The 56937-nt window shown below is 73.4% G+C and carries 53 protein-coding genes and 1 pseudogene (1 of these 54 cut by a window edge); 10 read left to right on the forward strand and 44 right to left on the reverse strand.

Features of this window, described 5'->3' with window-relative positions:
* Nucleotides 1–73: 73 nt before the first annotated feature.
* The 9 genes from AB0881_RS17500 to AB0881_RS17540 all read right to left on the reverse strand — a co-directional run bounded on the left by AB0881_RS17500 (nt 74) and on the right by AB0881_RS17540 (nt 10776).
* Complete coding sequence (locus tag AB0881_RS17500) at nt 74–2248, reverse strand: bifunctional (p)ppGpp synthetase/guanosine-3',5'-bis(diphosphate) 3'-pyrophosphohydrolase (RefSeq protein WP_366618049.1); 2175 nt, start codon at nt 2246–2248, stop codon at nt 74–76.
* Between the two features lie 544 nt (nt 2249–2792).
* Entirely contained in the window at nt 2793–3338 is a 546-nt protein-coding gene (locus AB0881_RS17505) for an adenine phosphoribosyltransferase (protein ID WP_366617945.1), read from the reverse strand.
* Between the two features lie 75 nt (nt 3339–3413).
* Nucleotides 3414–4619 (reverse strand): protein translocase subunit SecF, encoded by a 1206-nt coding sequence (gene secF / locus AB0881_RS17510; RefSeq protein WP_366617946.1) that lies wholly within the window; start codon nt 4617–4619, stop codon nt 3414–3416.
* Nucleotides 4619–6463 carry a protein translocase subunit SecD gene (gene secD / locus AB0881_RS17515; RefSeq protein ID WP_366617947.1) on the reverse strand — a complete coding sequence of 615 codons (1845 nt, stop codon included), beginning with the start codon at nt 6461–6463 and terminating at the stop codon, nt 4619–4621. The genes secF and secD overlap by 1 nt, the downstream gene beginning before the upstream one ends.
* Nucleotides 6464–6504: 41 nt before the next feature.
* Nucleotides 6505–7032 (reverse strand): preprotein translocase subunit YajC, encoded by a 528-nt coding sequence (gene yajC / locus AB0881_RS17520; RefSeq protein WP_366617948.1) that lies wholly within the window; start codon nt 7030–7032, stop codon nt 6505–6507.
* Nucleotides 7033–7224: 192 nt separating this feature from the next.
* Nucleotides 7225–8289 (reverse strand): Holliday junction branch migration DNA helicase RuvB, encoded by a 1065-nt coding sequence (ruvB, locus tag AB0881_RS17525; protein WP_366617949.1) that lies wholly within the window; start codon nt 8287–8289, stop codon nt 7225–7227.
* A 115-nt stretch (nt 8290–8404) separates the two neighbouring features.
* A complete protein-coding gene (gene ruvA, locus AB0881_RS17530) occupies nt 8405–9007 on the reverse strand; it encodes a Holliday junction branch migration protein RuvA (protein WP_366617950.1) in 603 nt (200 codons plus the stop codon).
* The gene (gene ruvC / locus AB0881_RS17535; RefSeq protein ID WP_366617951.1) at nt 9004–9528 is read right to left on the reverse strand and encodes a crossover junction endodeoxyribonuclease RuvC; all 525 of its coding nucleotides are present in this window, start codon (nt 9526–9528) and stop codon (nt 9004–9006) included. The genes ruvA and ruvC overlap by 4 nt, the downstream gene beginning before the upstream one ends.
* A 102-nt stretch (nt 9529–9630) precedes the next feature.
* On the reverse strand, nt 9631–10776 hold the full coding sequence (locus AB0881_RS17540) for a GNAT family N-acetyltransferase (RefSeq protein ID WP_366617952.1): 1146 nt from the start codon (nt 10774–10776) through the stop codon (nt 9631–9633).
* Between the two features lie 162 nt (nt 10777–10938).
* Here AB0881_RS17540 and AB0881_RS17545 point away from each other — a divergent pair, with 162 nt between their 5' ends.
* The gene (locus tag AB0881_RS17545; RefSeq protein WP_366617953.1) at nt 10939–11505 is read left to right on the forward strand and encodes a dihydrofolate reductase family protein; all 567 of its coding nucleotides are present in this window, start codon (nt 10939–10941) and stop codon (nt 11503–11505) included.
* 60 nt (nt 11506–11565) lie between these two features.
* Here the strand turns inward: AB0881_RS17545 and AB0881_RS17550 are convergent, their stop codons facing one another.
* The 9 genes and pseudogenes from AB0881_RS17550 to pgsA all read right to left on the reverse strand — a co-directional run.
* Nucleotides 11566–12318: a YebC/PmpR family DNA-binding transcriptional regulator gene (locus AB0881_RS17550; RefSeq protein WP_366617954.1), complete on the reverse strand. Its 753-nt coding sequence runs from the start codon at nt 12316–12318 to the stop codon at nt 11566–11568.
* A 3-nt stretch (nt 12319–12321) separates the two neighbouring features.
* Complete coding sequence (pdxT, locus tag AB0881_RS17555) at nt 12322–12933, reverse strand: pyridoxal 5'-phosphate synthase glutaminase subunit PdxT (protein WP_366617955.1); 612 nt, start codon at nt 12931–12933, stop codon at nt 12322–12324.
* Between the two features lie 75 nt (nt 12934–13008).
* Complete coding sequence (locus AB0881_RS17560) at nt 13009–13629, reverse strand: hypothetical protein (protein WP_366617956.1); 621 nt, start codon at nt 13627–13629, stop codon at nt 13009–13011.
* 150 nt (nt 13630–13779) lie between these two features.
* Entirely contained in the window at nt 13780–14694 is a 915-nt protein-coding gene (gene pdxS, locus AB0881_RS17565; RefSeq protein WP_366617957.1) for a pyridoxal 5'-phosphate synthase lyase subunit PdxS, read from the reverse strand.
* Nucleotides 14695–14794: 100 nt separating this feature from the next.
* Nucleotides 14795–15817, reverse strand: a complete 1023-nt coding sequence (locus tag AB0881_RS17570; RefSeq protein ID WP_366617958.1) for a DUF3048 domain-containing protein — start codon at nt 15815–15817, stop codon at nt 14795–14797.
* Between the two features lie 90 nt (nt 15818–15907).
* Complete coding sequence (locus AB0881_RS17575) at nt 15908–16453, reverse strand: hypothetical protein (protein ID WP_366618050.1); 546 nt, start codon at nt 16451–16453, stop codon at nt 15908–15910.
* Between the two features lie 20 nt (nt 16454–16473).
* On the reverse strand, nt 16474–17643 hold the full coding sequence (locus AB0881_RS17580; protein ID WP_366617959.1) for a glycosyltransferase family 4 protein: 1170 nt from the start codon (nt 17641–17643) through the stop codon (nt 16474–16476).
* Nucleotides 17640–18620 carry a phosphatidylinositol mannoside acyltransferase gene (locus AB0881_RS17585; protein WP_366617960.1) on the reverse strand — a complete coding sequence of 327 codons (981 nt, stop codon included), beginning with the start codon at nt 18618–18620 and terminating at the stop codon, nt 17640–17642. The genes AB0881_RS17580 and AB0881_RS17585 overlap by 4 nt, the downstream gene beginning before the upstream one ends.
* 248 nt (nt 18621–18868) lie before the next feature.
* A pseudogene (gene pgsA / locus AB0881_RS17590) lies at nt 18869–19444 on the reverse strand (phosphatidylinositol phosphate synthase); the annotation flags it as partial.
* Between the two features lie 358 nt (nt 19445–19802).
* Between pgsA and AB0881_RS17595 the strand changes: the two are divergent.
* Nucleotides 19803–21968: an elongation factor G-like protein EF-G2 gene (locus AB0881_RS17595; protein WP_366617961.1), complete on the forward strand. Its 2166-nt coding sequence runs from the start codon at nt 19803–19805 to the stop codon at nt 21966–21968.
* A gap of 57 nt (nt 21969–22025) precedes the next feature.
* Here the strand turns inward: AB0881_RS17595 and AB0881_RS17600 are convergent, their stop codons facing one another.
* Together AB0881_RS17600 and AB0881_RS17605 are read right to left on the reverse strand one after the other, a co-directional pair.
* A complete protein-coding gene (locus AB0881_RS17600) occupies nt 22026–22424 on the reverse strand; it encodes a DUF393 domain-containing protein (protein ID WP_366617962.1) in 399 nt (132 codons plus the stop codon).
* Between the two features lie 45 nt (nt 22425–22469).
* Nucleotides 22470–23054: an HIT domain-containing protein gene (locus AB0881_RS17605; protein WP_366618051.1), complete on the reverse strand. Its 585-nt coding sequence runs from the start codon at nt 23052–23054 to the stop codon at nt 22470–22472.
* Nucleotides 23055–23293: 239 nt separating this feature from the next.
* Between AB0881_RS17605 and AB0881_RS17610 the strand changes: the two genes are divergently transcribed.
* Together AB0881_RS17610 and AB0881_RS17615 are read left to right on the forward strand one after the other, a co-directional pair.
* Nucleotides 23294–23857, forward strand: coding sequence for an Asp23/Gls24 family envelope stress response protein (locus AB0881_RS17610; RefSeq protein ID WP_366617963.1), 564 nt, complete (start codon nt 23294–23296; stop codon nt 23855–23857).
* 188 nt (nt 23858–24045) lie between these two features.
* On the forward strand, nt 24046–25338 hold the full coding sequence (locus tag AB0881_RS17615; protein ID WP_366617964.1) for a tyrosine-type recombinase/integrase: 1293 nt from the start codon (nt 24046–24048) through the stop codon (nt 25336–25338).
* Between the two features lie 103 nt (nt 25339–25441).
* Here the strand turns inward: AB0881_RS17615 and AB0881_RS17620 are convergent, their stop codons facing one another.
* The 11 genes from AB0881_RS17620 to AB0881_RS17670 all read right to left on the reverse strand — a co-directional run bounded on the left by AB0881_RS17620 (nt 25442) and on the right by AB0881_RS17670 (nt 37702).
* Entirely contained in the window at nt 25442–27337 is a 1896-nt protein-coding gene (locus AB0881_RS17620; protein WP_366617965.1) for a CheR family methyltransferase, read from the reverse strand.
* A gap of 53 nt (nt 27338–27390) precedes the next feature.
* Nucleotides 27391–28437, reverse strand: coding sequence for a chemotaxis protein CheB (locus tag AB0881_RS17625; protein ID WP_366617966.1), 1047 nt, complete (start codon nt 28435–28437; stop codon nt 27391–27393).
* Between the two features lie 93 nt (nt 28438–28530).
* Nucleotides 28531–29154, reverse strand: a complete 624-nt coding sequence (locus AB0881_RS17630; RefSeq protein ID WP_366617967.1) for a hypothetical protein — start codon at nt 29152–29154, stop codon at nt 28531–28533.
* Nucleotides 29155–29218: 64 nt separating this feature from the next.
* Nucleotides 29219–31207 carry a threonine--tRNA ligase gene (gene thrS / locus AB0881_RS17635; protein ID WP_366617968.1) on the reverse strand — a complete coding sequence of 663 codons (1989 nt, stop codon included), beginning with the start codon at nt 31205–31207 and terminating at the stop codon, nt 29219–29221.
* A gap of 344 nt (nt 31208–31551) precedes the next feature.
* Nucleotides 31552–33048, reverse strand: coding sequence for a sugar porter family MFS transporter (locus AB0881_RS17640; RefSeq protein WP_366617969.1), 1497 nt, complete (start codon nt 33046–33048; stop codon nt 31552–31554).
* A 52-nt stretch (nt 33049–33100) separates the two neighbouring features.
* Nucleotides 33101–33736, reverse strand: coding sequence for a class I SAM-dependent methyltransferase (locus tag AB0881_RS17645; RefSeq protein ID WP_366617970.1), 636 nt, complete (start codon nt 33734–33736; stop codon nt 33101–33103).
* Nucleotides 33733–34944 carry an LLM class flavin-dependent oxidoreductase gene (locus tag AB0881_RS17650; RefSeq protein WP_366617971.1) on the reverse strand — a complete coding sequence of 404 codons (1212 nt, stop codon included), beginning with the start codon at nt 34942–34944 and terminating at the stop codon, nt 33733–33735. Before AB0881_RS17650 ends, AB0881_RS17645 begins: the two co-directional genes overlap by 4 nt.
* Complete coding sequence (locus tag AB0881_RS17655; RefSeq protein WP_366617972.1) at nt 34941–35963, reverse strand: ABC transporter substrate-binding protein; 1023 nt, start codon at nt 35961–35963, stop codon at nt 34941–34943. The genes AB0881_RS17650 and AB0881_RS17655 overlap by 4 nt, the downstream gene beginning before the upstream one ends.
* Nucleotides 35960–36739: an ABC transporter ATP-binding protein gene (locus tag AB0881_RS17660; RefSeq protein ID WP_366617973.1), complete on the reverse strand. Its 780-nt coding sequence runs from the start codon at nt 36737–36739 to the stop codon at nt 35960–35962. Before AB0881_RS17660 ends, AB0881_RS17655 begins: the two co-directional genes overlap by 4 nt.
* Entirely contained in the window at nt 36715–37542 is an 828-nt protein-coding gene (locus tag AB0881_RS17665) for an ABC transporter permease (protein ID WP_366617974.1), read from the reverse strand. The genes AB0881_RS17660 and AB0881_RS17665 overlap by 25 nt, the downstream gene beginning before the upstream one ends.
* A 67-nt stretch (nt 37543–37609) precedes the next feature.
* Nucleotides 37610–37702, reverse strand: coding sequence for a putative leader peptide (locus tag AB0881_RS17670; RefSeq protein ID WP_366617975.1), 93 nt, complete (start codon nt 37700–37702; stop codon nt 37610–37612).
* A gap of 161 nt (nt 37703–37863) precedes the next feature.
* Between AB0881_RS17670 and AB0881_RS17675 the strand changes: the two genes are divergently transcribed.
* Nucleotides 37864–39144 carry a sensor histidine kinase gene (locus AB0881_RS17675; protein ID WP_366617976.1) on the forward strand — a complete coding sequence of 427 codons (1281 nt, stop codon included), beginning with the start codon at nt 37864–37866 and terminating at the stop codon, nt 39142–39144.
* A gap of 9 nt (nt 39145–39153) precedes the next feature.
* Nucleotides 39154–39831, forward strand: a complete 678-nt coding sequence (locus AB0881_RS17680; protein ID WP_366617977.1) for a response regulator transcription factor — start codon at nt 39154–39156, stop codon at nt 39829–39831.
* Nucleotides 39832–39859: 28 nt separating this feature from the next.
* Here AB0881_RS17680 and AB0881_RS17685 read toward each other — a convergent pair whose 3' ends face one another.
* Entirely contained in the window at nt 39860–40816 is a 957-nt protein-coding gene (locus AB0881_RS17685; RefSeq protein ID WP_366617978.1) for an NADPH:quinone oxidoreductase family protein, read from the reverse strand.
* A gap of 28 nt (nt 40817–40844) precedes the next feature.
* Nucleotides 40845–41591, reverse strand: a complete 747-nt coding sequence (locus AB0881_RS17690) for an SDR family NAD(P)-dependent oxidoreductase (protein WP_366617979.1) — start codon at nt 41589–41591, stop codon at nt 40845–40847.
* Nucleotides 41592–41636: 45 nt separating this feature from the next.
* Between AB0881_RS17690 and AB0881_RS17695 the strand changes: the two genes are divergently transcribed.
* The 3 genes from AB0881_RS17695 to AB0881_RS17705 are packed head-to-tail and all read left to right on the forward strand — an operon-like array spanning nt 41637 to nt 44095.
* Nucleotides 41637–42860, forward strand: coding sequence for an acyl-CoA dehydrogenase family protein (locus tag AB0881_RS17695; protein ID WP_366617980.1), 1224 nt, complete (start codon nt 41637–41639; stop codon nt 42858–42860).
* Entirely contained in the window at nt 42857–43528 is a 672-nt protein-coding gene (locus tag AB0881_RS17700; RefSeq protein WP_366617981.1) for a TetR/AcrR family transcriptional regulator, read from the forward strand. Before AB0881_RS17695 ends, AB0881_RS17700 begins: the two co-directional genes overlap by 4 nt.
* 54 nt (nt 43529–43582) lie before the next feature.
* On the forward strand, nt 43583–44095 hold the full coding sequence (locus AB0881_RS17705) for a luciferase family protein (RefSeq protein ID WP_366617982.1): 513 nt from the start codon (nt 43583–43585) through the stop codon (nt 44093–44095).
* Between the two features lie 56 nt (nt 44096–44151).
* Here AB0881_RS17705 and kynU read toward each other — a convergent pair whose 3' ends face one another.
* From kynU to AB0881_RS17760, 11 genes are all read right to left on the reverse strand, one after another.
* On the reverse strand, nt 44152–45429 hold the full coding sequence (gene kynU, locus AB0881_RS17710) for a kynureninase (protein ID WP_366617983.1): 1278 nt from the start codon (nt 45427–45429) through the stop codon (nt 44152–44154).
* A gap of 2 nt (nt 45430–45431) precedes the next feature.
* Nucleotides 45432–46436, reverse strand: coding sequence for an amidohydrolase family protein (locus AB0881_RS17715; RefSeq protein WP_366617984.1), 1005 nt, complete (start codon nt 46434–46436; stop codon nt 45432–45434).
* Complete coding sequence (locus tag AB0881_RS17720; protein ID WP_366617985.1) at nt 46433–47008, reverse strand: 3-hydroxyanthranilate 3,4-dioxygenase; 576 nt, start codon at nt 47006–47008, stop codon at nt 46433–46435. Before AB0881_RS17720 ends, AB0881_RS17715 begins: the two co-directional genes overlap by 4 nt.
* Nucleotides 47005–47454, reverse strand: a complete 450-nt coding sequence (locus AB0881_RS17725; protein ID WP_366617986.1) for a RidA family protein — start codon at nt 47452–47454, stop codon at nt 47005–47007. Before AB0881_RS17725 ends, AB0881_RS17720 begins: the two co-directional genes overlap by 4 nt.
* A complete protein-coding gene (locus tag AB0881_RS17730; RefSeq protein ID WP_366617987.1) occupies nt 47451–48194 on the reverse strand; it encodes a fumarylacetoacetate hydrolase family protein in 744 nt (247 codons plus the stop codon). Before AB0881_RS17730 ends, AB0881_RS17725 begins: the two co-directional genes overlap by 4 nt.
* A complete protein-coding gene (locus AB0881_RS17735; protein ID WP_366617988.1) occupies nt 48191–48994 on the reverse strand; it encodes a fumarylacetoacetate hydrolase family protein in 804 nt (267 codons plus the stop codon). The genes AB0881_RS17730 and AB0881_RS17735 overlap by 4 nt, the downstream gene beginning before the upstream one ends.
* A gap of 10 nt (nt 48995–49004) precedes the next feature.
* On the reverse strand, nt 49005–50453 hold the full coding sequence (locus AB0881_RS17740; protein ID WP_366617989.1) for a 2-hydroxymuconic semialdehyde dehydrogenase: 1449 nt from the start codon (nt 50451–50453) through the stop codon (nt 49005–49007).
* 155 nt (nt 50454–50608) lie between these two features.
* On the reverse strand, nt 50609–51454 hold the full coding sequence (locus tag AB0881_RS17745) for an MBL fold metallo-hydrolase (RefSeq protein ID WP_366617990.1): 846 nt from the start codon (nt 51452–51454) through the stop codon (nt 50609–50611).
* Nucleotides 51455–51568: 114 nt separating this feature from the next.
* On the reverse strand, nt 51569–52441 hold the full coding sequence (locus tag AB0881_RS17750; RefSeq protein ID WP_366617991.1) for an alpha/beta hydrolase: 873 nt from the start codon (nt 52439–52441) through the stop codon (nt 51569–51571).
* A 106-nt stretch (nt 52442–52547) separates the two neighbouring features.
* Nucleotides 52548–54122: an ATP-binding cassette domain-containing protein gene (locus AB0881_RS17755; protein ID WP_366617992.1), complete on the reverse strand. Its 1575-nt coding sequence runs from the start codon at nt 54120–54122 to the stop codon at nt 52548–52550.
* Between the two features lie 119 nt (nt 54123–54241).
* On the reverse strand, nt 54242–56602 hold the full coding sequence (locus tag AB0881_RS17760; protein ID WP_366617993.1) for a penicillin acylase family protein: 2361 nt from the start codon (nt 56600–56602) through the stop codon (nt 54242–54244).
* A gap of 77 nt (nt 56603–56679) precedes the next feature.
* Here AB0881_RS17760 and AB0881_RS17765 point away from each other — a divergent pair, with 77 nt between their 5' ends.
* A protein-coding gene (locus tag AB0881_RS17765; protein WP_366617994.1) for a GNAT family N-acetyltransferase crosses the window boundary here: on the forward strand, nt 56680–56937 show its 5' portion. Its footprint extends 198 nt past the window's final position; only the first 258 of its 456 coding nucleotides appear in the window; it begins with the start codon at nt 56680–56682; the stop codon falls past the right edge of the window.

Raw genomic sequence — 56937 nt, forward strand, 5'->3', positions numbered from 1 at the left:
GCTGGCGTCCCCCGGGGGTGGGGGGTCGGGGCGGCCCCGGGGGGGGCCCCCCCTTCTCGCGGGTACGGGGCGTTCAGCGGCCGGTGCCGCTGGTGACGCGGTAGACGTCGTAGACGCCGTCGATGGAGCGGACGGCCTTCAGGACGTGCCCGAGATGCTTCGGGTCGCCCATCTCGAAGGTGAAGCGGCTGACGGCCACCCGGTCGCGGGTCGTGGTGACCGACGCGGACAGGATGTTGACGTGCTGGTCGGACAGCACGCGGGTCACGTCCGACAGCAGCCGGGGCCGGTCGAGCGCCTCGACCTGGATCGCCACCAGGAAGACCGAGTCCTCCCCCGGCGACCACTTGACGTCGATGAGCCGGTCGGGCTGCGTCTTCAGGCTCGCCACGTTGGCGCAGTCGGCGCGGTGCACCGAGACCCCGTGCCCGCGCGTGACGAACCCGACGATGTCGTCGCCCGGAACCGGCGTGCAACATCGCGACAGCCGCACCCACACGTCCGGGTCGCCCGCCACGACCACGCCCGGGTCCCCGGTCGTCCGGGTGCGCTTGCGCTTGGTCGGCAGCGCGATCTCGGCCAGGTCCTCCTCGGCGCTCTCCACCCCGCCGAGGGCCTCCACCAGGCGCTGCACGACGTGCTGGGCGGAGACGTGCCCCTCGCCGACCGCCGCGTACAGCGACGAGACGTCCGGGTAGCGCATGTCGCGGGCCAGCGCCAGCAGCGCCTCGCCCGACATCATCCGCTGGAGCGGCATGTTCTGCTTGCGCATCGCGCGGGCGATGGAGTCCTTGCCGGACTCGATCGCGGTGTCCCGGCGCTCCTTGGAGAACCAGTGCTTGATCTTGTTGCGGGCGCGGGCGCTCTTGACGAAGTTGAGCCAGTCGCGGCTCGGCCCGGCGTCCTGCGACTTGGAGGTGAACACCTCCACGGCGTCGCCGTTGTCGAGCGCGGACTCCAGCGGCACGAGCCGCCCGTTCACCCGGGCGCCGATGCAGCGGTGCCCGACCTCGGTGTGGATCGCGTACGCGAAGTCGACCGGCGTCGCCCCCTGCGGCAGGGCGATCACATCCCCCTTGGGGGTGAAGACGAAGACCTCGGAGACCGACAGGTCGAACCGCAGCGACTCCAGGAACTCGGCCGGGTCGGCGGTCTCCTTCTGCCAGTCCAGCAGCTGCCGCAGCCACTGCATGTCGCCGGCCTTGCGGCCGCCGACGGTCTCCTCCTTGTACTTCCAGTGGGCCGCGACGCCGTACTCGGCCCGCCGGTGCATGCCCCAGGTGCGGATCTGCAGCTCGACCGGCTTGCCCTCGGGGCCGATGACGGTCGTGTGCAGCGACTGGTACATGTTGAACTTGGGCATCGCGATGTAGTCCTTGAACCGGCCGGGGACCGGGTTCCATCGCGCGTGGATCGAGCCGAGGGCGGCGTAGCAGTCGCGGACGCTGTCGACCAGGACCCGGATGCCCACCAGGTCGTAGATGTCGTCGAAGGAGACGTCCCGGGCGATCATCTTCTGGTAGATCGAGTAGTAGTGCTTGGGCCGTCCCGTCACGCTGGCCTTGATCTTGGCCTCGCGCAGGTCGGTGGAGACGTTCTCGATCACGTCCTGGAGGAAGTCGTCCCGCCGCGGCGCGCGCTCGGCCACCAGGCGGGCGATCTCGTCGAACCGCTTGGGGTAGAGCGTGGCGAACGACAGGTCCTCCAGCTCCCACTTCAGCGTGTTCATGCCCAGCCGGTGCGCCAGCGGGGCGAAGACCTCCAGGGTCTCGCGGGCCTTCTTCTCCTGCTTGTGCCGCGGCATGTAGCGCAGCGTGCGCATGTTGTGCAGCCGGTCGGCGAGCTTGATCACCAGCACCCGGATGTCGCGGGACATCGCCACGACCATCTTGCGGACGGTCTCGGCCTCGGCCGCGTCGCCGTACTTGACCTTGTCGAGCTTGGTCACCCCGTCGACCAGGGCGGCGATCTCGTCGCCGAAGTCGGCGCGCAGCTCGTCCAGCGTGTACGGGGTGTCCTCGACGGTGTCGTGCAGCAGCGCCGCGCAGATCGTCTCGGTGTTCATGCCGAGCTCGGCGAGGATGGCCGACACCGCGAGCGGGTGGGTGATGTACGGGTCGCCGCTCTTGCGCTTCTGGTCGCGGTGGTAGTGGGCGGCGACGTCGTACGCGCGCTCGATCAGCCGCAGGTCCGCCTTGGGATGGGTGTTGCGGACCGTCTTGTTCAGTGGTTCGAGTACGGGGTTCATCGTGGGGCCGCGCTGTGCTCCGAGCCGGGCGAGCCTGCGGCGCACCCGAGCGGCGGACGGCGGGATCGTGGGCGGTGCAGCAGGTCCACCTTTGGCGCTGTGTCCACTCTTGGCGGTGTGTCCACTTTTGGAAGGGCGCTCGCCGGCGGGGCCGGTCTTCACGGGCCGGCCGGGCCCCGGCCGCGCCTCCGCGGCGGTCTCGACGCGGCCGGGCCCGGGCGCGGCCGTTCCGGGTTTCTCCGGTCCGGGTTTCTCCTGACCGGAAGTCTCGGGCTCGGGTGTCTCTGGCTCGGCGGTCTCGGGCGTGCGAGCGGGCGGGGCGGGCGGGCGTTCCGCCGCCCCGGCCCCGGCCGTACGGGACTCCCGTTCGGCCTCGGGCTTCGTCGCCTGGCCTTTCGCGGTGTCGGTCACCGCGTCGGTCGATACCACCTCACCGGGCACCCAGCCTCCTCAAACTCGGGACGCCATACCCTCCTCGACCCGCGGGATGCGCCCGTTTCCCCACCGGACCCGATGCCGCCAGTCTATCGGCACCTATTTCGTACTAGACCGTAACCAGGGAATGGACGTCCAGATTCCCCAGGCGGTCGCGCCCGTGCAGGAACGACAGCTCCATCAGCACCGAGATCCCCACGACCTCGCCGCCGGCCCGGCGGACCAGCTCGGCCGCGGCCCTGGCGGTGCCGCCCGTGGCCAGGACGTCGTCGACGATCAGCACCCGCTCGCCGGGACCGAAGGCGTCCACGTGCATCTCGATGGTCTCGGTCCCGTACTCGAGATCATAGGTCTCCTCGTACGCCCGCGACGGGAGCTTTCCCTTTTTCCGCACCGGGACGAACCCGGCGCCGAAGTGGTAGGCGACCGGGGCGGCCAGGATGAAGCCGCGCGCCTCGATCCCGACGATCTTGTCCACGGTGCCCCGGCCGTGGTGGTTGACGATCGAGTCGACCACCCCGGCGAAGGCCACATGGTCGGCCAGCAGCGGGGTGATGTCCTTGAAGACCACCCCGGGCTTGGGGTAGTCGGCCACGTCGCGGATCCGGTCCTGGATCAGCTTGTCGAGGTCCACGTGCGTTCTCTCCCTGATCATGCGTCGGCCGTGCCCACGCCCGGAAGGGGTGGGCACGGCCGGCGTCGTTCGTCTCGCCTGTCCCGGTGGTCGGGGCTACTTGCCCCGGCGCTGCTGCCGGGTGCCCCGCTTGGGCTGCTGGCGCGGCCCGCTCTGGACGACCTTGCGCACGGTCACCGTGGCGCGGACGTCGTCCCCGGCATCCTTGGCCGGGCCCTTCGGCGAAGCCCCCGGGTCATCGCCCTTGGCGACCTCGTCGTCGAACGGGACGTCGGACGGCGGGTCGCCGTCGCCGTCCCCGGCGGGCACCATCGCCTTGGCGGCCTTGGCCTGCCGCTTGGCGCTGTTCTTGCGGCGCTCGATGTTGGCCCGCAGCTCCTGGTACTTCGGCTCGCGCTCCTTGAGCTGGACCAGCAGCGGCGTGGCCACGCAGATCGAGGAGTACGTACCGACGATCATGCCGACGAACAGGGCCAGCGACAGGTCCTTGAGCGTACCCGCGCCGAAGAGCGTCGTGCCGATGAACAGGATGGCCGCCACCGGCAGGATCGCCACGAGCGAGGTGTTCAGCGAGCGGACCAGGGTGCTGCTGAGCGCCTGGTTGGCCGCCTGGCTGTAGGTGATCTTGGAGGTCGGGCCGAGCGGCTTGGTGACCTCCTTGATCATGTCGAACACCACGACGGCGTCGTACAGCGAGTACCCGAGGATGGTCAGGAAGCCGAGCAGCGTCGCGGGCGTGACCTCGAAACCCGACCAGGCGTAGATGCCGGCCGTGATGACCAGGTCGTGCACGAGGGCGACCACCGCCGCGAACGCCATCCGCCACTCGAACGCCACCGACAGGTAGGCGATGATCAAGATCATGAAGACGATCAGCGCCTGCCAGGCCTTCGCGGAGACCTCACCGCCCCACGAGGCCCCCACCACCTGGGTGCTGACCTTCTGGGCCGGGACGTCCAGCTCCTCGGCGACGTTGTTCTTGACGTCGGTCACCTTCGCCGAGCTCAGGCTCTCGGTGGTCACCCGCCAGCCGTCGCCGGCCTTCTGGACGATCGCCTGGTGCGCCCCGCCGCCCGTGACGGCGCCGCGCACCTGCTCAATCGAGGCGCTCGGGGCACTGAAGGTGAAGACCGAGCCGCCCTTGAACTCGACGCCGAGGTTCAGCCCCTGGAACACCAGCCCGGCGATCGAGAACACCAGCAGCAGGCCCGAGATGGAGTACCAGACCTTGGGCCGGCCGACGATGTCGGCACTGATCTCGCCCCGGTAGACCCGCGAGACGATCGCGCGCAACCCCAGCATCAGGCCTCCTGGCTCTTCGGGCTCTTCGGGCTCTTCGGGCGGGCGACGGCGGCGGCGGTGTCGGCCGCCGCCTTGTGCAGGCGCTTCGGGTCGAGGCCGGACAGGGGATGCCCCCGGCCGAAGAACCTCGTCCGGGACAGCAGCCCGACCAGCGGCTTGGTGAAGAAGAACACCACGACCACGTCGATCAGCGTCGTCAGGCCCATCGCGAACGCGAAGCCCCGGACCCCGCCGACGGCGAGGAAGTACAGCACCAGCGCGGCCATGAACGTCACCGCGTCGGCGACCAGGATCGTGCGCCGCGCCCGCTTCCACGCCACCTCGATCGAGGGCCGCAGCGTCCGGCCCGCGCGCAGCTCGTCACGCAGCCGCTCGAAGTAGACGATGAACGAGTCGGCCGTGATGCCGATCGAGACGATCAGGCCGATGATGTGCGGCAGCGAGAGCCTGAACCCCATGTTCTCGCCCAGGATCACCACCGACACGTACGTGATCCCGGACGCCACCAGCAGGCTGGACACCGCCACCAGCCCCAGGCCCCGGTAGTACAGCAGGCAGTAGAGCACCACCAGCACCAGCCCGATCGCACCGGCGATCATGCCGCCGCGCAGCTGGTCGGAGCCCAGCGTGGAGGACACCTCGTCGATCGAGCTCTGCGTGAACTCCAGCGGCAGCGCGCCGTACTTCAGCACGTTGGCCAGGTCGGTGGCGTAGGTCTGGGTGAAGCTCTCCGGCGGCCCGTCGATCTGGGCGGTGCCGCCGGTGATCGCGCCGCGGCTGATGCTCGGCGCCGACACGACCTGGCCGTCCAGGACGATCGCGACCTGCGAGCGCGGGGAGCCCGGGTTCTGCTGGTACGCGCGGTACGCGTCGGTGGTGACCTCGCCGAACTGCCTGCCGCCCTGGGACTTGAACTTCATGCTGACCCACCAGCTGCTCTGCCCCTGGGTCGCGTCCGGCGGCATCGCGCTGGCGTCGGAGACCTGCTCGCCCAGGACCCGGACCGGGCCCAGGATGTACTTGGCGACCTGGCCGTTCTCCTCCTTCTGGTCGCACGCCGCCACCCACTTGCGGTTGGCGTCGTTCGACCCGGGGACGCGCTTGTCGGGCACGTAGCAGTTGAGCGCCTCGAACTGCTTGATGACCTCCTTGTCATCGATGCCCGAGTAGTCGGCCCCCGCGGCGTCGGGGGAGGTCAGGTCCGTGGGCAGGCCGGACGGCAGGCCCGACGGCGTGGCGGACGGCTTGGGCGACGGCGGGTCGCCGGAGCCGGAGGCGGACGGCGTCGGCGTGGGCGCGGCGGCGAGCGCCTCCGACAGGGCCCGGCCGCGCGGCGTCGTCGACGCGGTGGGCGACGGCGAGGGCGTCTTGCCCTCTTCCTTGTCCTTGCCGTTCTTGTCCTTGTCGCCCTTGGCGGTGGGCGTCGCGGACGGGCTGGGCGAGGCGGCGCCGGCCGGCTTGCCGTCGGCCACCGTGTACACCTGCCGGAACTGCAGCTTCGCGGTGGTGCCGATGAGCTGGACCACCCGGTCCTGCCCCTCGCCCGGCACGTTGACCACGATGTTGCTGCTGCCCTGCTTGGCCACCTCGGCGTCCGAGACGCCCAGGCCGTTGACCCGCTGGGTCATGATCTTGACGGCCTGATCCATCTGGGCCGCGGGCGGCGTCCGCCCGCCGGCCGTCTTGGCGGTGAGCGTGACCGTGGTCCCGCCGGCCAGATCCAGCCCCAGCTTGGGGGTGGGCTGGCCCTGCAGGAACATCACCCCCGTGAGTGCCGCCATGACCACGAACAGCGCGAGGAGGGTGCGCCCTGGTTTGGGAACGTTGCTGCGAGGCGGAGCCACTGGTCGATTAACTTCCCGTCGTCAATGGTTGAGGGGCCGGATCAGTCCGAGGACTTCTTCGCCCCCTTGCCGACCGCGGTGGCGCCCGCCGACTCCGCGTCGTCGGCGTCGTCGGTGGCGTCGGCGTCCTTCTCGGCCTTCTCGGCCTTCGTGTCGGCCTTGCCGTCGGCCTTCGTGCCGGACTTGGTGAGGTCGGCCTTGGCCGGGGCCTCGTCCTCGGTGAGGTCCTCGTCGTCCTCGTCCTCGGTGAGGTCGACCTCCTCGGCCGCCTTCTCACCGTCGACGACCTGCATCACGGCCGCCTTGACGAACCGCGCCTCCACGCCCGGGGCGATCTCCAGCACGAGGCCGTCGTCGTCCACCGCGACCACGTTGGCGTACATCCCGCTGGTCGTCATGATCCGCGCGCCGGGGACCAGATTGCTCTGCATCTGCATCTGTTCCTTGCGCCGCTTGCTCTGCGGGCGGATCAGCAGGAAGTAGAAGACCAGGGGAACGGCCAGCAGAAGCAGGAGGTTGAACGCTCCGCTGCCGCCCTGCTGTGCCGCAATAATCATGTCGCTGCCCATCACTGGGGCGTCCTTCCGATGTGGTTTGCCCAGCCTGTCGCCTGAAAGGCGGTGTCCGGTGGTGCGGCCGGCCGGGCGCGGGTGACCAGGTCCCGGAGTCTAGAGAGTACGCCAGACACCGGCAACGACGTGACGATCGGGAGCCGGATGAAGTTCCCAAGCCGTTACGGGTCGCACGTCAGTTCGTGATCACTATTCGGGCTGATCGGCGTCGTCGTCCAGTTCGAACAGCGTACCGGCCATCGGGGCCGATGCGGGCGGGGTGAGCCCGAGGTGCGCCCACGCCGCCGGCGTGGCGATCCGGCCGCGCGGCGTGCGGGCCAGCAGACCCTGCCTGACCAGGAAGGGCTCGGCCACGACCTCCACCGTCTCGGGCTCCTCCCCCACCGACACCGCCAGCGTGGACAGCCCGACCGGCCCCCCGCCGAACTTGCGCATCAGCGAGCTCAGGACGGCCCTGTCCAGCCGGTCGAGGCCGCGCTCGTCCACCTCGTACAGGCTCAGCGCCGCACGGGCCAGCTCCTGGTCGACCGACCCGTCGGACCGCACCTCGGCGTAGTCGCGCACCCGGCGCAGCAGCCGGTTCGCGATCCGCGGCGTGCCCCGGGACCGCCCGGCCACCTCGGCCGCGCCGTCGTCGGTGATCTCCACGTCCAGCAGCCGCGCGGACCGCCGGACGATGACCTCCAGCTCGGCGGGCTCGTAGAAGTCCATGTGCGCCACGAACCCGAACCGGTCGCGCAGCGGCCCCGGCAGCATCCCCGCCCGCGTGGTCGCGCCCACCAGCGTGAACGGCGCGATGTCCAGCGGGATCGCGGTCGCCCCGGGCCCCTTCCCGACGACCACGTCGACGCGGAAGTCCTCCATGGCCATGTACAGCATCTCTTCGGCCGGCCGCGCCATCCGGTGGATCTCGTCCAGGAAGAGGACCTCGCCCTCGGCCAGCGTGGACAGCACGGCCGCCAGGTCCCCGGCCCGCTCGATCGCCGGCCCGGACGAGATCCGCAGCGGCTGCCCCAGCTCGGCGGCGATGATCATGGCGAGCGTCGTCTTCCCCAGCCCGGGCCCGCCCGACAGCAGCACGTGGTCGGGCGTGCGGCCGCGCCGCAGCGCGCTGTGCAGGACCAGCGAGAGCTGCTCGCGCACCCGCTCCTGGCCGATGAAGTCGTCCAGCTTCTTGGGCCGCAGCGCGGCCTCGATCACCGACTCCTCGGGCCCGTCGGCGTCCGCGGAGACGAGTCGTTCGTCAGCGTTCATTGCCTCGCCTCCGCTCGGCGGCGCGCGGCCGCTCGACGCGGCGGCTTCCCTCGTCGCTCCGGTCGCAGGCTCCCTGCGCTCCTCGGTCCGGCCGCCGCGCGGCCGCGCGCGTCCATCACTTGCTCAGCTTCTTGAGGGCGGACTTGAGCAGGGCGGCCACCGGCGGCGGGTCGCCGCCGCCGAGGTCGGCGGCGACGGCGTCGACGGCCGCGTCGGCGTCCCTGGCCGACCAGCCGAGATTGATCAGGCCCATCTGGACCTGGTCGCGCCACGCCTCGGCCTTGACCGGGGCCCGGACGTCGGCGCCGCCGCCGACCGGGCCGCCGAGGCGGTCCTTCAGCTCCAGGACGATCCGCTGCGCGCCCTTCTTCCCGATCCCCGGCACCTTGGTCAGCGCGTTGAGGTCCTCGGAGGCCACCGCCGCGCGCAGCGCGTCGGGCGTGTGGACGGCCAGCATCGCCAGCGCCAGCCGGGGCCCGACGCCGCTGGCGGTCTGGAGCAGCTCGAACACCTGCCGCTCGTCGTCGTCGGCGAACCCGAACAGCGTGAGGGAGTCCTCCCGGACGACCAGGGACGTCGGGACCCGCGCCTCCTCGCCCACTCTCAGCCCGGCGAGCGTGGCCGGGGTGCACTGCACCGCCATCCCGACCCCGTGCACGTCGATCACGGCGCCGTCCGGCCCCGCGGCGGCCACCCGCCCGCTGACGAAGGCGATCACAGTCCCACTCCCCTGGTCCTCGTCCGTGCCGCCGCGATCCGGGCCTGCGCGCCGCCCCGCCACACGTGGCAGATCGCCAGCGCGAGCGCGTCGGCCGCGTCCGCCGGCTTCGGCGCGGCGTCCAGCCGCAGCAGCCGGGTCACCATCTTCGTCACCTGCGCCTTGTCGGCGCGCCCGTTCCCGGTCACCGCCGCCTTGGCCTCGCTGGGCGTGTGCATCGCCACCGGCAGCCCGCGCCGCGCCGCGATCAGCATGGCGACCCCGGCGGCCTGCGCGGTGCCCATCACGGTACGCACGTTGTGCTGCGAGAACACGCGTTCCACGGCCACCGCGTCGGGGCGGAACTCCTCCATGAGCGCCTCGATGCCGGTCTCGATCCCCAGCAGGCGGGCCGCGATCTCGTCGTCGGGGCTGGTCCGTACGACGGTCACGTGGACGAGCCGCAGCGGCTTGCCCGGAGAGCCGTCGACCACGCCGACCCCGCACCTGGTGAGCCCGGGGTCCACCCCCATCACCCGCACGCGCGCTCCTTCGATCATCTGTTCGGCACGCGCCACGCTATCGAACCGGCCCGACATCCGCCGCTCCCGCGCGCACGTGTCGGATTGATCAGAAGAAGTCGATCAGAAGAAGTCGAGCGCGAACGGGTCGGCCGCGAACACCGCGTCCAGTTCGGGGGCGTCGCCGTCCAGCAGCCCGGCGGCCCGCAGGGTGGACGCGGGAACGCCCGCGTACAGGGCGGCCAGTCCCCCGGCCCGCAGCCGGACGGCTCCCGGCTCCGCGGCGGCCCGCTCCAGCCGGCCCTCGCCGCCCTTGACGATCAGCCGCCACGCGCCCGCGTTGGCGCTCAGCTGGGCGTCCTCGACGATCAGGGGCACCTCGGCGCTCACTCCCGCCGGAAAGCCCCTGTCCTGGATCGCCTTGGGCGCGTCCACCGTCCGGAGCATCCAGCGGTCCCGGTGGACCTCCTCGCTCTGGCGCTCCCGCAGCATCCAGAACACCGGGTCGTGCGGGGCCACGTCCGCGTGCACGGTCCGCGCGACCGACGACCCGGAGCCGACCAGCGCCCAGAGGCCCCGCGACGTCCGCTCGGAGGCCGCGACGAGCTTCTTGACCTCCAGGGAGCCGTTGCCCTCGCCCCAGCGGTAGTGAAGGAAGCCGTCCCCGGCCAGGTAGAAGTAGTCGGATCCGGCCAGCGTGCCCCGCCACCGCTCCTCGTCCCAGCCCACCGGCCCGCAGTGCCCCGCGTCCCGGTGCACCCGCCCGATCGTCCGGACGACCTCGGCCGCGTCGGCCGGCCCGGCGCGCCGCACCTCGACGGGCTCCGCCCGCACCGTCCGCAGGGCCTCGGCCGGCAGTGCGGCCTTGTGCAGCGCGCCCGCGTGCTCCCAGCCCAGCGAACGGTAGAGCGGGGTCGTGGCCGGATAGAGCATCGACAGCGCGTATCCGAGCGCGGCGCAGCGTTCCAGCACCCCGGTCATCAGCGCGCGGCCGATCCCCCGTCCCCGCGCGTCCGGCGCCACGGCGACCCCGCCGATGCCGCCCATGGAGACGGGCCGGCCGTACCACCACTGCGTCATGTCGTGGATCAGCGCCGTGCCGACCAGCCGGTCGCCCTCGAAGACGCCGAACTGCCGCCCGGCCGCCGTCGCCGGGCGCACCCGCTCGGCGGTGCTCTCCCAGTGCGCCTCCGTGCGCCGCCCGAAAGCCTGCTCCAGCAGGTCGCGCACGGCGGGCCACTGCCCCTCGTCCAACACCCGGATCTCCATGATCCCGACCGTACGGCCGCCGGATGGCCACCGCAACGCCGTCGAGCCCCTGGCCAGGGCATCGTGCGGGGCGCTCGTGCGGGACATCGGGGCGGGAGCTTCCGCCGGGCCCTCCGCTGTGGTGGTCTTGCGGCATCGGCGGCGACCCGGAGGAGGTCCGTGGTGGGCAAGGTGGTTCTCGACGTGTCGGTGTCGCTGGACGGGTTCAGCGCGGGGCCGAACGTCCGGGCGGACGAGCCCATGGGCGACGGCGGCGAGGCGCTGCACGCGTGGATGGGCTGGGACGGCCCGGGCGGCGAGGTCGACGCGGCCGTGCGGCGGGAGGTGGACGCGGGGGTCGGGGCCGCCGTCATCGGGCGGCGCACGTTCGACCTGGGGCTGGAGCCGTGGGGCGGTACGCCGTGGGCCGGTGTGCCGGCGTTCGTCGTCACGCACCGGCGCCGCGACGATCTCGCGGGCGGGAACGGCGGCGTCTTCGCCTTCGACGGGCTGGAGGGCGCGGTCCGGCGGGCCAGGGAGGCCGCGGGCGCCAAGGACACCGTGGTGATGGGCGCCGACGTGGCCGGGCAGGCGCTCCGGGCGGGGCTGCTGGACGAGCTGTACGTCCACCTCGTGCCGCTGCTGCTGGGCGCGGGCACGCCCTTCCTCGGCGGGGAGCGCGCCGGCCTCGTCCCGGTGGGCGGGCCGCTCGCCGGGAGCGTCACGCACCTGCGCTACCGGGTGGCCTAGCGGCGGCCCGCCGTCCGGTGCGGGCGGCGGGCCGGGCGGCGGGCCGGGCGGCGGTGCGGGTCAGGCGTCGATCTTCTCCATGACCTCGTCGGAGACGTCGAAGTTCGCGTAGACGTCCTGGACGTCGTCGGAGTCCTCCAGGGCCTCGATGAGGCGGAAGACCTTCTTGGCGTTGTCCTCATCCAGGGGCACCGAGACGCTGGGGAGCCAGCTGGAGTCGGCGGACTCGTAGTCGATGCCGGCCTCCTGGAGGGCCGAGCGGACGGGGATGAGGTCGCCGGCCTCGCAGACGATCTCGAAGTTCTCGCCCAGGTCGTTGACCTCTTCGGCGCCGGCGTCCAGGACGGCCATCATGACGTCGTCCTCGCTGGTGCCGGCCTTGGGGACGATGATGACGCCCTTGCGGTTGAACAGGTACGCCACCGAGCCCGGGTCGGCCAGAGAGCCGCCGTTGCGGGTGAGGGCGACGCGGACCTCGGACGCGGCGCGGTTGCGGTTGTCGGTCAGGCACTCGACCAGGACCGCGACGCCGCCGGGGGCGTAGCCCTCGTAGGTGATGTTCTGCCAGTCGGCGCCGCCGGCCTCTTCGCCCGCGCCGCGCTTGCGGGCGCGCTCGATGTTGTCGTTGGGAACCGAGTTCTTCTTCGCCTTGTAGATGGCGTCGTAGAGCGTCGGGTTGGCGTCGGGGTCACCGCCGCCGGTACGCGCCGCGACCTCGATGTTCTTGATCAGCTTGGCGAAGAGCTTGCCCCGCTTGGCGTCGAGGGCCGCCTTCTTGTGCTTGGTGGTCGCCCATTTGGAATGGCCGGACATTCTTTACTCCTCCTCCATCGCCCGGCGCACCAGATCGGCGAAGTAGTGGTGCACGCGGTGGTCGCCCGTCAACTCCGGGTGGAACGCGGTCGCCAACAGGCGTCCCTGCCGGACGGCGACGATCCTACCGATGTTCGGGCCGCTCTCGGCGCGGCCGAGCACCTCGACGCCGTCGCCGACCGACTCGACCCACGGCGCGCGGATGAAGACCGCGTCGAACTCGCCGATGCCGTCGAGCGGCACCCGGGCCTCGAACGAGTCGACCTGGCGGCCGAAGGCGTTGCGGCGGACGGTCATGTCGACGCCGCCGATGGTCTCCTGGCCGGCCGCGCCGTCCCGGATCCGGTCCGCGAGCATGATCATACCGGCGCAGGAGCCGTACGCGGGCATGCCCGCCTCGATCCGCTTGCGCAGGGGCTCCAGCAGCTCGAACGAGCGGGCCAGCCGCCACATGGCGGTGGACTCGCCGCCCGGGATGACGAGCGCGGAGACGCTCTCGAGCTCTTCGGCGCGGCGTACGGGAAGGGTCCGCGCGCCGGCTCCCTCCAGGGCCCGGGCGTGCTCGCGCACGTCGCCCTGCAGGGCGAGAACACCGATCGTGGGCACAGCGGTCACGGAAAAGCCTTTCGGGGAGTGGTCGTACCGACCGTACAACGTGCGGGCGACCGGCGGTTCTTCCCCTCGGCTCCGTCAGCAGAGCTTGAAGCGGCGCAGCGGCAGTTCGAGGGGGAGGAAGCCGTCGGCGCCGCGGTCGGCGATGCCGCGGCCGAACATGTGGGCGCCCGCGAGCGCGAGGCCGAACTCCTCGGGGTCGAACGGCAGCGGGACGTCCGGGACGCCCTCGTCGATGGCCTTCCAGTACGGGCCCTCGGCCGGCAGCCGCTCGCCCTGGTCGACGACCACGCCGTCCTCGCCGGTCACGAAGACGTCCCGGCGGAGCTCGCCGGCGTCGTACCAGCGGAACCAGCAGCCGGAGATCACGCTGTGCAGGACGAGGACGCCGCAGCGGGAGCCGGGCAGCGCGGCGGCGGCGGTGTCGGCGATCCGGCGGGCGTCGTCGTCGAGGCAGAACAGGCGCCGGTCGCACAGCAGCAGGGCGCGGTCGAAGACGCCGACGAACAGCTCGTCCTCGTACGGCCAGAGCGCGAAGTCCAGGACGGTGTCGCCGGTCTCGGTGAGGGTCGCGGCCGGGTAGAGGCCGCGGGCGATGCTGGCCGCGGCGGCCGGATCGGGGTCGGGGTCGAGGCCGGGCCGGAACACCTCGGCGGGCTCACCGGCGCTCGCACAGGCCAGCGCGACCGACCACCCCATGAACGTTCCTCCCGCCCCTGAAGACCGCCCGGCCAGCGTAAACCCTGGGGCGCGGGATGGGGAGGGGCCGCCGTAAGTAACCGGCCGGTCACCCCGCACGCCCGTCCGGAAAGGCCGGGCGTGCGGGTCCGTTACCCGCCTGCGGCTAGATCACCAGCCGCGGCCGGCGAACTTCTGGTCCTCGCCCAGGGAGGCGACGTTGATGCCGACCATGGCGTCGCCGAGGCCGCGGGAGACCTTGGCGATCACGTCGGGGTCGTCGTGGAAGGTGGTGGCCTTCACGATCGCCTCGGCGCGCTGCGCCGGGTTGCCGGACTTGAAGATGCCGGAGCCGACGAACACGCCCTCGGCGCCCAGCTGCATCATCATCGCGGCGTCGGCCGGGGTGGCGATGCCGCCGGCGGTGAACAGCACCACGGGCAGCTTCCCGGCCTGCGCGACCTCCTTGACCAGCTCGTACGGGGCCTGGAGCTCCTTGGCGGCCACGTACAGCTCGTCCTCGGGCAGGTTCTGGAGCCGCTTGATCTCCCCACGGATCTTGCGCATGTGGGTGGTGGCGTTGGAGACGTCACCGGTGCCGGCCTCGCCCTTGGAGCGGATCATCGCCGCGCCCTCGGTGATCCGGCGCAGCGCCTCGCCGAGGTTGGTGGCCCCGCACACGAACGGGACGGTGAACGCCCACTTGTCGATGTGGTTCTCGTAGTCGGCCGGGGTGAGCACCTCGGACTCGTCGATGTAGTCGACGCCGAGCGCCTGGAGCACGCGGGCCTCGACGAAGTGGCCGATGCGGGCCTTGGCCATGACCGGGATGGAGACGGCCTCGATGATCCCGTCGATCATGTCGGGGTCGCTCATCCGGGAGATGCCGCCCTCGGCGCGGATGTCGGCGGGCACCCGCTCCAGCGCCATCACCGCGACGGCGCCGGCGTCTTCGGCGATCTTCGCCTGGTCGGGGGTGACGACGTCCATGATCACGCCGCCCTTGAGCATCTCCGCCATGCCGCGCTTGACCCGGGCGGTCCCGGTGGCGGGAGTGTCGGTGGCGGAGCTGGCTGTGTTGGACACGGGTCTTCCTCACGTGAACGGACGGCAAGTCGTTTCCATGATATTGCCTGCTCCGTCCGGTCTTGGACCCGGCAGAGTGTCAGCGGCCGGGCCGCCGGTTTTACGGGATGCGGGGCTCGCCGTCGTTCACCAGGACCATCCAGACCTGGCCCTTGGCGAACGTCATCGGCTCGCCCGCGGCGGTGGTGAACGTGGTCCCCTCGTCCTCGGCCGGGCGGGACCAGCGGGCGTCGTAGGCCTTGCCGTCGCGCAGGACGAGGGCGCGCCCCGTCCCGGTCGTCTTGATCTCCGGCGTGTAGTTGCCGAGGAAGTCGTGGAACTTCGAGCGAGTGGTCTTGGCGTACTGGATCACGACGGTCTGCCCGCCGAGCACCCCGCCCTCGGCGGCCGTGTTGGTGCGCCCGTTGTGGGCCGACAGCCAGCGCTTCTGCTTGGCCGACCAGGTGAACGACATCCGCGTGGAGGGCCAGCGGGCGGTGAAGGTCTTGGTGGGCCTGCCGCCCTGGGGCGCGGGCCCGAACCGGAACCCGACGTCGCGCGGCCCTTCGGCCTTGGGAGCCTGCTTGAGCAGGGACTTCGGGCTGGCGTAGAGGTTGTACGGGATGGGTTTGGGGCCCGCCCTGAAGTAGGCCGAACCGGCGCTCTCCTGGGAGATGTCGTACAGCGGGGCCTGCTTGATGTACTTCTTCATCTTGCTCTGCACGCCGGAGAACGCGAACGCCGGCTTCCCGAACTGCGGCAGGATGTGCAGGTCGGAGATCCGCGCGGACCGGACGGGCCCGACCCGCGGGGGCAGCTTGGACGAGTACACGGCCATCAGCCGGGTCTCGCCGCCCTCGACCTGCTCCACGTACACGATGTCGGCCGACCGCACCCCGGTCTGCGGCAGCGCGGGCCGCGTGTTCTCGATCTTCACGGCCAGCACGGGGTTGTCCACCCCGCTGCGGCCGCCGGTGAACGGATGCGTGGCGGGCGCGGAGGGCTTGCCGCCCTCACCTCCCTCGGCGTTGGGGGGCGCGGCCGTCTCCGCGCCGCCACCGCCCGAGCACGCCGTCAGTGCCGCGCCGAGTGCGACGGCCCCGAAACCGGCGGCCGTACGACCCCGAACCCCAGCAACACCCACGATTCTGCCTCCCAATGGCGGATCTGCCCGAGGGTAGCGAATACGAATGAGAGCTTTGTCGGGTTCAACCCCGGGGCCCGGCCGCGCGCCTCAGCCGCGCAGCGCCTCCGGCGGGTCGTCGTCGATCTCGAAGAAGCCGGGCAGCGGCGCCCGGCCCGCCAGCGGCAGCACGCGGATCAGCAGCTTGCGGCGCGCGATGCGGGCGGCCGAGACGGCGTCGTTGTAGAACCGGCGGGCGTAGACGACCTTGGCCGCGGCCGAGGCCATCTCGTCCAGCACCGGCTGCCCGTCGCCCTTGACCTTCAGGGTCTCGGTGAAGTCGGGCTGGTCGACCACCGCGCGCAGCGCCCGGGACAGGTCGCTCTCGGCGAACTCGCGGCCGTCGGCGTCGGCGGTGCGGGCCTCGTGCGCGGCGGTGGCCAGCACCAGGCTGGTGGCCGGGTCCAGCTGCCGGGACGCGGCCATCTCCAGCGCGACCGCGGCCCGCCGGACCAGCGCGGCGTCCAGCGCGGCGCGGGCCGTCTCGACGCGGACGTGCAGCCGGTCCAGCCGCGTCGCGCGCCAGGAGACGTACACGCCGACCAGGAAGACGACCGCGATCCAGAACAGGACATCGATGATCCAGTCGGGGAACAACATGCTGTGCCGTACGCCTCTCAGGCTCCGCGGCCGGACTCGACGACACCGGCGCCGTCGAGCGCGACGGTCTCGTACACCCGCAGCACGTCGCGGGCCACCGCCGACCAGTCATAGGAACGGACGGCCGCGCGCGCCTCGGCCGACAGCTGCTTGCGCCGGGCCGGGTCGTCGAGCAGCTCGCCGGCCGCCGCGGCCAGCGCCTCATGGTCGCCGACCGGGAACAGCGCGCCGGCCCGGCCGCCGCGCAGCACCCGGTCGAACGCCTCGATGTTGCTGGCCAGGATCGGCGCGCCCGCCGACATCGCCTCGGCCAGCACGATCCCGAAGCTCTCCCCGCCCAGGTTGGGGGCCACGAACACGTCCACCGAGTGGTACGCGCGGACCTTGTCCTCCTCGCTGACCAGGCCGAGCATGACCACCCGGTCGCGCAGCTCGGGCGAGACCTTGGCCACCACGTCGTCGGCGTCGCCCGGCCCGGCGACCAGCAGCCGCAGGCCGGGACGCTCGCGGCCGAGGATCTCGAAGGCGCGCAGCAGCACCGGCAGGCCCTTGCGCTGCTCGTCCATCCGGCCGAGGAAGCCCAGCGCGCCGCCGGTGCCGTTCCCGGCGGCGGCGTCGCCGTCGCCGCGGCCGGGCCAGCCGGGCAGCGGCTCGGCCATCGCGTACCGCTCGGTGGCCACGCCGTTGGGGATCAGCACCGCGTCGCCGCCCAAGTGCTCCACCAGCGTCTTGCGGGCCGCCTCCGACACCGCGATACGGCCGGTGATCTTCTCCAGCGCGCTCTGCAGGATCGGCGCGGTGACCGAGACGAGCCGGGAGCGCTCGTACGAGGCGTGGAACGTGCCCACGATCGGCCCGTCGGCGGCCCAGCAGGCCAGGATGCCCAGTGACGGCGCGGCCGGCTCGTGGACGTGCAGGACGTCGAAGCGGCCCTCGTTGATCCACCGCCGGACCCGGTTGGCCGACAGGAACCCGAACGAGACCCGCCCGACCGACCCGTTGTAGGGCACCGGCACGCCGCGGCCCGTGGGGACCACGTACGGCGGCAGCTCGGCGTCGTCGTCGGCCGGGGCGATCACCGACACGTGGTGGCCGAGCTCGATCAGCGCCTCGGCCAGGTCGCGGATGTGCTGCTGGACGCCGCCCGGGACCTCCCAGTCGTACGGGCAGACGATGCCGATCCTCACCGCGCCGTTCCTTCCGGGCCGTTCCGGCCGTTCCGGCGCTCCTCCGGCAGGTCCTCCACCCAGACCTTCTGGAGCATGTGCCAGTCTTCCGGATGCGCCGCGATGCCCTCCTCGAAGGCACGGGCGAGCTGCTGAGTCATGGCCGCGATCTTCTCCTGTCTGGCGCCCCCGTCAGGAACCGGGATCTCGTCGTGTACCCGCGCCGCCCAGTACTCGCCTTCGTACCACAAGGTGACCGGGATGAGCGCGGCGCTGGTCTGGATCGCCAGCGCCGCCGACACCGCCGGCATCCGGGCGGTGGCGCCGAAGAACTCCACGTCGATCCCGCTGTCGGTGAGGTCCCGGTCGACGACCAGGCACACCGGGCGGCCGGCGCGCAGCCGCTGGGCGAGGCGGCCGTAAGCGGACGCGCCCTTGTGGGCCAGTACCTCCATTCCCAGGCTCTCACGAAACGCGACGAACCTGTCGAATAGGGACTCCGGCTTGAGCCTTTCGGCCACGGTCGTAAAGGGGTGCCCCTGGTAGACCAGCCAGGCCCCGGCCTGCTCGTAGTTGCCCATGTGGGGCAGGGCGAGGATCACCCCGCGCCCCGAATCGAGGTTGGCGAAGATCTTCTCGTGCCCGGTGACGCGCATCCGGCCGACGATGCGGTCGCGGTCGTACTCGGGCAGCCGGAAGACCTCCAGCCAGTACCGGAAGTACGAGCGCAGCACCTTCTTGCTCAGGACGCGGACCTCGTCGTCGACGGCGTCCTTGCCCAGCACCCGGCACAGGTTCCTCTCCAGCTGCCGCACGCCCGACGTGTGCCGCTGCCAGGTGCGGTCGGCCAGCGCGGTGAACGCGGCGCGCGCGGCGCGCTCGGGCATCTTGCGCACGACCGTCCAGCCGAGGGCGTAGGCGGCGTCCATCACCTCGTCCCGCGCCGCCGCGATCCGGGGAGGCCGGGGCGGGCGGGGCGGCCGGATGCCGGGGGTCACGCGCGGCGCTCCGCGCGGCGCCTGAGCCGGCCGGCCGGCCCGCCGCCGCCCTTGCGGCCCTTGGGCACGGTCTTGGGCTCCACCCGCGGCGCGGGCCCGGCGGCCTCGGCAGGCCCGGCCGCGCCGGGCGACTCGGGCGACTCGGGCGACTCGGCGCCGCCGTCGGGCCGGGCGTCCGCGGTGCCGCCGGCCTCCGGCCCGGCGGTGCCGGGCGCGGTGGCGGCGGGCTCGGCGAGGGCCTGCGCCCGCACGGTCGCGAACCGCTGCCCGACGGTGACCGTGCTCAGCACCGCCAGCACCCACAGCGCCGCCGCCAGGATGTACGGCACGCCCAGCCCGGCGAACCCTGCCGCCACCAGCGCCACGATCAGCCGCTCCGAACGCTCGGCGATCCCGACGTCGCAGGTGTAGCCCAGCCCCTCGGCACGGGCCTTGGCGTACGACACCACGACACCGGCGACCAGGCAGTACAGCGCGACCCCGGCCAGTCCCTCCTGGCCGTCCCGGTAGAGCCCGATCATCAGCCCGGAGAAGATCGCCGCGTCCGCGACCCGGTCCATCGTGGAGTCCAGGAACGCGCCCCAGCGGGAGATCTTGCCGGTGACCCGGGCGACGGCCCCGTCCAGCATATCGAACAGCACGAACGCAGTGATCACCATCGTGCCCCAGAAGAACTCGCCCCGGGGGAAGAAGCCCAGCGCGCCGGCCAGCACGCCGATCGTCCCGACGACGGTGATGGCGTTGGGCGAGACCCCGGTCCGCGCGACGGTCTGGCCGATGGGGGTCAGAACGCGTCCCAGCGCGGGCCGCAGTTTGTTGAGCATCGCGTCCGATCCTGTGGTGTCGAGGTCGTGGCCCCGCGCCGAGAGGCCCGGCACGGTGCCGCGCCGGGCTCGGGGGGCCGCGCAGCGCGGGCCCAATCGTAGTGCTGCCGCCCGGTACGGCGGGTCGAGGCGGCGCGCCGCGGCTGTCCGCGCGGGAAGAGATGACCAGCGTTTGCCGTCCGCCCCTTGTGATCCGGGCCGACACGGGAAAAGGTGTTGACACGGGTGTGACGTCGGTCACGCACGTCGGACGGTGGCCTGGCGCCGCACTCGGCCGACAGGACCCTGGCCCGCACCGGCGGGCCGGGCCCTCAGCCGCACGCGGCCCCGCGCGGGCCCGTCCTAGGAGGTAAGAGCCATGGCGGACAAGGGAGGCCATCCGGGAGGCCACGGCAGGGCACCGGAGGCCGGCCGGCCCGACAAGGTGCGCAACGTCGCGCTGGTCGGCCATTCGGGGGCGGGGAAGACCACGCTGGTGGAGGCGCTGCTGGCCGCGACCGGCACCGTCCAGCGGCGCGGCCGGGTCGAGGACGGCACCACGGTCAGCGACTTCGACGAGGTCGAGGTGCGCCAGCAGCGCTCGGTCAACCTGTCGCTGGCCCCGCTCGTGCACGGCGACATCAAGGTCAACCTGATCGACACCCCCGGCTACGCCGACTTCGTCGGCGATCTGCGGGCCGGGCTGCGAGCCGCCGACGCGGCGCTGTTCGTCGTCTCGGCGGTGGACGGCATCGACGGCCTCACCCGCATGCTGTGGGAGGAGTGCGCGGCGGTGAACATGCCCCGCGCGGTCGTCATCACCAAGATCGACCAGCAGCGCGGCGACTTCGACGACGTGCTGCTGACCTGCCAGGACGCCTTCGGCGAGGGCGTGCTCCCCTGCTACTTCCCGATCGGCTCGGGGGACGCCCCGGAGGGGCTGATCGGGCTGCTGACCCAGCGCTGCATGGACTACTCCACCGGCGCCCGGGTCGAGTGCGAGCCGGACGCCCGCTACGTGGACCAGATCGAGGAGCAGCGCGCCGCGCTGATCGAGGGGATCATCCAGGAGAGCGAGGACGAGGGCCTCATGGACCGGTACCTCGCCGGTGAGGACATCCCCGTCAAGTCGCTCATCGAGGACCTGGAGACGGCCGTGGCGCGCGGCAGCTTCTACCCGGTCCTCGCCACCTCCGTGCCGCACGGCGACCACCCCGGCCCGGTCATCGGGATGATGGAGCTGCTGGAGGTCATCACCGAGGCGTTCCCGTCCCCGCCCGAGCACGGCATCCCGCCGGTCACCGGCGTGAACGGCGGCCCGCCCAGGAAGATCGCGTGCGATCCCGAGGGCCCGCTGGTCGCCGAGGTCGTCAAGACCACCTCCGACCCGTACGTCGGGCGCATCTCGCTGGTCCGGGTGTTCTCGGGCACGCTGCGCCCCGACTCGACCGTGCACGTCTCCGGGCACGGCCTGGAGGACCGCGGCCACGAGGACCACGACGTCGACGAGCGGGTCGGCGCGCTCACCTCCCCCTTGGGCAAGACGCAGCGGACGCTGGCGTCGTGCCAGGCCGGCGACATCTGCGCGGTCGCCAAGCTCAGCCGGGCCGAGACGGGCGACACGCTGTCGGACCCCGGCGCCCCGCTGCTGATGGCGCCCTGGTCGATGCCCGACCCGCTGCTGCCGGTCGCCATCCGGGCCCGGTCCAAGGCCGACGAGGACAAGCTGGGACAGGCGCTGGGCCGGCTGGTCGCCGAGGACCCGACGCTGCGGCTGGAGAACAACTCCGAGACCCGCCAGCTGGTGCTGTGGTGCATGGGCGAGGCGCACGCCGACGTGCTGATCGAGCGGCTGCGCACCCGGTACGGAGTGGAGGTCGAGCGGGTCGAACTGCGCGTCCCGCTGCGCGAGACGTTCGGCGGCACCGCCAAGGGCCTGGGCCGGCACGTCAAGCAGAGCGGCGGGCACGGCCAGTACGGCATCTGCCACATCGAGGTGGAGCCGCTGGCCTCCGGCGAGGGCTTCGAGTTCGTCGACCGGATCGTCGGCGGCGTGGTGCCGCGCCAGTTCATCCCGTCGGTCGAGAAGGGCGTCCGGCAGCAGATGGCGCGGGGGGTGTCGGCCGGGTACCCGCTGGTCGACATCAGGGTCACGCTGCACGACGGCAAGGCGCACTCGGTCGACTCCTCCGACATGGCCTTCCAGGCGGCGGGCGCGCTCGGGCTCAAGGACGCGGCGGCCAAGGTGCCGATCCTGCTGCTGGAGCCGGTCGACGAGGTCGCGGTGCTGATCGCCGACGACTACGTGGGCGCGGTGATGTCCGATCTGACCTCGCGCCGCGGCCGGGTGCTCGGCTCGGAGTCGGTGCCGGGCGGCCGCACCATGATCAAGGCGGAGGTGCCGCAGCTGGAGATCATCCGGTACGCGATCGACCTGCGCTCGCTGTCGCAGGGCACCGGCTCGTTCAGCCGGGTGTTCCTGCGGTACGAGCCGCTGCCGTCCCACCTGTCGGACAAGGTGGCCGCCGCCTCCAGGGACGACTGACGCGCGGGCCCTGCGCCGGGCGGCCCGCGGGGGCGCTCCCCTCCGGGCCGCCGGCCGTCAGCGCGCCCCGGGCCTGCGGTCGGCGGGCAGCGCGCACGCGGGCGTGGCGCCGGGCAGGCGACCGCGGTTGTTCGCCACCAGGCGGTAGACGCCGTGCGCGATCCAGCGGAACGGCGGCACCCGCAGGACCAGGCCCAGCGGCCGCCACACCCCGCCGGCGTCGATCAGCAGCGCCGCCGCGGCCTGCGCCCCGCCCAGGGCGCGCCGGCCGCGGCCCACCCAGACGACCTCGCGCGCCGCCCGCTCGGGCGTCGTGCCGAGCGCCGCCAGGTCCGCGGCCTGGTACGGCACCAGCTCGGCCGAGGTGGGGATCCGGCGCTCGATGAACCGCACCGACGCGGTGCAGAAGCCGCAGTCGCCGTCGTACAGCAGGACCGGCCGTTCGCGAGAAGTCACGTCCGGTTCCTGCCCGGGGACCGCGCCCCTAGTCGCCACCGGCCGTCACCGATCGTCCCCGGCGGCCGGCCACGCGTCGGCGAGGAGCTTGCGGGTGTCGCGCAGGAGCTGCGGGAGCACCTTGGTGTGGCCGACGACCGGCATGAAGTTGGTGTCGCCGCCCCAGCGCGGCACGACGTGCTGGTGCAGGTGCGCGGCGATCCCGGCGCCCGCGACCTGGCCGAGGTTCATGCCGACGTTGAAGCCCTGGGCGCCGCTGGCCCGGCGCAGCGCCGTCAGCGCGCGGCGGGTCAGCTCCGCCAGCTCGCCGTACTCCGCCGGGTCGAGCCCCGTGTAGTCGGCCACGTGCCGGTACGGGACGACCATGAGGTGGCCGGAGTTGTACGGGTAGAGGTTGAGCACCGCGTACACCCGCTCGCCGCGGGCCACGATCAGGCCGTCCTCGTCGGTCATCGCGGGGATCTCGCAGAACGGGCAGCCGTCCTCCGCCCCGGCGCCGGTGGGCTTGCCCTCGCCCTTGATGTAGGCCATCCGGTGCGGGGTCCACAGCCGCTGGAAGTTGTCCGGCGTGCCCGCACCTCCCCGTTCCTCCTCGTACCGAGGCGCGTCCTCGCGCGCCTCCGGCGTCACAGGCTCCTCCGGCTCTAGGCTCAAGGCGGCGCTCTCCTCTTGTTCGCGGCCCGATCGGCGTTCACGGCCTGACCAGCAGCATAGAGAGGAAGCCCGGCGGGGCTGCAGCCGGGATCCCCCGGTCCCGCGGCCGTACCGGGCGGCAGTACCGGATTTCACCGGAGTTCACCGGACATGGCGGGCGGCCCGGGCGCCGCCGCGGCACCATGGACGGCACGTCCAGCGTGGGGAGCCGATCGATGACCGACCTCGACAAGGGATTTCCGGGCGGCGGCGGCGCGGAGCCGCCGCGTCTCGAGGCCGGGTCCATGCCGTTCTTCCCCGCGCCTCCGGCGCCGGCGGGCGGCGCGCCGCTCCCGCCCGTGCCCGCGGCTCCGCCCGCCGACGCCGCCACCCCGGTCGTGAAGGGACGCGTCACCATCGAGGACCAGGTGATCGAGAAGATCGCGGTGCTGGCGGCGCTGGAGGTGGACGGGGTCGCGGACGCGGCCGCCCGCGCCTCCTGGACCGGTTCGGGCGCTTTGGGCGGTTCGGGCGGTGCGGGCGAGGCGGGCGGCCCGGCCTCGCTCCCCGCCGCGTCCGGCCGGCCGCTCGGGGAACCGCACCCGCACGGCCACGAGGTCTCCCTCGAACTCGGCCTCACCGTCGCGTACGGCTGCCCGGTGATGGACGTGGCCAGGCAGGTCAGGGCCGATGTCGCCCGGATGGCCGGCAGGATGCTGGGCGTGCGCGTGGTCGCGGTCGACATCTCCGTCGAGGACGTCCGGCCGCCTGCTGCCAGAAACGCAGCGAACACCCGGTAACCCTTTTCTCCCGGAGCGTCCCGTGACAGCGGTGGCCTCGCCTGCCACGGAACGTTCCACCGGCATCGCCCGCTGCCGCGGCCTACTGAAAGAAACGGCGATTCTTTTCTTTCGGCCGGTTTTGTCACCGCCGAGCGGGATACTTCAAGGACAGCACGGCCCGGACCCCCACCGCTCAGGAGGTCGTCATGGCGCAGGACGCGCACGGTGACGGCCGCTGCGGTCAGGACGGCGCCGGATGCGGCCGGCGCGGGCGCCCGGCCGCCCTCCCGGAGCCCTGGCTGCGCGAGTGGCGGGCGTACCGGGCCGCGCTCCGCGGATCCGCCCTGTCGCCGGGCAGCCGCCAGGTCTACACCTCGCGGGTCCGCGGCTACCTGGCCTGGCTCGCCGCCGGAGCGCGGACCGGCGGCCCGGACGGCGGGGCCGGCGAGCCCCTCAGCGACCCCGCCGACCGCGACCTCGCCGTCGCCGGCTTCAGCGACCACCTGCGCGCCGCGCACGGCTGCAAGCCGGGCACGATCAACAACTACCTGGCGGCGATCGACCACTACTACACCTTCCACCGCGGCCTGGGGCACGTGCGCGCCGTCCGGGAGCGGCTGCCCAACCGCCCGCCGGCGGTCCTCGACGCCCGGCTGCGCGGCCGCTTCCACGCGGCGGCGCGGCGGCTGCGCTCGTCCCGGGACGCGGCGATCTGCCTGCTGCTGGTCCATTCGGGCATGAGCGTCGCCGAGCTGGCGGCGCTGGACGTCGAGGACGTCGTCCGCGGCTCGCGGCGCTGGCACCTGGTCATGCGGGACGGCCGCGGCAACGTCCGGCGCATGGTCACGCTGCCCTACGGCGAGGTGCACGACACCCTGCGCCGCTGGCTGCGCGTCCGCCCCTCCCTGCTCGGCCGCGATCCCGACGAGTCCGCGCTCTTCGTCGGCCGGCGCGGCGAACGGCTGGCCGAGCGCACGGTGCGCAGCATCGTCACGACCACCGCCGCCGACGCCGGCCTGCCGATCACGCCGAGGCAGCTGCGGGTCCCGGCCGGGTTCGTCGCGCCGGGCTCGGACGCGCCGACGCTCCCGGTGACCACGCCCGCGCGCCGGTCCCGCACCGCGCCGGCGGGTGCCGGCGAACCGGCCGCGACCGCGGACGGCGCCGCCCACGGCGTGATCGAGAGCGTCGAGCGGCGGCGGCGCGCGGCCGAGCAGGCGACCGTCCGGCTGGCCCGCAACCTGCTGAACAACGCGCAGCTCCAGGACCAGGCCGCCGACGCCTTCGCCCATCTCGCCGAGATCCGCCCGGAGAACCGGGCGCTCTACCGGCGGAAGTCCACGACGGCCCGGGCGGCGGCCGCCGAGTCGCGCCGCCTGGCCGCGTACTACGCCGGCCGGTCCGGCCCCGCGCGCGCGGGCGCGGACTCCCCTCCGCGCGATCCCCGCGGGTCGCCGGTCCCACGATCTCGGGCGGTGAATCCCCCCCTCACCGCCTGAGAGCGCCGGCGGGGCGCCCCCTCCGAGCGTGTGGATCCGCCCCCCGAATCCACGCTCCTCACGCGCCCCGCCGGCGCCCTAGCCCGGCGGACGCCGGCCGCGCTCATCCCCCGGCCCCGGGCGGGCCCGCGCCCGCCCCGTCCGCACCCGCCGGCGGCGCCGCGGCCCCGTGGGGAACGGTGTGGTTGGCGATCAGGATCACGCCCTGGGCGGCGCCCTTGTCGCTCAGCTGCGACGTCTCGATCCACAGGCGCACCGAGCGGCCGCGCCGGTTGATCGCGTCCACCGTGGTGCCCGCCCGGCCGGTACGGCCCGGCTCCAGCGACCGGTGCACCAGCGGCGCGATCTCCCGCACCGGCAGCCCGATGTCCAGGCCGAGCAGGTGCTGGCCGTTCGCCTCGTCCGCGCGCAGCCCCCACAGCTCCTCGGCGCCCTGGCTCCAGACGGTGACCCGCAGCTGGTCGTCCACCACGATCACCGCCGTGCCGAGGCTCTGCAGCACCGAGGCCAGGAAGGCGTTGGCGGCGTCCAGCTCGCCGGTCCGGAACCGCAGCGCGTCGTTGATCTCCTGGAGCTCCTCGTTCGTGGACTGGAGCTCCTCGTTCATCGTCTCCAGCTCCTCGTTGGTGCTCTGGAGCTCCTCGTTGGTCGACTGGAGCTCCTCGTTGGTGGTCTCCAGCTCCTCGTTCAGGGACTGCAGCTCCTGGTAGGCGCGCTCCAGCTCCTCGTTCGCGTGCTCCAGCTCGTCGTGCAGCCGGCTATAGCGGGTGACGTCGTTGAAGCTGATCCCGACGCCGATCAGCCCGTGCGCGGTGTCGTAGAGGGGCCCGACCACCACGTCGAGCACGCACACCTCCGCCGCCGAGGAGCGCTGCCACTCCACGTGCTGGAGCTCGACCGGCCGCAGCTCCTGCTTGACCCGCTCGATGATCGAGCGGAGCTCGACCGGGCGGAAGGACACCTCCAGGTCCTGGAACGGCCGCCCCACGTCCATCGCGTGCAGCTGGAACAGGGCCTCCGCCTGGGTGTTCGCCACGACCAGGTTGTCCTCGGTGTCCAGGGCCAGCTGCGCCACCGGCCCCGCGGCCAGGGCGGCGGAACGGATCTGGGCGGTGCGCGCGGCGTTCGCGCCGGTGGCGTCGTCCAGCGTCAGCCTCGGCGGCCGCGCCCTGCGCGGCAGCTTGTGGAACAGGCGCTTGCGCAGGTCGACGGGCTCGAACCAGTCGCCGTGGTTGAGCAGCATCTCGGCCTTGCCGAGGAAGATGTAGCCCGAGTCGTTCAGGGCGAAGTGGAGCCGGCGCAGGATGCCGGCCTGCGTCTCGGCGTTGAAGTACATCAGCGTGTTGCGGACGACCAGCAGGTCCACCCGCGAGATCGGGGCGTCCTTGGTCAGGTCGTTGCGGCCGAAGATGACCTGGCGGCGCAGGTCGCGGCGGAACACGTAGCTGGACTGGAGCGGCTCGAAGTACCTGGCGCGCAGCTCGGGCGGGACGTCGCGGACCTTGCGCTCGGTGTACGCGCCGGCCCGCGCGGCCTGCAGCGCGGCCTCGTCCAGGTCGGTGGCGTAGATCTTGACGCGGTCGCGGAAGCCGTCCACGCCGAGCGCCTCGGCCAGCACCATCGCCAGCGTGTAGGCCTCCTCGCCGGTCGAGCAGCCGGCGCTCCACACCCGGATCGGCCTGGCCGGCGGGCCGGTCTTGACCAGATCCGGCACCACCCGCTCCGCCAGCGCCTCCCACGCCGGGGCGTCGCGGAAGAACCCGGTGACGTTGATCAGCAGGTTGTCGAACAGCGCGGCGTACTCCTCCGGCTGGGCCTCGAGGAAGTCCCGGTACTCGCCGAACGTCCCCAGGCCGACCGCGACCATGCGGCGGCCGATGCGCCGCATCAGGGTCGAGCGCTTGTAGCCGCTGAAGTCGAAGCCGCGGTTCTCCTTCAGCATGGCGAGGAGCTCCTCCAGCTCGCGGGGGTCCTCGCCGTCGCCCGTGATTGTCACCACGGAACGAGCCTAATGGCCACGGCCCCGAACCGGCGGCCCGGGAACGGGCGAGGTCAGCCCGGTTCCGGGCCGGTCCCGGACGCCTCCGCCTCGCCCCGGTCCCCCATCTCGACGATCAGCCGCCGGATCGTCGACAGGGCGCGCTCGCTCTCCTCCCCCATCTCGGCGAACTTGCGGGCCGAGATGTGGTGCCCCCGCCCGGCCGCCTCCCGCTCCAGGCGGAGGTTGAGCCGGCGGCGCTCCTCCAGCTGCCGGGCGGCCTGCTCCAGCGCCCACTCGGCCTGGTGCGCCTGGCCGTCGAGCAGGCTGCGGCCCGTCCAGGCGTGCCCGACGACGCATTCGTACCGCCCGGGCTCGTGCGGCCGCCGCCGGCCGAGGAAGATCGGGCCGCCGCATTCGGGGCAGCTCACCCCCTCGGGTTCCGGTCTCCCGGGCTTGAAGGCGGCCGGGAACTCGGGCAGCAGCCAGGCGACGCGGCGTTCCAGCTCGGCGTCCCGCGCCGGTTCGGGGAGCTCCTCGCCGCCGTACTCGCGGGCCTCCTGCTCGATCCGCACGGCCAGTTCGGCCAGCGGGAGCGCGGGCGCGTCCGGCACGGCCTCCAGCGCGGCGTCGGGCATCCCGCTGAACGGCGCCTCGGCGGGCTCCTGGACCAGCACCAGGCCGCCGTGCCGCCGTACGGCCGCGCCGCCCGCCGCGCCGTCGTCGAGGGCGCCGCTGAGCACCACGGCGGTGACCCGCGGGCCGGCCGCCAGCGCCGCGCTGAACAGCAGCGAGTCGGCCGCGGGCCGGTGCCCGTTCTGCCGGGGCCCGGTGGACAGCCGCATGGTGTCGCCCAGCAGGAGCAGGTGGCGGTTGGGCGGGGCCACGTAGACGCGGCCTTGGGTCAGGTCGCCGCCGTCCTCGGCGTACGACACCGGCAGCGCGGACGGCCGCTGCAGCACCCGCGGGAGCGTGCCGCCCCCGTACGGCGACACGTGCAGGACCACGAGGATCGCCGCCGGAAGGTCGGCGGGCAGCCGCGCCAGCAGATCGCGGAGTGCGCCGATGCCGCCCGCGGAGGCCACGGCCACGACGACGTCGCGGCCCTTCGGGGCATTCACACCCGCGTCCTGCCCGGACACGGGGCGTTCACTCCCGTCACGCCCCCGGGATTGTCCCGCCGCTCCCCCGCGCGGGCCCCCGCGGCAGGCCCGTCAGCCCGCGACGCGCGCGTAGCAGGTCTGCATCGAGACCCCGACCGACACGGTGGTGACCTTCACCCGCTCGACCGTCTCGGCCCGGACGCCCGCGAATCGGAAGGTGTGCGTACGGCCGGCCTTGGCGGTGTCCTGCTGGGACACCGGGGACCGCCCGGTCATCGACACCTCGGCCCGGACCAGCCCGCTGGCCGAGGCCCGGACGGCGACCTCCAGGGCGTCGCCGGTGGCCGCGGGCCGGTAGACGGCCGTGCCGGCCGGGCACCAGGTGGTCGTGCCGCCGCCCTGGCCGGGCAGCGTCGGCCCGCCGCCCTGGTTACCGCCCTGGTCGCGGCCGGTGCCGCCGCCCTGCTCCGGCCGGGTCTGCGGCTCGGTGGCGCCCGGGACGCCGGGGACGCCGGTCGCGCCGCCCCCCGGCACGCCCGGCGCGGTCGTCGCGGTGCCCGCCGCGGCCTGGTCGCCCGCCGCGGTGCCGCCCTTCCGGTCCTGGCCCATCAGGGGGTAGAGCAGCACCGCGACGGCGGCCGCCACGAGCAGCATCGCGCCGCCGTACCCGGCGCCGCGGAGCCAGGCCGGGCCCTTGCGGGCCGGCCCGGCGACCGGCCTGCTCCTCGTCTTCATCTCCCCACCGTCCCAGATGCCGCGGCCGACGCGTACCGGACCCCGATTCCCGGTCCCCGGATCCTCAGACCTGGATCCGGGCCTCGACGGCCTTGACGATCTCGTCGACCGCCTCGCCGATCGGGATGCCGTTGCGCTGCTCGCCGCCGCGGTACCGGAACGACACCGCGTCCCTGGCCACGTCGTCGTCGCCGGCCAGCAGCATGTACGGGACCTTCTGCTTCTGCGCGTTGCGGATCTTCTTCTGCATCCGGTCGGCGGAGGCGTCGACCTCCACCCGGATCCCCTTGGCGCGCAGCGCGTCCGCGACCCGCTCCAGGTGCGGGACGTGCGCCTCGCCGATCGGGATGCCGACCACCTGCACCGGCGCCAGCCACGGCGGCATCGCGCCCGCGTAGTGCTCCAGCAGCACGCCGAAGAACCGCTCGATCGACCCGAACAGCGCCCGGTGGATCATCACCGGCTGCTGCCGGGTGCCGTCGGCGGCCTGGTACTCCAGCTCGAACCGCTTGGGCTGGTTGAAGTCGACCTGGATGGTCGACAGCTGCCAGGTGCGGCCGATCGCGTCCTTGGCCTGGACGGAGATCTTCGGGCCGTAGAACGCCGCGCCGCCCGGGTCGGCGACGAGGTCGAGCCCGGACTCGTCGGCGGCCTCCTGGAGCGCGGCGGTGGCCTCGTCCCAGTCCTCCTGGGTGCCGATGAACTTGTCGGAGTCGTCGCGGGTGGACAGCTCCAGGTAGAACTCGTTCAGGCCGTAGTCGCGCAGCAGGTCGAGCACGAAGGTGAGCAGGCTCTTCAGCTCGCCGACCATCTGCTCGCGGGTGCAGTAGATGTGCGCGTCGTCCTGGGTCATGCCGCGCACCCGGGTGAGGCCGTGCACCACGCCGGACTTCTCGAACCGGTAGACGCTGCCGAACTCGAACAGCCGCAGCGGCAGCTCCCGGTACGACCGCCCGCGCGCCCCGAAGATCAGGTTGTGCATCGGGCAGTTCATCGGCTTGAGGTAGTAGTCGCCCCCGTCCACCTCCATGGGCGGGAACATGTCGTCCTTGTACCAGCCGAGGTGCCCGGAGACCTCGTACAGGGTGCCCTTGGTGATGTGCGGGGTGTTGACGAACTCGTACCCGGCCTCCTCGTGCCGGATCCGCGAGTACTCCTCCATCACCTTGCGGATCACGCCGCCCTTGGGGTGGAAGACCGCCAGCCCGCTGCCGATCTCCTTGGGGAACGAGAACAGGTCCAGCTCGGCGCCGAGGCGGCGGTGGTCGCGCTTCTCGGCCTCCTCCAGGAACTTCAGGTACTCGTCCTGCTTCTCGCGGGACTCCCAGGCGGTGCCGTAGATGCGCTGGAGCTGCGGGTTCTTCTCGCTGCCGCGCCAGTACGCGCCGCCCGCCCGCATCAGCTTGAACGCGGGGATCACGCGGGTGGACGGCAGGTGCGGCCCCCGGCACAGGTCCTTCCAGCACAGCTCGCCGGACTTGGCGTCGAGGTTGTCGTAGATGGTCAGCTCGCCGCCGCCGACCTCGACGTCGGCGCCCTCGGCCGCGTCGGCGACCTCGCCGGAGCCGCCCTTGAGGCCGATCAGCTCCAGCTTGTACGGCTCGGCGGCCAGCTCCGCGCGCGCCTCGTCGTCGGAGACGGCCCGGCGGGAGAACCGCTGGCCCTGCTTGACGATCTCGCGCATCCGCTTCTCGACGCGCTTGAGGTCGTCGGGGGTGAACGGGCTCTCGACGTCGAAGTCGTAGTAGAAGCCGTTCTCCACCGGCGGGCCGATGCCGAGCTTCGCCTCGGGGAACAGCTCCTGGACGGCCTGCGCCATCACGTGCGCGGCCGAGTGCCGCATGATCGCCCGCCCGTCGTCCGAGCCGATCTCCACGGGCTCGACGACGTCGCCGTCGCGGACCTCGTAGGCCAGGTCGCGCAGCTCACCGCCGACCCGGGCGGCGATCACGGTCCGGCCGTCGGCGCCGAGCGCCTCGCCGGCGGTCGAGCCGGCGGCCACCGCCCGCTCGCTTCCGTCGAGGGTGATGCGCAGCTCAGGCACGGTGGACACGGGCACTCCTCGCGATGGTGAAGATGGTGGAACGGGGCCGGTTCCCCGGACGGGGACTCCCCTTGCGGCCGCTCCGTTTGCGGCTTCCGATGCTATCGAGTCCGGCCGGTCGCCGGACGCATCACGGTCCATGGTCGTTCTCCTCTCGGGCCGGCAGGCCCGCGCCGGGAACGGCCCCGCGGCTGCCCCGCCAACGCGAAGAGGCCCCGGGATCGCTCCCGGGGCCTCGCCGCTCTGGTCAGGACAGGCGGCCGTCGCGCCGGGAGATCCCCGGCGTCGTCGTCGGACACTGCGCGTCGAAGCACTGTGCGTGCCGCGCGCGTACGGCTGCCATGGCGCCCATGCTAGCTCACGCGCGCGCGGCCCGCGCGCCGCCGCCGCGGCCCCTCCAGCGTGTCCATGTCCTCCAGCTCGCGGCCCTTGGTCTCCGGTACGGCGCGCATCACGAACAGGAACGCCAGCGCGGCGAAGACGGTGTAGATGCCGTACGCCAGCCCGAGCGACACCCCGGACAGGCCGGGGAACGTGGTGGTGATCGCCCAGTTGGCGAGCCACTGGGCGGCGGCGGCCACGGCCAGCGCCGAGGCGCGGATGAAGTTGCTGAACATCTCGCCCAGCATCACCCACACCACCGGGCCCCAGGTGGCGGCGAACGACACCACGTAGAGGTTGGCCGCCACGAGCGCGACCGGCCCGCCCACGTCGCCGAGCGAGGGCTCTCCGTCCACCACCGGCGCGGTGGCGAAGCAGGCGGTCATGACGCCGAGGGTGACCGTCATCCCGGCCGCTCCGGCGAGCAGCAGCGGGCGCCGGCCGACCTTGTCCACCAGCGCGATCGCCACCAGCGTGGCGGCCACGTTCACCAGCGAGTTGATCACGGAGGTGAGCATCGCGTCGTTCTCGCTGAACCCGACCGCCTGCCACAGCTCGGTCGAGTAGTAGAAGATCACGTTGATGCCGACGAACTGCTGGAAGACCGACAGCAGGATGCCCACCCACACGATCGGCAGCAGCCCGAAGCGGCTGCCGCGCAGGTCGCCCAGGCGCACCGGCCGGTCCCGGGCCAGCGACCGGCGGATCTCGTCGATCTTGGTATCCACCTCGCGCGGGTCCATCACCCGGGCCAGCGCCTCGCGGGCGGCGGCCGGCCGCCGCTTCTTGACCAGGTAGCGCGGCGACTCGGGGATGGTCATGGCGATCACTCCCCAGATCACGGCCGGCACCGCCGCGCTGGCGAACATCCACCGCCAGGCGGTGCCGCCCCACGGGAACTCGCCGGACGCGCCGCCGTCCGACACCCGCGCGATCACGTAGTCGACCACAAGCGCCGCGAAGATGCCCAGCACGATCGCCATCTGCTGGAGGGAGCCGAGCCGCCCGCGCAGGTCGGCGGGCGCGATCTCGGCGATGTACGCGGGCGCGATCACCGACGCGGCGCCGATCGCCAGCCCGCCGACGAACCGCCAGAGGGTCAGGTCCCAGGCGGCGAACGCCAGCGCCGAGCCCACCGAGCTGATCACGAACAGCAGGGCCGACACCAGCATCACCCGGACGCGGCCCATCCGGTCGGCGAGCGGCCCGGCGAACCAGGCGCCGGCCGCGCACCCCAGCAGGGCCGACGACACCACCAGCCCGACGGCCACCGAGCCCAGGTGGAACTGGGACTCCACCGCCCCGACCGCGCCGTTGATCACCGAGGAGTCGTAGCCGAAGAGGAAGCCGCCGAGGGCGGCGGCGCCCGCCAGCAGCACCGCCGTCGCCGCCGTGTGCCCGTGCTCCTCCGTGCCCGCCTTCCGCCCCGCCGTCGCCCCGCTCTCTCCAGGCGTCCCTTGATCAGCCATGGGGCTGCTCTTCCCGGAGAAAGGGACATTAAGCCGGTCCGGCGCCCCGCCCTCAGTCGCGGACCGCGACGCCGATGATGTGCGGCGCCGACGGGTTCGGCACCCGGGAGGCGGGGAAGTCGAAGCGCCGCTCGCTCCTGACCGTGAACCCCGAGCGCTCGATCAGGTCGCCGGTGGGGCGGGAGACGTGGCAGCCGGCCGCCACGTACGGCCACAGCACGTCGGTGTACTTCTGGAAGATCGCCTGCCGCGGCGACCGGGACCGCACGTGCTCGTAGAAGCGCAGCTCGCCGCCGGGGCGCAGGACGCGCCGCAGCTCGGCCAGCACCCGGACCGGGTCGCGCACCGAGCACAGCACCAGCGAGGCCACGGCCACGTCGAACGAGGCGTCCGGCAGGTCGAGGTCCTCGGCGAGGCCGGCCCGGACCGCCACCGGGACCGGGGCCCCGGCGGCGGCCGCGACCGCGCGGGCGCGCAGCGTCGGCTCCGGCTCGATCGCGACCACCTCGGTCACGCCGCCCGGGTAGTGGGCGAAGTTGGCGCCGTGCCCGGCGCCCACCTCCAGCGCCCGCCCGCGCGCGCCGGCGAGCAGCTCGGCGCGGTGGGCGGCGCCGCCGGCCCGCGCGGCGGCGGCGTCCAGCCGGGGGTAGAGCCGGGCGAAGATCGGATGCCTGTGATCACCGGTCATCCCGGCAGTGTCGCACCCGCACCCCCCGCCGGCGCCAGGGCCCGCGGGCCCGCCGCGCGGCGGCGCAGCTCGGGGAGCACGCCCTCGCCGAACCAGTACGCCTCCTCCAGGTGCGGGTAGCCGGACAGGATGAACTCCTCGATGCCGAGCGCCGCGTACTCCTCGATGAGGTCGGCGACCTCGGCGTGGCTGCCCACCAGCGCGGTGCCGGCGCCGCCGCGCACCAGGCCGACGCCCGACCACAGGCCGGGGTGGATCTCCAGGTCGCGTTCGGAGCCGCCGCCGCGGTACGACTCGTGCAGCGCGCGCATGCGGCGCTGCCCGACCGAGTCGCTGGCGGCCAGCGCCTGCTGGGCCTTGGCGATGTGGGCCGGGTCCACGCCGTCCAGCAGCCGCCGCGCCTCGGCCCAGGCGGCCTCGGAGGTGTCGCGGCTGATGGTGTGCAGCCGGATCCCGAAGCGCAGCGCGCGGCCCTCGGCCGCGGCCAGCCCGCGCATCCAGGCGATCTTCTCGGCGACCTGGTCCGGGGGCTCGCCCCAGGTCAGGTACGTGTCGACGTGCCGGGCCGCGACGGGCCCGGCGGCCGGTGAGGAGCCGCCGAAGTAGATCTCCGGCAGCGGGTCCGGCGGCCGGGAGACCAGCGCGCCCTCGACGTCGTAGTGCTCGCCCTTGAAGTCGAACGGCTCGCCGGTCCACGCGCCCCGCACGACCTCCAGGAACTCGCCGGTACGGGCGTACCGGTCGGCGTGCGCCAGGTGGTCGCCGAAGCGGCGCTGCTCGGCGGACTCGCCGCCGGTGACCACGTTCAGCAGCAGCCGCCCGCCGGAGATCCGCTGGTAGGTGGCGGCCATCTGGGCGGCCAGCGTCGGCGAGACGAAGCCGGGACGGAAGGCCACCAGGAACTTCAGCCGGGACGTCTCGCGCAGCAGCGCGGCGGTGACGAGCCAGGCGTCCTCGCACCAGGTGCCGGTCGGGGTGAGCACGGCCTCGAAGCCGAGCTGCTCTGCGGATCTGGCGATCTGGGCGAGGTAGTCGATGTCCGGCGGCCGGACCACGTCGGCGGTGCCGGGGCGCTCGGCTGGCCGGCCTACGCCGGCCGGGACGCTGTGGCCGCCGCCGATCAGGGCGCGGCTGTCGCCGGTGGTGGGCAGGAACCAGTGGAAGCGCGGGGTACTCGGGGAACTCGGGGAACCAGGAGAATCGGTCACTTGTTCTCGACCTCGATGTCGTTGAAGCGGCGGTCGACGAACTTCGCGATGTCGACCGATCCGGGGATGAGCTTCTCGTCGCGGAAGGCGTCGGCCACCAGCTGCTCGTTGCGGACCAGGGCGTCGTCCACCTTGATCAGGCGGGCGGCGCGGCGGCGGGCGGCCTCCTCGGCGACCGCCAGCGGCAGCCCGGTGTCGCGGGACCAGACGGCGCCCCAGCCCTTGACGTTGGCGTTCGCCCAGACCAGGGCGCGCCGCTGCCGGGTGAGGTAGTCGCGCAGCGCGGCGACCTTGGCCTTGTCCTCCAGCGCCTTCTCCGCGGCGACGATCAGGTTGTAGCCGGTGGTGTAGCCGCGGCCGTCGACGAGGACGCGGGCGCCGGCCTGGGTCTGCCCCTGGGCGGTGTACGGGTCCCAGATCGCCCAGGCGTCCAGGCCGCCGCGGCTGAGCGCGGCCATGGCGTCGGGCGGGGCGAGGTACTGGGGCTGGATGTCCGCGAAGCCGAGTCCGGCCTTCTTGAGGACGGTCAGCAGGTGGTAGTGGGCGGAGCTGCCCTTGGCCACCCCGATCCGCTTGCCCTTCAGGTCGGCGGGCGTGCGGATCGGCGAGTCCTTCGGGACGAGCACGGCCTGGCCGGTCAGCCCGATGTCGGCGGCGGCCACGATCTTGATGTCGGAGCCGGCCGCGGCGGCGAAGACCGGCGGGGTGTTGCCGACCGCGCCGAAGTCCAGCGCCCCGGCGTGCACCGCCTCCAGCAGCGGCGGGCCGGAGGTGAACTGGTTCCAGGTGACCTTGTACGGGAGGCCGTCCAGCTCGCCGGCGGCGCCGAGGAGGGCCTGCTGGCCGCCCTTCTGGTCGCCGATCCGCAGCGTGACCTTGGACAGGTCCACCGAGCCGTCGGGGCGGACCGCGGCGTTCGGCGCGTCCGCTCCGCCGCAGCCGGCCGCCGCCGCGGTGAGCACGAGCGCGGCCGCGCCCGCCAGGAGTGTCCGGAGTGTCCGGAGCCGTCTGAGGGTCATGTCGTTCCTTCGGGGGTGACGCCGAGCCGGTCGAGCAGGGTCGCGCGCAGGGCGGTGAGGTCGGGATGGTCGCGGTGGCGGGGGCGCGGGAGCTCCACCCGGGACTCGTGCGCGATGCGGCCGCCGTCGAGGACGAGCACCCGGTCGGCCAGCAGCAGCGCCTCGTCCACGTCGTGGGTGACCAGGAGGATCCCGGGCCCGTGCCGCTCCCACAGGTCCAGGACGAGCCGGTGCATGGTGATGCGGGTGAGGGCGTCCAGGGCGCTGAACGGCTCGTCCAGCAGGAGCAGGCCGGGCTCGCGGACGAGGGCGCGGGCCAGGGAGGCGCGCTGGGCCTCGCCGCCGGACAGCGTGAGCGGCCAGGCCCCGCCGCGTTCGGCGAGGCCGACCTCGTCCAGGGCCTTCGCGGCGGCGGCGCGCGGGTCGGGGTCGTCCAGGCCGAGCGCGACGTTCGCCCAGACGCGCTTCCAGGGGATGAGGCGGGGCTCCTGGAACGCCACCGCGGTGGTGCCGTTCACGGTGAGCCCGCCGCGCTGGGCGCGCGGGACGTCGCGGTCCAGCCCGGCCAGCGCGCGCAGCAGCGTGGACTTGCCCGAGCCGCTGCGGCCGAGCAGGGCCACGAACTCGCCGCGGCGGATGGTGAGCCGGACCGCGTCGAGCACGGTGCGGTCGCCGAACCGGCGGGTCAGCCCGGCCACCTCCGCGACGGCCTCAGTGCCGGTCTCAGTGCCGACCTCGGTGCCGGTCTCGGTCAGATCGGGAAGCCCTTGCGCCATGTCAGCGCCCTCCTCTCCAGCAGGCGGACCAGGGCGTCGGTGAGCAGGCCGAGCGCCGCGTACACGACCAGGCCGAGCACGACGATGTCGGTGCGCAGGAACTCGCGGGCGTTGTTGATCATGAAGCCGAGGCCGGAGGCGGCGTTGACCTGCTCGGCCACGATCAGCGCGAGCCAGGCGGCGCCCAGGCTCTGCCGGAGGCCGACCAGCGCCTGCGGCAGCGCGCCCGGCAGCACGACGTGCCGGATCAGCGTGGGCCGGCCGAGCCGCAGCGTCTGCGCGACCTCGGCGAGCCTGCCGTCGACGCCGCGGATCCCGGCGAAGGTGTTGAGGTAGAGCGGGAAGGCGACGCCGAGCGCGACCAGCGCGACCTTGGGCGCCTCGCCGATCCCGAACCACAGGATGAACAGCGGGATCAGCCCGAAGTGCGGCAGGGCGCGGAGCATCTGCATGATCGGGTCGGCGGCGTTCTCGCCGACCCGGCTGAGCCCGGCGGCCAGCGCGAGGCCGACGCCGGCGGCGGCGCCGATCAGGAAGCCCAGCACGGCGCGCTGGACCGACACGCCGACCGCGTCGAGCAGCGTGCCGTCGCGGACGAGTTCGGCGCCGGTCGCGGCGACCGTGGCCGGGGCGGGGAGGAGGCGTTCGGGCAGCAGCCCGGTCGAGGAGGCGAGCTGCCACAGCACCAGCAGCGCCAGCGGGCTGACGGCCCGGGCGAGCGCGGCGCGCGGCGGCCGCACGGAGGCGATTCCCGACCTGGACCGGGCCCGTGGGCGCGGCAGGTCGAGCGAGGACGTGGACACGGCTGAGGTGACCCTTCGCGAGCGTTCGGGGAGGACGGACTGCGCGCGGGCCGGCGTTGCGGCCCGCCTAGGCGGGCCGACACAGGCAGCTGGCCTGCCGGCGGAGGTCGACGTGCAGGCGCGCGACGAGAAGGGCGGGACGGTCGTTCACGGTCCTCACCCTGGCCGATATTTCCTATCAAGTCAATCTGAAATACCGGTTTAGTGGTCTATTGGCCGGTCTCCATCGCCCGTCACGGGCTGCTACCCAGGGTGCGGTCCGGATCTGGCTCCCCCGGGTCACGTCCCCGGCCGGGCTCGCGCCTTAGGCTCACCAGTGCGATGAACGAACCGTCCCGTGCCAAGTGGCACGACTCGCTGCACGACCACGACCGGCACGACCACGCGCGGCTCCTCCAGGGGATCCGGTCCGCGCTGCTGCCCGGCCCGCACGACCCGCACGTGACGATGCTGCCCGAGCGGATGTGGCTGCGGATCCCGCTGCTGCTGCTACTGCTGGGGATGACGATCGGCTTCACCGCGGGCTCCATCGCGATCCCGATCGAGGTCGACCACCGCTCGCCCGGGATCAGCGCCGTGCTCGGGGTGCTCCAGGCGGCCCCCCTGATGCTGGCCGTGCGCCGCCCGCTGGCCGCCTGGCGGCTGTCGGCCGGCGGATTCCTGCTGGGCGCGCTGCTGGTGCGCGGCGTGGGCTTCTGGCCGTGGCCGGTGACCGCGTTCCTCGCGCTGCTGGTGATCCTGTTCTTCGTCGCGCTCGCCTGCGACCGGGAGACGCTGATCGGCGTCGGCGCGGTCACCATCGCGGGCGTGCTAGGCCCGGCCGTGCTGCTCGGCATGCCGGGCTGGTTCGGCGCGATCCTGGCCGGGATCGTGCTGGTCGTGCTGGCGTTCGGGGACGCGATCGGCGGCCGCCGCACCGCCGAGGCGATCGTCCGCGAGCAGGAGGAGCTGCGCCGCCAGGACCTGGCCCGGCAGGCCGTCCTGGAGGAGCGCGCCCGGATCGCGCGGGAGCTGCACGACGTGGTCGCCCACCACATGTCGGTGATCGCGATGCAGGCCGAGGCCGCCCCGTACAAGATCCCCGACCTGCCGGACGCGGCCCGCCAGACGTTCGGCGTGGTCCGCGACGCCGCCCGCGAGGCGCTCACCGAGACCCGCCGGGTGGTGGGCCTGCTGCGGTCCGACGACGAGGGCGCCGAGCGGGCCCCGCAGCCGGGCCTGGACCGGCTGGACGACCTGGTCGCCGCCGCCCGCGGCGCCGGGCTCAAGGTCGGCGTCACCATGATCGGAGTACCGCGGCCGCTGGCCGTCGGGGTGGACCTGTCGGCGTTCCGGATCGTCCAGGAGTCGCTGAGCAACGCCACCCGCTACGCGCCCGGCTCCCGGGTGCAGATAGAGATCCGGTACGGCCCGGACTCGCTGCGCGTCAGCGTGGTCGACGACGGCCCGCGCGGCACCCCCGAGGAGTCGCACGGCGGCGGGCACGGCCTGGTCGGCATGCGCGAGCGGGTGGTGATGCTCGACGGGACGCTGACCGCCGGCGCCCGCGAGCGCGGCGGCTGGGAGGTCGTGGCGGACGTCCCGTACGGAGATCCCGACTAATCTTCCCCTGTGACGATTCGGGTGCTGATCGCCGACGACCAGGTGATGATCCGCGACGGGCTGGCCGCGCTGCTGTCCTCAGATCCGGAGATCGAGGTGATCGGCCAGGCCGGCAACGGCCTGGAGGCCGTGGAGATGGCCAGGAAGCTCGACCCCGACGTCATCGTGATGGACATCCGGATGCCCGAGATGGACGGGCTGGCCGCCACCGCCGAGCTGGTCGGCGAGCCGCCCGCCGACGACGTCGACCCGGCCGGGATCCGGCCCAAGGTGCTGGTGCTGACGACGTTCGACCTCGACGAGTACGTCTACGAGGCGCTCGGCGCGGGCGCCAGCGGCTTCCTGCTCAAGGACGCCTCGGCCGCCGACCTGGTCAGCGGGGTGCGGGTGGTGGCCGCCGGGGACGCCCTGCTGGCCCCCTCGATCACCCGCCGGCTGATCGGCGACTTCGCCCGGCGCCGCCGCCACCAGCGGCCCAGCCCCGCCGCGACCTCCTCGCTGACCCCGCGCGAGCTGGACGTGCTGCGCCTGATCGCGCGGGGCCTGTCGAACGCCGAGATCGCCGCCGAGCTGGTGCTGGCCGAGCAGACCGTCAAGACCCACGTCGGCCACGTGCTGACCAAGCTCGCGCTGCGGGACCGCACCCAGGCCGTCGTGTACGCCTACGAGAACGGCCTGGTCGGCTGACCGCCGGCCGGCGGGGCGGCCGGGCCCGTCAGCGGGACGGGTCGAGGACGAGCTTGCCGGTGGTCCGGCGGGCGCGCAGGTCCTCGTGCGCCCGGCGGGCCTCGCTCAGGCCGTACTCGCCGCCGGAGACCACCCGCAGCCTGCCGTCGGCGGCCAGCGCGAACAGCTCGTTCAGCGCGGTGCCCATGACGTCGCCGGGCAGCTGGAACACGTGCGCCAGCCACATCCCGGCGATGGTGGTGGAGTGCGCCATCAGGGTGCCGGGCTGGACGGGCGAGGGCGCCTGGCGGGAGGCCATCCCGTAGAAGCCGAGCCGCCCGAACGGGGCGAGCGCCTTGAGGCTCTGGTCGGTGACGGTGCCGCCGGTCATCTCCAGCACCACGTCGACCCGGCGGCCCTCGTTGGCGTCGATCAGCGCGGCCTTCATGTCGGGCTCGTTCGCGTCCACGGCGACGTCGGCGCCGAGCTCCAGCGCCAGCTCCCGCTTCTCCTTGGACGAGGCGGTCGCGATGACGCGGCCCGCGCCCCACTGCTTGGCGAGCTGGACGGCCAGCGTCCCGACCCCGCCGGCGGCGGCGTGCACGACGACCGACTCCCCCGGCGCCAGGTGCGTGCTGCGGCGCAGCAGCAGCCACGCCGACGCGCCCTGGATCACCATGCCGAGCGCGGTGACGTCGTCCACGGCGTCGGGGACGTCCCAGGCCATCGCCTCGGGCGCCAGGGCCTTCTCCGCGTACCCGCCGGTGCCGAGCAGGGCGACCACCCGGCGGCCGTCCGGGGTGCGGCCGACGGCCTCGCCGCCCGGCACCAGCGGCAGCGTGGAGCGCGACAGGTAGCTGTCCTCGGCCTGGTGGGTGTCGGCGTAGTTGATCCCCGCCCGGGACACGTCGATGAGCAGCCGCCCCGGGCCCGGTTCCGGGTCGGGCAGCTCGGTGACGTTCAGGACCTCGGGGCCGCCGAACTCGGTGATCTGGATAGCGCGCATGTCCTCTGCCTCCTGTGTTTCCTGGGAATCAGCGCGGGCCGGGCACGCCGCGGAACTTGAACGGGCCGCTCTCGCGCCCCGGGACGACGAACCACGCCTCTCCCGCGTCGTCCCCGTCCAGGATCGCCATGAACGCCTCGACGACCTTCTCGACCTCCAGGATCGGGAAGCCCGTCTCGGCCAGGTGGTCCTTGATCCCGCCGAGGATGTCGGTGTCGGCGAACGAGGGGCACAGGGCGTTCACCCGGATCCCCTCGGGCGCGTGCGCGGGGCCGAGGGCGCGGACGAGCCCGACCACGGCGGCCTTGTTGGCGCCGTAGATGGGGTCGAACGGGGTGGCGGTCAGGCCGGCCATGCTCGCGGTGGCGATGATGTCGCCGCCGCCGCGGGCGCGCAGCGCGGGGAGCGCGGCGTGCACGCCGTACACGACGCCGTCGAGGTTGATCGCCATCGCGCGGCGGTAGAGCGCCGGGTCGAAGTCGCCGTCCAGGCCGGTGCCGGTGGACACGCCCGCGTTGAGGAAGGCCAGGTCGAGCCCGCCGTAGGCGTCCACCGCCGCGGCGACGGCCGCCGTGCTGTCGGCCGGCTCGCGGACGTCGCAGCGGACGAAGCGGCCGCCGAGCTCCGCGGCCAGCGCGCCGCCGCGCTCCTCGTCGATGTCGGCGAGCACCACCCGCGCGCCCCGCCCGGCCAGCCGGCGCGCCACGGCCGCGCCGATGCCGTTGGATCCGCCGGTGATCAGTGCGACTTTGCCGGCCCCGTCGAAAGCCACCATGTGAGCGCCTCCCAAAGTAACTGACTCGTCAGTTACTCTAGCGGAATGGACTTCGGTTTGAGCGGGCGGGCCCAGGACTACCTCGGCCGCCTCCAGGACTTCATGGACTCCCACGTCTACCCCGCCGAGCCCCTCTACGCCGAGCAGCGCCGCGGGCTGCGGGCCGCCGGCCAGGAGCACACCGTCCCGCCGGTGGTGGAGGAGCTCAAGGTCGAGGCGCGCAAGCGCGGCCTGTGGAACCTCTTCCTGCCCGGCAGCGAGGACCCGGCGCACGGCCTGTCGGTCACCGACTACGCCTCGCTGGCCGAGGTCACCGGCCGCTCGCCGAACCTCGCGCCCGAGGCGACCAACTGCGCGGCGCCCGACACCGGCAACATGGAGGTGCTGCACCTGTTCGGCACGCCCGAGCAGAAGGAGCGCTGGCTCAGGCCGCTGCTGGACGGCGAGATCCGCTCGGCGTTCGGGATGACCGAGCCGGACGTGGCCAGCTCCGACGCCCGCAACATCGCCACCCGGATCGAGCGCGACGGCGACCACTACGTCATCAACGGCCGCAAGTGGTGGATCAGCGGCTCGGCCGACCCGCGCTGCAAGATCATGATCCTGATGGGCAAGACCGACCCGGACGCCCACCCGTACCAGCAGCAGTCCATGGTCCTGGTGCCGCTGGACGCGCCCGGCGTGGAGATCGTCCGGCCGCTGCCCGTGTTCGGCTACTCCGACCAGCACGGCCACTGCGAGATCACGCTGACCGACGTGCGGGTGCCGGTGGAGAACCTGATCGGCGAGGAGGGCGGCGGCTTCGCCATCGCGCAGGCCCGGCTCGGCCCCGGCCGCATCCACCACTGCATGCGCGCCATCGGCATGGCCGAGCGGGCGCTGGAGCTGATGTGCGAGCGCGCCGCGTCCCGCGTCGCGTTCGGCAAGGAGCTGGCCCGGCAGGGCGTGGTGCAGCAGCAGATCGCCGAGTCCCGGATGGCGATCGAGCAGGCCCGGCTGCTCACCCTCAAGACCGCGTGGCTGATCGACAAGCACGGCCCCAAGGGCGCCCGCGCCGAGGTCGCGGCGATCAAGGTGATCGCGCCGCGGGTGGCGCTGGAGGTCGTGGACCGCGCGATCCAGGTGCACGGCGGCGCCGGCGTCAGCGACGACACGCCGCTGGCCGCGATGTGGGCGGGGCTGCGCACGCTGCGGCTGGCCGACGGGCCCGACGAGGTCCACGTGCGGTCCGTGGCCCGCACCGAGCTGGGCAAGTACCTCGGGAAATGACGAACGAGACGGGGGAGGCCGTTCCGGGCGTGCGGCGCAGGATGCCGCACGCCCGGCGGCGGGAGCAGCTGCTCGGGGTGGCGCTGGCCGAGTTCGGCCGCCGGGGCTACCACCTCACGCAGATGGAGCACGTGGCCGCGGCCGCGCAGGTCTCCAAGGCGCTGCTCTACCAGCACTTCACCTCCAAGGAGGACCTGTTCGTCGAGGTGAGCGAGGCGATCGTCGCCGAGCTGACCGGGCGGCTCAACGCCGAGGTGCTCAAGCAGCAGGACTCGATGGAGGGCATCCGCGCGATGGTGCGGGTGCTGTTCGACTACGCCACCGAGGAGCCGGACGCCTGGGCGCTGGTGATCCGGCACCTGGACAAGCCCGAGGTCGGGCTGGGCCTGCGCGAGCTGCGCGAACGGCTCGGCACCGCGTTCGCCGACCTGCTGCTGCGGCGCCGCCGCGCCGATCCGGCGCTGTCGCCAGCGGCGCTGGCCGCCAACGAGCGGCGGGCCCGGCTGCTGGTGCCGCTCATGTACGGGTCGATGCTGTCGATGGTGTCGTGGTGGCTGGAGCACCCCGACACCGCGCGGGAGCGGGCCGAGCAGATGGCGGTCGAGTTCGTCTGGCTGGGGCTCGACCGGCTGCGCTCCGGGGAGCGCCTGCCGGCTCCGCCCTCGTAACGATTTCGACTCGGCCGGTTCCGCGTACCGCCATCTGGACGCGACTATGGACAGGTGGCAGCCGACGGGAGTGGCGCGACTTCCAATGATGTCCGTATCGCGGACCGGCTCGCCCGCTGGCCGGGGGTGAGCCGGGAGCGGGCGGAGTGCGGCACCGGCACCGCCCTCGCGGCGGGCGGTGTCCAGATCGTGCACCTGCACGGCGGCGCGGTGGCCGAGCTGCGGCTGACCCGGCCCGTCATCGGCCGGCTCGGCGAGGTCCTCGCCGACTCCGGGCGGGTGGCGTTCATCCCCGGCGGCGAATGGGTCGCGGTACGCCTGGACACCGACTCCGACCTGGCCATGGTCGCCTCGCTGGCGAGCGTGGCGATCAAGGCGGGGAGCGCGCCGGGCGCCGTGCCGCGCCCCGGGGCGCCGTGCAGCGCCGCGGCCGGCGGCATCGCGCCGGACCGGCTGGCCGCCCTCGTCACCGCGGGTGGCGGTTCGCCCATGCCGCTGAGCCAGTTCCGCCTCATGCACCGCACGGGCCCGCCGCCCGCCGCGGACGGGCGGCGCAGCGCCGGGTAGCGGCCGGTCCGGTCGAGCATCGGCACCGGGTCGCGGCCGGTCGGGGTCCCCTGCGATCAGCCGAGGAGTTCCTCCAGGGCCACGGCGGCGCGGTGGCAGTCGTGGAACGTGGAGTACAGCGGCACCGGCGCGAGGCGGACGATGTCGGGCTCCCGGGCATCGGCCATCACGCCGGCCGACTCCGCGAGGCGCTCGGTGAGCCCGCCCGCGTCGGCGACGCGGATCGACAGCTGGCAGCCGCGCGCCGCCGGATCGTCCGGGGTGACGACCGCCAGCCCGGGAACGGCCGCCAGCCGTCCCGCCAGGTACGCGGTGAGCCGCTCGCTCTTGGCGCGCAGCGCGGCCATGCCCGTCCGGTCGAACAGCTCCAGCGACGCCAGCACCGGCGCCAGCGCGAGGATCGGCGGGTTGGACAGCTGCCAGGCGTCGGCCGAGGCGGGCGGCGCGATGCGCGGCTCCATCCGGAACCGCGTCGCCGGATCCGTTCCCCACCAGCCCGACAGCCTCGGCAGGCCCGCGTCGCGGACGTGCCGCTCGTGGACGAAGCAGCCGGCGACCGCGCCCGGCCCGCTGTTGAGGTACTTGTAGGTGCACCAGGCCGCGAAGTCGACGTCCCAGTCGTGCAGGCGCAGCGGGACGTTGCCGGCCGCGTGCGCCAGGTCCCAGCCGACGACGGCGCCGGCGGCGCGGCCAGCCTTGGTGATCGGCTCCATGTCCATCAGCTGGCCGGTCAGGTAGTTGACCCCGCCGAGCAGCACCAGCGCGACCCGCCCGCCCTCGCCTTCGAGGTACGCGACGACGTCCTCGGTGCGCAGGTGCTCCTCGCCCGCGCGCGGCCGCAGCCGCACGACGGCCGCCTCCGGGTCCAGGCCGTGGTGGACGGCCTGGCTGTACACCGCGTACGAGTCGGACGGGAACGCGGTGTCCTCGATGACGATCCGGGTGCGCTCCCCCGCCGGCCGGTAGAACGTCGCCATCATCAGGTGCAGGTTGACCGTCAGCGAGTTCATCGCGACGACCTCGTGCGGCAGCGCCCCCACCAGGCGCGCGGCGGGCTCGCGGGCCTGCTCGTGGTAGTCCACCCAGGGGCGGCGGCCGCGGGTGTGGCCCTCGACGGCCAGCCGGGACCAGTCCGCCAGCTCCTCCTCCAGGTAGCGGGCGACGCTCCGGGGCTGGAGGCCGAGGGAGTTGCCGGCGAAGTAGGCGGCCTCCGCGTACGCGCCGCCCGGCGCGGGCGGCACGTGGAACTCGCCGCGCAGCGCCGGCAGCGGGTCGGCGGCGTCGAGCCGCCGCGCCTCCTCCTCCGCCTCCTCCGTTCCGCGGGTACGGTCCACGCTCACTCCTCTGACAGCCCGAAGAAGCGGCGCGCGTTGCCGCCGAGGATGGCCGCGCGGTCGGCGGCGCCCAGCTCCGCGCACGCCCGTACGGTCGAGCCCGGCTCCAGCTCGCCGAGCGGGAACGGGAAGTCGGTGCCGAGCATCACCCGGTCCGCGCCCATCACCTCGACCAGCAGCCGCAGCGCCCGCGGGTCGAACACGGCCGAGTCGACGAAGAACCGGCCGGTGTACGCCGACGGCGGCCGCGGCGAGTCCGCGCGGACGATGTCGCGGTTGTGCCAGGCGTTGTCGGCGCGTCCCAGCATGAACGCGAAGCTGCCGCCGCCGTGGCAGAAGCACAGCCGCAGCGACTCCGGGATCCGCTCGAACGCCCCGGACAGGATCAGCGACAGGATCGACAGCTGCGTCTCGGCGCCCATCCCGACCAGCCACGGCAGCATGTACCGGCCGGCCATCCGGTCCCCGCCGAGCATGTCCCACGGGTGCATCAGCACCGGCATGCCCTCCGCGGCGCAGTGCGCGAGGAACGCGACGATCCCGTCGTCGTCGGGGTAGCGGGCGCCGACGTGGTTGCCGATGTGCACGCCCCGGTGGCCCGCCGCGGCGGCCTTGGTGACGGCCGCGCAGGCCAGGTCGAGGTCCTGCAGCGGGACCTGGCACAGCGGCAGCAGCCGGTCCGGGGCCTCCCCGCAGTATTCGAGGATCCGCTGGTTGACCAGCTCGCACCACTCGGCGGCGCGGGCGGGCTCCGCCGCGTACCCGAACATCAGCGGGGTCGACGAGACCGCCTGCACGTCCACGCCGGTGCGGTCCATCGCGGCGACCCGGGCCGCCGCGTCCCACAGCTCGGCGCGGACCGGCCGGTACTCGGCGTCGCCGCTCATCATCATCCCGGCGCCGCCGCCGTCCTCGCGCAGCCACGGCTCCCCCGCGCCCGCCAGCACGCGCGCCTCGTCCCTGGACACGCGCGGGAACACGTGCGCGTGGACGTCGATCACGCTCACCGGCGTACCTCGGTCGCCGGGCGCATGTCCTCCGGCCACAGCTTCCCGGGGTGCACCGCGCCGCAGTGGCCGCACGTGCGGTCACCGTCGTAGAAGGCCTGGAACACCGGCGGCAGGTCGTCGACGATCGAGCGCACCTGGAGGTCGGCGCGGTGCACCAGCCGGTGGCAGTTCACGCAGTACCACTCGAACGCCTCGCGGGTGCCCTCGGGCCGCGCGATCTCCACGACCAGCCCGATGCTGCCCTCCTCGGGCCGCTGCGGGGAGTGCCGGACGTGCGGCGGCAGCAGGAAGACGTCGCCCTCGTTGATCTGCACGTCGACCGGCGGCTTGCCCTCCTCCTCCATGACGCGCAGCACCATGTTGCCCTTGAGCTGGTAGAAGTACTCCTCCGCCGGGTCGTCGTGGAAGTCGGTGCGCTGGTTGGGCCCGCCGATCACCATCACGATCAGCCCGGAGTCCTGCCAGACCTGCACGTTGCCGACCGGCGGCTTCAGCAGGTGGCGGTGCTCGTCGATCCACCGCTCGAAGTTGAACGGCCGCCCGAACGACAGCTTCGGCAGCTCGGTCATGATCCAGCCTCCTTCACCGGGATGTGCGCCGTGCACGAGATCTCGATCAGCAGATGGGGGTGCGGCAGCTGGTGGACGGCCACGGTCGTGCGGGCCGGCCCGGTCTCGTCGAAGTACTCGCCGTAGACCTCGTTGTAGCCGCCGAAGTCGTTCATGTTCACCAGGTAGGTGGTCACGCTGACCAGGTCGGACAGGTCTCCCCCGGCCGCCTTCAGCAGGTCGCGGACGTTCTCGATCACGGCGCGGGTCTGCTCGCGGATGTCGAGGTCGGTGACGCCCATCGGGTCGGCGCTCGCGCCCGCGAACGTCCCGTCGGGGCGGCGCGAGCTCGTCCCGGACACGAACACGAAATCGCCGGCGCGCTTCACGTGCGGGAAGCGCCCGCGCGGCCTGGCCTTGCCCTCGACCAGCAGCGCGTCCCCGCCCGCCGTCCCGTCGCGGCTCATGTCGTCACCTCCACCGAGCCGAGCCCGGACGCGGTCACCCGGACGTGCGCGCCCGCCGGCAGCGGCACGGCCGCCGTCGCGGCGCCCGCCAGCACCACCCAGCCGGGCTCCAGCGTGATCCCGGCCTGCCCGGCCAGCCGCGCCGCGGCCCGCAGCGAGCGCATCGGGTCGCCGAGGATCGCCGCCGACGACCCGGCCTGCACGGCCTGGCCGTCGATCTCCATCAGCATGCCGACGTTGGCGACGTCGCGGGGGTCGTGCCAGGCCCCGACGCCGTACCCGGCCGCGGACGCGTTGTCGGCGATCACGTCGGGGAGCGTGAACGAGAAGTCCTCGTAGCGCGAGTCCAGCACCTCGAACCCGACCGCGACGCCGGCCACCGCCGCGTCCACGTCGGCGGCCGAGCGGACCGGCCGGCCGATCAGGTACGCGATCTCCGGCTCGATCCGCGGATGGATCAGGCGTCCCACGTCCACCCGCGACTCGATCAGCATCGCGTCGGTGAGCAGCCCCCAGATGACGTCGTGGACGCCCATCTGCACCATCTTGGCCTTGCTGGTGAAGCCCATCTTCACCCCGGCGAGCCGCTCGTGCCGCGCCACCCGGCGCCGGATCACGGCGCGCTGGACGGCGTACGCGGCGTCCACGTCCAGCTCGGCCTTGTCGGTCAGCCGCGGGATCGCGCGGGCGTCCCGGACGGCCGCGTCCAGCGTCCCGGCCAGCGCCTCGATGTCGTTCATGATGCTTCCGTCTCTTCCGTGTCCTCTGGGGCGAACGCGACGCGGACGTCCCCCAGGCCCTCGATCCGGGCCTCCAGCACGTCGCCGGGAACGGCCGGGACCATGGGTCCGAGCGCGCCGGTCAGGACGGTGTCGCCCGCGCGCAGCGGGTTGCCGACGCGGGCGAGGGTGTCGGCCAGCCAGAGCGCCGCGTTCAGCGGGTGGCCGAGGCAGGCGGCGCCGGTGCCGGTCGACAGCTGCTCGCCGCGCCGTTCCAGGACCATGCCGCACAGCCGCAGGTCGACGTCCGCCAGCGGCACCGGGCGGTTGCCGAGGACGTACATGCCGGACGAGGCGTTGTCGGCGACGGTGTCGGCGAGCGTGATGTCCCAGTCGCGGACGCGGCTGCCGGCGATCTCGATGGCGGGCAGCGCGAACGCGGTCGCGCGGATCAGGTCGGCGGCGGTGTGCCGCTCGTGCGTCAGGTCGCGTTCCAGGACGAGCGCGACCTCGGCCTCGGCGCGGCCCTGCATGACCGCCCCGGCCGGGATCTCGGCGCCGTCGGGCACGGCGGTGTCGGCCCACAGCATCCCGAAGTCGGGGCTGTCCACGCCGAGCTGCCGCTGCACCGCCGCCGAGGTCAGGCCGATCTTGCGGCCGACCGGGCGGCGGCCCTCGGCCAGCCAGTGCTTGGTCAGGTGCCGCTGCACGTCGTACGCCTGGTCGGGGCCGATCAGGTCGCGGACGGGCGCGCAAGGGACGCCGGTCGCGTGCGCCTCCAGGAGGCGCGCGGCGGCGGCGTCGATGGCTTTGTCTGTCACGGGCTCACTCTCAGATCTGCACGCAGACGTTGACGGGTTCGGAGAAGAAGTCCAGGGAGTATTCCCCGCCCTCGCGCCCGATCCCCGAGGCCTTCACCCCGCCGAACGGGGTCCGCAGGTCGCGCAGGTTCCAGCAGTTCACCCACACGATCCCGGCCTCGACGCGGGGCGCCACCCGGTGCGCCCGCGACAGGTCGCGGGTCCACACGGTGGCGGCCAGCCCGTACCGGCTGTCGTTGGCCAGCGCCAGGGCCTCCTCCTCGGTGTCGAAGGGGGCGACGTGGCACACCGGCCCGAAGATCTCCTCGCGGACCGCGCGGGCGGTCTCGGGCAGCCCGGTCAGCACGGTCGGCTGCACGTGGAAGCCGCCGTCGCGGCGGTCGCCGAACTCCGGCGCGCCGCCGCCCGCCACGACCGTGGCGCCCTCCTCGCGGGCCAGCCGGTAGTACGACAGCACCTTGTCGCGGTGCTCGGCCGAGATCATCGGCCCGTACCCGTCCAGCGCCCGCGCCCGCTCGCCGAGCGCCGCGACGAACTCCTCGAAGACCGGGCGCTCGACGTACACCCGCTCGGTGCACAGGCAGATCTGACCGGAGTGGGTGAACGAGGAGCGGACCGTGCCGTCGATGGCGGCCTCCAGGTCGGCGTCGGCGAAGACCAGCGCCGGGTTCTTGCCGCCCAGCTCGAACGACACCGGGGTGACGTGGTCGGCGGCGTTGCGCATGATGGCCGCGCCGGTCGCCGACTCGCCGGTGAACGCGATCGCGTCCACGCCCGGATGGCCGGTGAGGAACTCCCCCGCCGCGCCCGCGCCGTGCCCGTGCACCAGGTTGAACGCGCCGGCCGGCAGCCCCGCCTCGTCGATCACCGCGGCCAGCAGGGTCGCGGTGGACGGCGTCTCCTCCGACGGCTTGGCGACCACGGCGTTCCCGGCCGCGAGCGCCGGGGCGACCTTCCAGGTCAGCAGGAGCAGCGGCAGGTTCCACGGGGAGACGATCGCGACGACGCCGAGCGGGCGGCGGACGGTGTAGTTCAGGGCCTGCCCGCCCGCGCCGGCGCTCCAGCCGGGGATCCGCGTCGTGTACGACCGCTCCGGCCGCCCGTACAGCAGGTCGGCGTAGGCGCGGAAGTTGCCGATGGCGCGCGGGATGTCGACGGTCGCGGCCAGCTCGCGCGGCTTGCCGGTGTCGCCGGTCTCCGCGTCGACGAACTCGTCGAAGCGGGCCTCGATACCGTCGGCGATCCGCCGCAGCGCCGCCGCCCGCTCGGTGTCGCCGGTCGCGCCCCAGCCGCCCTCCAGCGCCGCGCGCGCCGCCGCCACCGCCGCGCCGACCGTCTCCCGGGACGCCTCGGGCACCTGCCCGCGCTCGGTCCCGTCGACGGGGTCGACCAGCGGGAACACCGTCCCGCCGGGCTCGCCCGCGAGGAAGCTCCCGCCAACGTAATGGGCCGGCTTCATGAACCCGTCGCCCTCCTCTCGTTCTCGATACCGCTCGGTTGCCGCTCGGTTCTTGCTCGGTGCCGCTCGGTTGCCTCGTCGTCCCGCCATCATCTGCCCGCTCGCTATGCCGGTCCAATACCAGTTGCTTCGCGAGGTATTGCGTTCCGGCTATATCAGCGCGGGAGCGGGCGGAAGCGGAATCCGCCGTCCGCGGCGTCGACCGTCCCCCAGCCGAAATGCGCCGGCATCAGCACGGCGCCATGGTCCGCGATCCAGCCCAGCACCGCGCGCCTGGCCCGCGCGGACCCCGCCCGGTCCACGCAGAAGCGCGAGCAGGTCAGCGGGTGCGCGAACTGGTGCGGATGGTGGATCAGATCGCCGGCGATCACCGCCGTCCCGCGGGAGCCCCGCACGATCACGGCCGACGAGCCCGGGGTGTGCCCGGGGACGGCGCGGACCTCGACCCCGCCGCGGATCCGGAAGCCGTCCTCGACCGCATCGAGCCGGTCGCGCTCGATCAGCGGCAGGACGCTGTCGGCGTACGAGCCGTACAGGACGCCCGGATCGCGCTCGTACCCCTCCCGCGCCCAGCTCAGCTCGTCCCCGAGGGCCAGGTAGCGCGCCTCGGGGAAGGCCGGGGCCCAGCACTCCCCGTCCCAGGCGGTGTTCCAGCCGACGTGGTCGGCGTGCAGGTGGGTGAGGTGGACGGCGCCGATGTCGGCCGGGGCGAGCCCGGCCCTGGCGAGGGCGGCGGGCAGGGCGCCGGACGCGCGCCCGTTCCAGCCCGGGCGGGAGCGGGACTTGCCGTCCCCCACGCCCGCGTCGACCAGCACGGCCGCGTCGCCGGTCGTGATCAGGTACGCGCCGAACGTCAGGTCGAGGTCCGCGCCCGGCCCCGGGTCCCCGGTCCCGGCCGCCAGCAGGTCGTCCGGCGCGAACGCCATGCTCGGGATGTCGGCCAGCCAGGTGACCGTGATCCCGCCGAGGTCCATGCTCGGCGGGCTGGTGTCCGTGCCCACGTGCGTCCTCCCGGGCGCCGGCCCTCGGCGCTCTGGACCGAACACTAGGCGGACGGAGGCATGCCGCACTAATAGCGTTTGGCGAGCCCGCCATGCCCGTACGGGCATACCTACTCAGATGGAGCGCACGAGGCCCAGCAGGGCGCGGCTCACCTGGGATTCCGGGTCGGCCAGGTCCAGGACCACGTCGAAGTGGTCGCGGTCCGGCACGACCATCAGCTCCGCCGCGCCGCCCCAGTACGCGGCGAAGCGGCTGGACTGCTCCAGGAAGCCCGCCCCGTCGTGCTCGGCGACCGCGACCACGGCCGGGCAGCGGCGCCCGGCCGGGAGCAGCTCCGGGCTGAGCGCCGCCGCGCGCTCGGTGTCGAGGCCCAGCCACTCGTTGACGTACACGCGCTGGAGCGGGCGCAGGTCGAACAGCCCGCTGAACGGCATCGCCGCCTTGACCGCGTCCTCCGGGATCCCCAGCTCCGCCTGCCAGCCGCCGGCCATGACCATGCCGGTCAGATGGCCGCCGGCCGAGCTGCCGCCGACGACGATCCGCTCCGGGTCGAGCCCGTGGGCGCGCCCCTCGCGGTAGACCCAGGCGACCGCCGCCCGCACCTGCCGGACGATCTCCTCAAGCGTGGCCCGCGGGGCGAGCGTGTAGTCCGGGACGACCGTGGCGATCCCCTGGCCGTCCAGCATCCGGGCCATGAACGCCGAGTCGCCGCGCGACAGCGCCCGCCAGTAACCGCCGTGCACGAAGACGAAGACCGGGCGAAGCCGCCCGTCCTCGATCCCCCACACGTCCAGCGCCTCGCCGCTCGCCGCGTCGTAGACGATCCCCGGACGGCCGTTCAGGCCCTCGACCGCCGCGTCCGACATCGAGCGGTAGCGGGCCATATGGCGGGCGAAGAGCTCCTCGCCGGCCTTGGCGCGCACGTTGTAGGCGGTGTCGAGTTCGCCGTCGGAGAGTTCGCGGCCGGGCCAGTCGTGCAGGTTCATACCGTCAGGTGCCGTTCCGCCCGGTCAGCGGGAAGCGATCCGCGCGCCGCCGTGTCCGGGCCGAGATCGGCGGCCGCGAGCGCCATGATCTCACCCCGGCCCTCCCTCAATGGACCGGCGCGTCGGACTCCCGGACGCTCCCGTCCGTCCCGCAGATGAGGTAGCGGTCGAAGTCGGCGGCGAACCAGCGGTCGTGGGTCACGGCCAGGACCGTCCCCGCGAATCCCTCCAGCCCCTGCTGGAGAGCCTCGGCACTGGCCAGGTCGAGGTTGTCGGTGGGCTCGTCCAAGAGGAGCAGCGTCGCACCCGACAACTCCAGCAGCAGGATCTGGAGGCGCGCCTGCTGGCCGCCCGACAGCGTCTCGAACGGGCGGCCTCCGGCCGGGGCCAGCTCGTACCGGGCCAGCGCCGCCATCGCGTCGTTGCGGACCAGCGCGTGCTCGCTCATCACGATCTCCGCCGGCGTCCGCCCGTGCAGGTCGGGCCGGGTGTGCGTCTGGACGAAGTGCCCCGGCACGACCCGCGCGCCGAGCCGGGCCGTCCCCGTGTGCGGGACGGGCTCGCCGGCCAGCAGGCGGAGGAGCGAGGACTTGCCCGTCCCGTTGGAGCCCAGCATCGCCACGCGCTCGCCGTACCAGATCTCGGTGTCGAACGGCCGCAGCAGCCCGGTCAGTCCGAGCGACTCGCACACCAGCGCCCGCTTGCCCGTACGGCCGCCGCGCAGGCGCATCCGCACGTTCTGCTCCTTGGGCGCGCTGCGCGGCGGGCCCGCCTCCTCGTACCGCCTCAGCCGCGTGCGGGCCGCCTGGTAGGACGACGCGACCGCGTCGTTGTTGGTGGCGCGCTGCCGCAGCGTATGGACGAGCCGCTTCAGCCGGGCGTGCTCGTCGTCCCACCGGCGGCGCAGCTCGTGGAGCCGCTCGGTGCGTTCGCGCCTGGCCCGCGCGTAGCCCGCGTAACCGCCGCCGTGGACCCACACGTCGCCCGACTCCACGGTGACGATCCGGTCGGCGACGTCGGCGAGCAGCCGCCGGTCGTGCGAGACCAGCAGAACGGTCTTGCCCGCCGCGTTCAGCCGCTCGGCGAGCCACTCCTTGCCGGCGACGTCGAGGTAGTTGTCGGGCTCGTCCAGCAGCAGCACGCCGTCGGGCCCGCGAAGGAGCGCCTCCAGCACCAGCCGCTTCTGCTCGCCGCCCGACAGCGTGGTGACGGGACGTTCCTTCACCTCGTCGAAGGGCAGCCCGAGCGCGGCCGTGGCGCACGTGTCCCAGACGACCTCGACGTCGTAGCCGCCCGCGTCACCGTAGTCGGCGACGGCCTGCGCGTACGCCAGCTGCGACCGCTCGTCGCCGCCCAGCTCCCGCTCCGCCCGGACGAGGCGTCCGGCGGCGTTCCGGACCGGCTCCGGCGCCACCGACAGCAGCAGGTCGTGCACGCTCGTCCCGTCCCGGACGCTGCCGATGAACTGCCGCATGACGCCCAGCCCGCCGGTGCTCGCCACCACGCCCTGGGACGGACGCAGGTCGCCCGCGACGAGCCTCAGCAGCGTGGTCTTCCCCGCCCCGTTCGGCCCCACCAGCGCGGCCTTGGCCCCTTCCCCGACCCGGAACGACACGTCGTCGAGAAGCACCCGCCCATCGGGCAGGGCGTAGGACAGCCGGCTGACCTCGACATGCCCCACGCCAACCTCCTCGTACGAGGATCACGCCCGTGCCGCACGTAGGGAAACCGCACTCCGCGGCGATGGCCCATGTGGATGGGATTCGCGTCGGATACTACCTAGGCATGCGCAGGTCTTCCTTAGTGCGCGCGGAGGCGGATCTCCTTCAGGGATGGGGAACGCCTGATGTCGTTCTCGCAGAACGGGGTGCGTACCCAGCGGTTCTGCGAGAAGAGGCGGGTCTGGTCGGCGTAGTGCGGGGACGTCGGGTCGGCGGACTGGGAGTAGGTGAGGACCGTGCGGACGTCGGGGCAGCGGCCGCGGCCGAAGGCGACCACCTGGACGTAGCTGGAGCCGTGCTCGACCTCGGTGTAGCCCTTGCCGGGCGTCCAGGTCGCCTCGATCTTGTTGAGGATCCCCTGCGACTCCGTGCCGCCGCCGATCGGGATCCTCGCGCCGTTGCGGGTCACGTACTGGTGGTCGCCCAAGGGCGCGTCCAACGGGAGGCCGGAGTCGCGCAGTTCGGCGATCGCGTCGGTCAGGGCCTTGCGTACGGCGGGCGAGGCGGTGTTGAGGCCGCGCGGGGTGTTCACCGGGTCGGAGGCGTCGAACGGGACGCGCCACAGGTCGGAGGCGCGCGCCGCCTTGCGCCAGTATCGGTCGAACAGGATGGCGCCCTTGCTGCCGGTATCGGCCGTGCGGTCCCAGCGGGCGAGGACATCGCAGACCTGGCCGAGGTTCATGTCGCGGCACATCGCGGCGGTGTCCTCGGCGGCCAGCTCGCCCGCATGGTTGCGGTTGGCGAATACCAGGTCCTGCATGTCCTGGCGGGTGAAGCGGCCCTTCTTCAGCTGGTCCTCGACGGCGACCAGGCCGCTGCGGGTGCGCAGCGAACGGGTCGTGCGCTCGGTGCCGATGATGCGGTCGTAGCCCTCCAGCGGGCGCTCGGGGTTGGCGAGCCAGTGGCTGTCGTTGGAGTTGGTGACGTAGTCGGGCCGGTCCAGCACCGGGTAGCGGTCCGGGGACAGGATGCCCGGCTGGAGGGCGCCTCTGGCGTGGCCGGGGGTGCAGGACGACGTGGCGCCGTCCAGGATCGCCACGCCGGAGGACGCGAAGACGGCCTTGCCGAGAGGGGTGTTGCACGTGTCGGCGAAGCCGTTCGTGATGTTCGGGAGCACCTGGATCTGGGCGTAGACGGCCTTGCCGCGCGCGTCGGCGGCCAGGGTGTTGACCCACGGCATGCCCTGCGTGCCCTTGAGCGCGCGGATCGCCTCGTCGGTCGTGCGGGCCTTGCCGAGTTCCAGGGAGGTGTTGGAGATGCGCAGGTTGGCGGCGTTGGGGTCGTTCAGCGCGTACGCGCTCTCCGGAGTCCAGGGCAGCGGCACCGAGCCGAGGGAGGTGACGACCGGGCCGTAGCGGGTGCGCCACTGCGTGCCGGTGACCGGCTTCACCGAGCCGTCGGGCTGCCTGGCCGGGACGGTGATCCGGCGCTGCGTCATCTTCTCCGCGCGCCCGTCCACCAGGTACGAGGTGGGGTCGCCGGGGACGAGCCGGAGCTGCGCCAGCGAGAACGGGACGCCGGTGGCGACGGTGTGGCTCCAGGCCATCGTGGAGTTGTGCCCGATCGACACCGAGACCGAGCCGAGGAGGGCGCCGCCGCTGACGTCGAGACGGCCGGGGATGGTCTGGTGCATCTGCCAGAAGCGGCGCCCGGTGTGCCACGGGTAGTGCGGGTTGCCGAGCAGGAGGCCGCGCCCGTTCGCGGTCGCGCCGCGTCCCACGGCGATCGCGTTGCTGCCCATGTCGGCGCCGGCCGTCATGGCCTGGACCTCGGCGGCGATCCGCTTCGGGTCCGGTGCCGCCTGGGCCGTTCCGGACGGGGGCCTAGCCGCGGCGATCTGGTCGGCCATCCGGCCGGAGCCGCCGAGCATCGCGAGGGCGTAGCCGCGGCGCGTCACGTCCAGCTCGGTGATCGGCCTGACCCACGGGGCGCCCTTGCAGGCCGGGTCGGTGATCTTCCCCTCGCGCAGGTACTCGTTGTACCCGGCCGCCCAGCCGCGGCCCAGGTCGCGCACCTCGCGGCTGGGACCGTACGGGGCGGGCCGCCGCGCCAGGCGCTCGACGACCCCGCTGTCGTTGATCTCCCGGAAGAACAGGTCGCTGGCCAGGTTCGTGGTCGCGGACGTGAGCGACTGGTCCGGCGCGGCCTCCGCGCCGAAGTACCGGGAACGCTCCCCGCGCAGCGTGACCATGCCCTGGGCGAGCAGGCAGACGTTGTCGCGGGCGGCCGCGTACCCGGTGCCGAACCCGAGGCCCGCGTAGTCGCGGGCGACGATGTGCGGGATGCCGTACTCCGTGTAGCGGATCGTCGCCGACAGGCCCCGGCCGCCCTGAACGCCCTCGGCGGTCGCGGCGGGCACGGTCGGCAGGGTGACGGGCGAGAGCGCGGCGGCCAGCAGGACCGTCACGGTCCCCAGGCGGCGGAGGCCGGTGCGGGGCATGCACACTCCTTGATCACGACGGGCCCCGCAAAAGTGGCACAGAACACCATCGCCGACAAGGGGCGTAGGTTGGCCACATGGTGCGCACCCGCCTCGCCACGCCCGACGACGTGCCGGTCCTCGCCGGGATCGCCCGTGCCGCGTACGCCAAGTACGTGCCGCGCATCGGCGTCGAGCCGCCGCCGATGGTCGCCGACTTCGCCGCCGAGGTCGCGGCCGGCGACACGTGGGTGGCCGAGGACGAGGGCGCCGTGCTCGGGTTCGCGGTCCTGGCGGCCGAGGACGACCACCTGCTGCTGAAGAACGTGGCCGTGGACCCGTCCGCACAGGGCCGC

It is taken from the genome of Spirillospora sp. NPDC029432, from assembly GCF_040703975.1.
GTDB lineage: Bacteria > Actinomycetota > Actinomycetes > Streptosporangiales > Streptosporangiaceae > Spirillospora.

Coding starts and splice junctions, on each gene's coding strand:
- AB0881_RS17500 (WP_366618049.1), bottom strand. CDS start 2,248: ATGAACCCCGTACTCGAACCACTGAACAAGACGGTCCGCAACACCCAT.
- AB0881_RS17505 (WP_366617945.1), bottom strand. CDS start 3,338: ATGATCAGGGAGAGAACGCACGTGGACCTCGACAAGCTGATCCAGGAC.
- secF (WP_366617946.1), bottom strand. CDS start 4,619: ATGCTGGGGTTGCGCGCGATCGTCTCGCGGGTCTACCGGGGCGAGATC.
- yajC (WP_366617948.1), bottom strand. CDS start 7,032: ATGGGCAGCGACATGATTATTGCGGCACAGCAGGGCGGCAGCGGAGCG.
- ruvB (WP_366617949.1), bottom strand. CDS start 8,289: ATGAACGCTGACGAACGACTCGTCTCCGCGGACGCCGACGGGCCCGAG.
- AB0881_RS17540 (WP_366617952.1), bottom strand. CDS start 10,776: ATGGAGATCCGGGTGTTGGACGAGGGGCAGTGGCCCGCCGTGCGCGAC.
- AB0881_RS17550 (WP_366617954.1), bottom strand. CDS start 12,318: ATGTCCGGCCATTCCAAATGGGCGACCACCAAGCACAAGAAGGCGGCC.
- AB0881_RS17560 (WP_366617956.1), bottom strand. CDS start 13,629: ATGGGGTGGTCGGTCGCGCTGGCCTGTGCGAGCGCCGGTGAGCCCGCC.
- AB0881_RS17595 (WP_366617961.1), top strand. CDS start 19,803: ATGGCGGACAAGGGAGGCCATCCGGGAGGCCACGGCAGGGCACCGGAG.
- AB0881_RS17610 (WP_366617963.1), top strand. CDS start 23,294: ATGACCGACCTCGACAAGGGATTTCCGGGCGGCGGCGGCGCGGAGCCG.
- AB0881_RS17615 (WP_366617964.1), top strand. CDS start 24,046: ATGGCGCAGGACGCGCACGGTGACGGCCGCTGCGGTCAGGACGGCGCC.
- AB0881_RS17630 (WP_366617967.1), bottom strand. CDS start 29,154: ATGAAGACGAGGAGCAGGCCGGTCGCCGGGCCGGCCCGCAAGGGCCCG.
- AB0881_RS17640 (WP_366617969.1), bottom strand. CDS start 33,048: ATGGCTGATCAAGGGACGCCTGGAGAGAGCGGGGCGACGGCGGGGCGG.
- AB0881_RS17645 (WP_366617970.1), bottom strand. CDS start 33,736: ATGACCGGTGATCACAGGCATCCGATCTTCGCCCGGCTCTACCCCCGG.
- AB0881_RS17655 (WP_366617972.1), bottom strand. CDS start 35,963: ATGACCCTCAGACGGCTCCGGACACTCCGGACACTCCTGGCGGGCGCG.
- AB0881_RS17660 (WP_366617973.1), bottom strand. CDS start 36,739: ATGGCGCAAGGGCTTCCCGATCTGACCGAGACCGGCACCGAGGTCGGC.
- AB0881_RS17675 (WP_366617976.1), top strand. CDS start 37,864: ATGAACGAACCGTCCCGTGCCAAGTGGCACGACTCGCTGCACGACCAC.
- AB0881_RS17685 (WP_366617978.1), bottom strand. CDS start 40,816: ATGCGCGCTATCCAGATCACCGAGTTCGGCGGCCCCGAGGTCCTGAAC.
- AB0881_RS17690 (WP_366617979.1), bottom strand. CDS start 41,591: ATGGTGGCTTTCGACGGGGCCGGCAAAGTCGCACTGATCACCGGCGGA.
- AB0881_RS17695 (WP_366617980.1), top strand. CDS start 41,637: ATGGACTTCGGTTTGAGCGGGCGGGCCCAGGACTACCTCGGCCGCCTC.
- AB0881_RS17700 (WP_366617981.1), top strand. CDS start 42,857: ATGACGAACGAGACGGGGGAGGCCGTTCCGGGCGTGCGGCGCAGGATG.
- AB0881_RS17720 (WP_366617985.1), bottom strand. CDS start 47,008: ATGACCGAGCTGCCGAAGCTGTCGTTCGGGCGGCCGTTCAACTTCGAG.
- AB0881_RS17725 (WP_366617986.1), bottom strand. CDS start 47,454: ATGAGCCGCGACGGGACGGCGGGCGGGGACGCGCTGCTGGTCGAGGGC.
- AB0881_RS17730 (WP_366617987.1), bottom strand. CDS start 48,194: ATGAACGACATCGAGGCGCTGGCCGGGACGCTGGACGCGGCCGTCCGG.
- AB0881_RS17740 (WP_366617989.1), bottom strand. CDS start 50,453: ATGAAGCCGGCCCATTACGTTGGCGGGAGCTTCCTCGCGGGCGAGCCC.
- AB0881_RS17750 (WP_366617991.1), bottom strand. CDS start 52,441: ATGAACCTGCACGACTGGCCCGGCCGCGAACTCTCCGACGGCGAACTC.
- AB0881_RS17760 (WP_366617993.1), bottom strand. CDS start 56,602: ATGCCCCGCACCGGCCTCCGCCGCCTGGGGACCGTGACGGTCCTGCTG.